General features: G+C 61.3%; 66 protein-coding genes, 2 tRNA genes and 3 pseudogenes (1 of these 71 running past the window's edge). 25 read left to right on the forward strand and 46 right to left on the reverse strand.

From position 1 onward, the window contains the following. Positions 1-11 precede the first annotated feature (11 nt). On the forward strand, positions 12-200 hold the full coding sequence (locus tag ACW4TB_RS26140) for an ECs_2282 family putative zinc-binding protein (RefSeq protein ID WP_009685283.1): 189 nt from the start codon (positions 12-14) through the stop codon (positions 198-200). Between the two features lie 316 nt (positions 201-516). On the opposite strand, the gene ACW4TB_RS26145 is transcribed toward ACW4TB_RS26140, so the two are convergent. The 14 genes from ACW4TB_RS26145 to ACW4TB_RS26210 all read right to left on the reverse strand — a co-directional run bounded on the left by ACW4TB_RS26145 (position 517) and on the right by ACW4TB_RS26210 (position 8693). Next, positions 517-1026, reverse strand: coding sequence for an acyloxyacyl hydrolase (locus ACW4TB_RS26145; RefSeq protein WP_016489223.1), 510 nt, complete (start codon positions 1024-1026; stop codon positions 517-519). A 225-nt stretch (positions 1027-1251) separates the two neighbouring features. After that, the gene (locus ACW4TB_RS26150) at positions 1252-1641 is read right to left on the reverse strand and encodes an antiterminator Q family protein (RefSeq protein WP_064314520.1); all 390 of its coding nucleotides are present in this window, start codon (positions 1639-1641) and stop codon (positions 1252-1254) included. Further along, the gene (locus ACW4TB_RS26155; protein ID WP_029887649.1) at positions 1638-1925 is read right to left on the reverse strand and encodes a hypothetical protein; all 288 of its coding nucleotides are present in this window, start codon (positions 1923-1925) and stop codon (positions 1638-1640) included. Before ACW4TB_RS26155 ends, ACW4TB_RS26150 begins: the two co-directional genes overlap by 4 nt. Beyond that, complete coding sequence (locus ACW4TB_RS26160; protein ID WP_064314521.1) at positions 1918-3252, reverse strand: tyrosine-type recombinase/integrase; 1335 nt, start codon at positions 3250-3252, stop codon at positions 1918-1920. Before ACW4TB_RS26160 ends, ACW4TB_RS26155 begins: the two co-directional genes overlap by 8 nt. Then, positions 3249-3593, reverse strand: a complete 345-nt coding sequence (locus ACW4TB_RS26165; RefSeq protein WP_064314522.1) for a Lar family restriction alleviation protein — start codon at positions 3591-3593, stop codon at positions 3249-3251. The genes ACW4TB_RS26160 and ACW4TB_RS26165 overlap by 4 nt, the downstream gene beginning before the upstream one ends. Then, positions 3590-4972, reverse strand: a complete 1383-nt coding sequence (locus tag ACW4TB_RS26170; protein ID WP_064314523.1) for a replicative DNA helicase — start codon at positions 4970-4972, stop codon at positions 3590-3592. Before ACW4TB_RS26170 ends, ACW4TB_RS26165 begins: the two co-directional genes overlap by 4 nt. After that, on the reverse strand, positions 4969-5769 hold the full coding sequence (locus ACW4TB_RS26175) for an ATP-binding protein (RefSeq protein WP_064314524.1): 801 nt from the start codon (positions 5767-5769) through the stop codon (positions 4969-4971). The genes ACW4TB_RS26170 and ACW4TB_RS26175 overlap by 4 nt, the downstream gene beginning before the upstream one ends. Continuing rightward, a complete protein-coding gene (locus ACW4TB_RS26180) occupies positions 5750-6547 on the reverse strand; it encodes a helix-turn-helix domain-containing protein (protein WP_064314525.1) in 798 nt (265 codons plus the stop codon). Before ACW4TB_RS26180 ends, ACW4TB_RS26175 begins: the two co-directional genes overlap by 20 nt. Before the next feature lie 4 nt (positions 6548-6551). After that, positions 6552-6782 (reverse strand): hypothetical protein, encoded by a 231-nt coding sequence (locus tag ACW4TB_RS26185; RefSeq protein WP_064314526.1) that lies wholly within the window; start codon positions 6780-6782, stop codon positions 6552-6554. Beyond that, on the reverse strand, positions 6779-7375 hold the full coding sequence (locus tag ACW4TB_RS26190; RefSeq protein WP_009681846.1) for a hypothetical protein: 597 nt from the start codon (positions 7373-7375) through the stop codon (positions 6779-6781). Before ACW4TB_RS26190 ends, ACW4TB_RS26185 begins: the two co-directional genes overlap by 4 nt. Further along, the gene (locus ACW4TB_RS26195; protein WP_019438276.1) at positions 7372-7668 is read right to left on the reverse strand and encodes a hypothetical protein; all 297 of its coding nucleotides are present in this window, start codon (positions 7666-7668) and stop codon (positions 7372-7374) included. The genes ACW4TB_RS26190 and ACW4TB_RS26195 overlap by 4 nt, the downstream gene beginning before the upstream one ends. Next, on the reverse strand, positions 7665-7898 hold the full coding sequence (locus ACW4TB_RS26200; protein ID WP_064314527.1) for a hypothetical protein: 234 nt from the start codon (positions 7896-7898) through the stop codon (positions 7665-7667). Before ACW4TB_RS26200 ends, ACW4TB_RS26195 begins: the two co-directional genes overlap by 4 nt. An 8-nt stretch (positions 7899-7906) precedes the next feature. Then, positions 7907-8257, reverse strand: coding sequence for a hypothetical protein (locus ACW4TB_RS26205; RefSeq protein ID WP_064314528.1), 351 nt, complete (start codon positions 8255-8257; stop codon positions 7907-7909). A 139-nt stretch (positions 8258-8396) separates the two neighbouring features. Further along, positions 8397-8693, reverse strand: a complete 297-nt coding sequence (locus ACW4TB_RS26210) for a Cro/CI family transcriptional regulator (RefSeq protein ID WP_009681850.1) — start codon at positions 8691-8693, stop codon at positions 8397-8399. 91 nt (positions 8694-8784) lie between these two features. Here ACW4TB_RS26210 and ACW4TB_RS26215 point away from each other — a divergent pair, with 91 nt between their 5' ends. Then, positions 8785-9615: an XRE family transcriptional regulator gene (locus ACW4TB_RS26215; RefSeq protein WP_009681851.1), complete on the forward strand. Its 831-nt coding sequence runs from the start codon at positions 8785-8787 to the stop codon at positions 9613-9615. Positions 9616-9650: 35 nt separating this feature from the next. Here the strand turns inward: ACW4TB_RS26215 and ACW4TB_RS26220 are convergent, their stop codons facing one another. Then, on the reverse strand, positions 9651-10094 hold the full coding sequence (locus ACW4TB_RS26220; protein ID WP_455843114.1) for a DUF1654 domain-containing protein: 444 nt from the start codon (positions 10092-10094) through the stop codon (positions 9651-9653). A gap of 31 nt (positions 10095-10125) precedes the next feature. On the opposite strand from ACW4TB_RS26220, the gene ACW4TB_RS26225 reads away from it, so the two are divergent. The 11 genes and pseudogenes from ACW4TB_RS26225 to ACW4TB_RS26275 all read left to right on the forward strand — a co-directional run bounded on the left by ACW4TB_RS26225 (position 10126) and on the right by ACW4TB_RS26275 (position 13780). After that, positions 10126-10515, forward strand: a complete 390-nt coding sequence (locus tag ACW4TB_RS26225) for a LuxR C-terminal-related transcriptional regulator (protein WP_064314529.1) — start codon at positions 10126-10128, stop codon at positions 10513-10515. Positions 10516-10620: 105 nt separating this feature from the next. After that, entirely contained in the window at positions 10621-11058 is a 438-nt protein-coding gene (locus ACW4TB_RS26230) for a tellurite resistance TerB family protein (protein ID WP_016489238.1), read from the forward strand. After that, positions 11055-11258: a hypothetical protein gene (locus ACW4TB_RS26235; RefSeq protein ID WP_064314530.1), complete on the forward strand. Its 204-nt coding sequence runs from the start codon at positions 11055-11057 to the stop codon at positions 11256-11258. Before ACW4TB_RS26230 ends, ACW4TB_RS26235 begins: the two co-directional genes overlap by 4 nt. A gap of 45 nt (positions 11259-11303) precedes the next feature. Next, positions 11304-11483: pseudogene (csrA, locus tag ACW4TB_RS26240) on the forward strand (carbon storage regulator CsrA); the annotation flags it as partial. A 115-nt stretch (positions 11484-11598) separates the two neighbouring features. Next, positions 11599-11826, forward strand: coding sequence for a YlcI/YnfO family protein (locus ACW4TB_RS26245; RefSeq protein ID WP_064314532.1), 228 nt, complete (start codon positions 11599-11601; stop codon positions 11824-11826). Next, positions 11813-12196, forward strand: coding sequence for a hypothetical protein (locus tag ACW4TB_RS26250; RefSeq protein ID WP_064314533.1), 384 nt, complete (start codon positions 11813-11815; stop codon positions 12194-12196). The genes ACW4TB_RS26245 and ACW4TB_RS26250 overlap by 14 nt, the downstream gene beginning before the upstream one ends. Further along, positions 12193-12336: a hypothetical protein gene (locus tag ACW4TB_RS26255; RefSeq protein ID WP_172828411.1), complete on the forward strand. Its 144-nt coding sequence runs from the start codon at positions 12193-12195 to the stop codon at positions 12334-12336. Before ACW4TB_RS26250 ends, ACW4TB_RS26255 begins: the two co-directional genes overlap by 4 nt. Next, positions 12333-12695, forward strand: coding sequence for a hypothetical protein (locus ACW4TB_RS26260; RefSeq protein ID WP_064314541.1), 363 nt, complete (start codon positions 12333-12335; stop codon positions 12693-12695). Before ACW4TB_RS26255 ends, ACW4TB_RS26260 begins: the two co-directional genes overlap by 4 nt. A gap of 79 nt (positions 12696-12774) precedes the next feature. After that, positions 12775-13245, forward strand: a complete 471-nt coding sequence (locus tag ACW4TB_RS26265; RefSeq protein WP_225785778.1) for an HNH endonuclease signature motif containing protein — start codon at positions 12775-12777, stop codon at positions 13243-13245. Then, the gene (locus ACW4TB_RS26270; RefSeq protein ID WP_064314535.1) at positions 13235-13477 is read left to right on the forward strand and encodes a hypothetical protein; all 243 of its coding nucleotides are present in this window, start codon (positions 13235-13237) and stop codon (positions 13475-13477) included. The genes ACW4TB_RS26265 and ACW4TB_RS26270 overlap by 11 nt, the downstream gene beginning before the upstream one ends. Before the next feature lie 54 nt (positions 13478-13531). Then, positions 13532-13780: a helix-turn-helix transcriptional regulator gene (locus tag ACW4TB_RS26275; RefSeq protein WP_064314536.1), complete on the forward strand. Its 249-nt coding sequence runs from the start codon at positions 13532-13534 to the stop codon at positions 13778-13780. 2 nt (positions 13781-13782) lie between these two features. Here ACW4TB_RS26275 and ACW4TB_RS26280 read toward each other — a convergent pair whose 3' ends face one another. From ACW4TB_RS26280 to dapA, 7 genes are all read right to left on the reverse strand, one after another. Beyond that, positions 13783-14409 carry a HEPN domain-containing protein gene (locus tag ACW4TB_RS26280; protein ID WP_064314537.1) on the reverse strand — a complete coding sequence of 209 codons (627 nt, stop codon included), beginning with the start codon at positions 14407-14409 and terminating at the stop codon, positions 13783-13785. Positions 14410-14437: 28 nt separating this feature from the next. Next, positions 14438-15415: a site-specific integrase gene (locus tag ACW4TB_RS26285; RefSeq protein ID WP_064314542.1), complete on the reverse strand. Its 978-nt coding sequence runs from the start codon at positions 15413-15415 to the stop codon at positions 14438-14440. A 110-nt stretch (positions 15416-15525) separates the two neighbouring features. Beyond that, positions 15526-15615, reverse strand: a tRNA-Ser gene (locus ACW4TB_RS26290). Between the two features lie 92 nt (positions 15616-15707). Next, a complete protein-coding gene (purC, locus tag ACW4TB_RS26295; protein WP_012315794.1) occupies positions 15708-16418 on the reverse strand; it encodes a phosphoribosylaminoimidazolesuccinocarboxamide synthase in 711 nt (236 codons plus the stop codon). Between the two features lie 30 nt (positions 16419-16448). Further along, the gene (locus ACW4TB_RS26300; protein WP_012315795.1) at positions 16449-17207 is read right to left on the reverse strand and encodes an MBL fold metallo-hydrolase; all 759 of its coding nucleotides are present in this window, start codon (positions 17205-17207) and stop codon (positions 16449-16451) included. Continuing rightward, complete coding sequence (gene bamC, locus ACW4TB_RS26305; protein ID WP_279930937.1) at positions 17208-18326, reverse strand: outer membrane protein assembly factor BamC; 1119 nt, start codon at positions 18324-18326, stop codon at positions 17208-17210. Positions 18327-18343: 17 nt separating this feature from the next. After that, on the reverse strand, positions 18344-19222 hold the full coding sequence (dapA, locus tag ACW4TB_RS26310) for a 4-hydroxy-tetrahydrodipicolinate synthase (RefSeq protein WP_012315797.1): 879 nt from the start codon (positions 19220-19222) through the stop codon (positions 18344-18346). Between the two features lie 260 nt (positions 19223-19482). Between dapA and ACW4TB_RS26315 the strand changes: the two genes are divergently transcribed. Together ACW4TB_RS26315 and ACW4TB_RS26320 are read left to right on the forward strand one after the other, a co-directional pair. Further along, on the forward strand, positions 19483-20043 hold the full coding sequence (locus ACW4TB_RS26315; protein WP_008097509.1) for a glycine cleavage system protein R: 561 nt from the start codon (positions 19483-19485) through the stop codon (positions 20041-20043). Between the two features lie 11 nt (positions 20044-20054). Further along, entirely contained in the window at positions 20055-20528 is a 474-nt protein-coding gene (locus tag ACW4TB_RS26320; protein ID WP_012315799.1) for a peroxiredoxin, read from the forward strand. Positions 20529-20646: 118 nt separating this feature from the next. Here the strand turns inward: ACW4TB_RS26320 and ACW4TB_RS26325 are convergent, their stop codons facing one another. Then, positions 20647-21717: an AI-2E family transporter gene (locus ACW4TB_RS26325; protein WP_279930941.1), complete on the reverse strand. Its 1071-nt coding sequence runs from the start codon at positions 21715-21717 to the stop codon at positions 20647-20649. Between the two features lie 20 nt (positions 21718-21737). Beyond that, entirely contained in the window at positions 21738-21977 is a 240-nt protein-coding gene (locus ACW4TB_RS26330) for a sulfurtransferase TusA family protein (protein ID WP_279930942.1), read from the reverse strand. A 120-nt stretch (positions 21978-22097) separates the two neighbouring features. Between ACW4TB_RS26330 and ACW4TB_RS26335 the strand changes: the two genes are divergently transcribed. Then, positions 22098-23534 carry a M48 family metalloprotease gene (locus ACW4TB_RS26335; protein WP_279930944.1) on the forward strand — a complete coding sequence of 479 codons (1437 nt, stop codon included), beginning with the start codon at positions 22098-22100 and terminating at the stop codon, positions 23532-23534. Positions 23535-23630: 96 nt separating this feature from the next. On the opposite strand, the gene nadA is transcribed toward ACW4TB_RS26335, so the two are convergent. Together nadA and ACW4TB_RS26345 are read right to left on the reverse strand one after the other, a co-directional pair. Next, positions 23631-24689, reverse strand: a complete 1059-nt coding sequence (gene nadA, locus ACW4TB_RS26340) for a quinolinate synthase NadA (RefSeq protein ID WP_115274068.1) — start codon at positions 24687-24689, stop codon at positions 23631-23633. A gap of 298 nt (positions 24690-24987) precedes the next feature. Next, positions 24988-26495 (reverse strand): annotated as a pseudogene (locus ACW4TB_RS26345) (YdgA family protein). 549 nt (positions 26496-27044) lie between these two features. Here ACW4TB_RS26345 and ACW4TB_RS26350 point away from each other — a divergent pair. From ACW4TB_RS26350 to ACW4TB_RS26375, 6 genes are all read left to right on the forward strand, one after another. Next, entirely contained in the window at positions 27045-28397 is a 1353-nt protein-coding gene (locus ACW4TB_RS26350; RefSeq protein WP_279930948.1) for an APC family permease, read from the forward strand. A gap of 66 nt (positions 28398-28463) precedes the next feature. Continuing rightward, positions 28464-30530 (forward strand): methyl-accepting chemotaxis protein, encoded by a 2067-nt coding sequence (locus ACW4TB_RS26355; RefSeq protein WP_279930950.1) that lies wholly within the window; start codon positions 28464-28466, stop codon positions 30528-30530. 76 nt (positions 30531-30606) lie between these two features. Beyond that, on the forward strand, positions 30607-31566 hold the full coding sequence (locus ACW4TB_RS26360) for a cation diffusion facilitator family transporter (RefSeq protein WP_012315807.1): 960 nt from the start codon (positions 30607-30609) through the stop codon (positions 31564-31566). A gap of 264 nt (positions 31567-31830) precedes the next feature. After that, complete coding sequence (locus tag ACW4TB_RS26365) at positions 31831-33093, forward strand: hypothetical protein (RefSeq protein ID WP_455843115.1); 1263 nt, start codon at positions 31831-31833, stop codon at positions 33091-33093. 81 nt (positions 33094-33174) lie between these two features. Beyond that, positions 33175-33666 (forward strand): sorbitol dehydrogenase, encoded by a 492-nt coding sequence (locus ACW4TB_RS26370; protein WP_254466309.1) that lies wholly within the window; start codon positions 33175-33177, stop codon positions 33664-33666. After that, positions 33663-35921, forward strand: a complete 2259-nt coding sequence (locus ACW4TB_RS26375; protein WP_254466310.1) for a GMC oxidoreductase — start codon at positions 33663-33665, stop codon at positions 35919-35921. Before ACW4TB_RS26370 ends, ACW4TB_RS26375 begins: the two co-directional genes overlap by 4 nt. Before the next feature lie 326 nt (positions 35922-36247). On the opposite strand, the gene ACW4TB_RS26380 is transcribed toward ACW4TB_RS26375, so the two are convergent. The 18 genes from ACW4TB_RS26380 to ACW4TB_RS26465 all read right to left on the reverse strand — a co-directional run bounded on the left by ACW4TB_RS26380 (position 36248) and on the right by ACW4TB_RS26465 (position 49900). Beyond that, a tRNA-Lys gene (locus ACW4TB_RS26380) sits at positions 36248-36323 on the reverse strand. Positions 36324-36384: 61 nt separating this feature from the next. Next, entirely contained in the window at positions 36385-37059 is a 675-nt protein-coding gene (queC, locus tag ACW4TB_RS26385) for a 7-cyano-7-deazaguanine synthase QueC (protein WP_012315811.1), read from the reverse strand. Positions 37060-37075: 16 nt separating this feature from the next. Further along, positions 37076-37723, reverse strand: coding sequence for a 7-carboxy-7-deazaguanine synthase QueE (gene queE / locus ACW4TB_RS26390; RefSeq protein WP_012315812.1), 648 nt, complete (start codon positions 37721-37723; stop codon positions 37076-37078). 159 nt (positions 37724-37882) lie between these two features. Then, complete coding sequence (ybgF, locus tag ACW4TB_RS26395; protein WP_012315813.1) at positions 37883-38698, reverse strand: tol-pal system protein YbgF; 816 nt, start codon at positions 38696-38698, stop codon at positions 37883-37885. 6 nt (positions 38699-38704) lie between these two features. Continuing rightward, positions 38705-39202 carry a peptidoglycan-associated lipoprotein Pal gene (gene pal, locus ACW4TB_RS26400; protein WP_008090230.1) on the reverse strand — a complete coding sequence of 166 codons (498 nt, stop codon included), beginning with the start codon at positions 39200-39202 and terminating at the stop codon, positions 38705-38707. A gap of 54 nt (positions 39203-39256) precedes the next feature. After that, positions 39257-40558 carry a Tol-Pal system beta propeller repeat protein TolB gene (tolB, locus tag ACW4TB_RS26405; RefSeq protein ID WP_080516491.1) on the reverse strand — a complete coding sequence of 434 codons (1302 nt, stop codon included), beginning with the start codon at positions 40556-40558 and terminating at the stop codon, positions 39257-39259. Beyond that, on the reverse strand, positions 40555-41631 hold the full coding sequence (gene tolA, locus ACW4TB_RS26410; RefSeq protein WP_012315815.1) for a cell envelope integrity protein TolA: 1077 nt from the start codon (positions 41629-41631) through the stop codon (positions 40555-40557). The genes tolB and tolA overlap by 4 nt, the downstream gene beginning before the upstream one ends. Then, positions 41631-42083 (reverse strand): protein TolR, encoded by a 453-nt coding sequence (gene tolR, locus ACW4TB_RS26415; RefSeq protein ID WP_039603824.1) that lies wholly within the window; start codon positions 42081-42083, stop codon positions 41631-41633. The genes tolA and tolR overlap by 1 nt, the downstream gene beginning before the upstream one ends. Before the next feature lie 14 nt (positions 42084-42097). Continuing rightward, positions 42098-42763, reverse strand: a complete 666-nt coding sequence (gene tolQ / locus ACW4TB_RS26420) for a protein TolQ (RefSeq protein WP_156868220.1) — start codon at positions 42761-42763, stop codon at positions 42098-42100. A gap of 32 nt (positions 42764-42795) precedes the next feature. Continuing rightward, a complete protein-coding gene (gene ybgC, locus ACW4TB_RS26425) occupies positions 42796-43248 on the reverse strand; it encodes a tol-pal system-associated acyl-CoA thioesterase (RefSeq protein ID WP_012315817.1) in 453 nt (150 codons plus the stop codon). Positions 43249-43373: 125 nt separating this feature from the next. Beyond that, complete coding sequence (ruvB, locus tag ACW4TB_RS26430) at positions 43374-44420, reverse strand: Holliday junction branch migration DNA helicase RuvB (RefSeq protein WP_012315818.1); 1047 nt, start codon at positions 44418-44420, stop codon at positions 43374-43376. Next, positions 44417-45034 (reverse strand): Holliday junction branch migration protein RuvA, encoded by a 618-nt coding sequence (gene ruvA, locus ACW4TB_RS26435; RefSeq protein ID WP_012315819.1) that lies wholly within the window; start codon positions 45032-45034, stop codon positions 44417-44419. Before ruvA ends, ruvB begins: the two co-directional genes overlap by 4 nt. A 109-nt stretch (positions 45035-45143) precedes the next feature. Continuing rightward, positions 45144-45668 carry a crossover junction endodeoxyribonuclease RuvC gene (gene ruvC, locus ACW4TB_RS26440; protein WP_012315820.1) on the reverse strand — a complete coding sequence of 175 codons (525 nt, stop codon included), beginning with the start codon at positions 45666-45668 and terminating at the stop codon, positions 45144-45146. Positions 45669-45863: 195 nt separating this feature from the next. After that, positions 45864-46610, reverse strand: coding sequence for a YebC/PmpR family DNA-binding transcriptional regulator (locus tag ACW4TB_RS26445; RefSeq protein WP_012315821.1), 747 nt, complete (start codon positions 46608-46610; stop codon positions 45864-45866). 111 nt (positions 46611-46721) lie between these two features. Further along, on the reverse strand, positions 46722-48494 hold the full coding sequence (gene aspS, locus ACW4TB_RS26450; protein ID WP_455843116.1) for an aspartate--tRNA ligase: 1773 nt from the start codon (positions 48492-48494) through the stop codon (positions 46722-46724). 98 nt (positions 48495-48592) lie between these two features. Further along, entirely contained in the window at positions 48593-48814 is a 222-nt protein-coding gene (locus ACW4TB_RS26455) for an FmdB family zinc ribbon protein (protein WP_046787975.1), read from the reverse strand. 93 nt (positions 48815-48907) lie between these two features. Further along, the gene (locus tag ACW4TB_RS26460) at positions 48908-49237 is read right to left on the reverse strand and encodes a ribbon-helix-helix domain-containing protein (RefSeq protein ID WP_012315824.1); all 330 of its coding nucleotides are present in this window, start codon (positions 49235-49237) and stop codon (positions 48908-48910) included. A gap of 189 nt (positions 49238-49426) precedes the next feature. Continuing rightward, on the reverse strand, positions 49427-49900 hold the full coding sequence (locus ACW4TB_RS26465) for a Dps family protein (protein ID WP_012315825.1): 474 nt from the start codon (positions 49898-49900) through the stop codon (positions 49427-49429). Positions 49901-50181: 281 nt separating this feature from the next. Between ACW4TB_RS26465 and ACW4TB_RS26470 the strand changes: the two are divergent. Next, positions 50182-50487: pseudogene (locus ACW4TB_RS26470) on the forward strand (cold shock domain-containing protein membrane protein); the annotation flags it as partial. Positions 50488-50562: 75 nt separating this feature from the next. Continuing rightward, positions 50563-50775 carry a cold shock domain-containing protein gene (locus tag ACW4TB_RS26475; RefSeq protein WP_196998250.1) on the forward strand — a complete coding sequence of 71 codons (213 nt, stop codon included), beginning with the start codon at positions 50563-50565 and terminating at the stop codon, positions 50773-50775. A gap of 39 nt (positions 50776-50814) precedes the next feature. On the opposite strand, the gene ACW4TB_RS26480 is transcribed toward ACW4TB_RS26475, so the two are convergent. Beyond that, positions 50815-51021: a SlyX family protein gene (locus tag ACW4TB_RS26480; RefSeq protein ID WP_012315827.1), complete on the reverse strand. Its 207-nt coding sequence runs from the start codon at positions 51019-51021 to the stop codon at positions 50815-50817. Between the two features lies 1 nt (position 51022). Then, the gene (locus tag ACW4TB_RS26485) at positions 51023-51433 is read right to left on the reverse strand and encodes an HIT family protein (protein ID WP_217433481.1); all 411 of its coding nucleotides are present in this window, start codon (positions 51431-51433) and stop codon (positions 51023-51025) included. 768 nt (positions 51434-52201) lie between these two features. Between ACW4TB_RS26485 and ACW4TB_RS26490 the strand changes: the two genes are divergently transcribed. Further along, positions 52202-52703, forward strand: the 5' portion of a protein-coding gene (locus ACW4TB_RS26490) for an OprD family porin (RefSeq protein ID WP_012315829.1). It continues 767 nt past the right edge of the window; 502 of the gene's 1269 nt are visible here — the first part of the coding sequence; the start codon lies at positions 52202-52204; its stop codon lies off the right edge, out of view.

Here is a 52703-nt window from a genome sequence, read left to right on the forward strand (position 1 = left end):
AGCGAAAAACGATGAAGGTAACCCTCAAGTGCGCCAAGTGCGGCAGTGACAAGTTCGAGGTTCCGGCTAGGCCGAACAACAACTCGAAGGTCACCTGCGGCAAGTGCGGCGCTGTCGAGACTTACGGAAAACTCATGAAGGCTGTGGGTGACAAGGTCACGAAAGACCTGGAGCGGCAGCTCGGGAAACTGTTCAAGTGACTTGAGCGTTTCGCCCAGAGGGCGCAGGAAGTCAGCGGCGCCCTCAACCTCAACGTCGAGCTGTAGCTTTTCCATACAGCCTCCAGATACGAAAAAGCCCCGGCAGATACCGAGGCTTGGAATGGGTGCGGAGGGCCGGTGCATACCCGGCTTGGTGGCCTGGATCGCTGGGTCACATACCCCAGACTCTCATCGCGTAGCCGATCAGGGAGCGCACGGCTTTGATCGACGCCACTACCGACTTAGTCCAGCTGCCTGAGCGTGTCATCCGCACAAAAAAGCCCGCACAGGGCGGGCAAAGAGGGATCGTGCTTTTTTAAATCTGGTGGCTGTAGAACAGCGAGTACGACTCGATACCGTCGTTGGGCTGCTTAATGCCAGCGTTGGAGTAGTGAATCGCTCGGATGCCAACCTTCTGCGTCTCGCCGATCTTCAAGCCCGCACCGATGCGGTCTTCGAAGTTGAAGGCCGAACCAAAGTCCTGGTCACCTGCGGAGGTACCAGAGAAGACCGCCAGGCCGATGCCAGCCTCAACGAATGGCTTCACGTTACCGCTACCGAACTCGTAAACGAAAACTGGCGCAAAGGACAGCGAGTGAGCCCCACCTGAAGCATCGCCTGCTTCCCAGTAGGTGTAGCCAGCATCCCAATAACCGGTGAGACGGCCAGTACTGGATTCAAACCAGCTTTTGTCCCAGTTAAAGCCAATGCCGACGCGCGCTGTAAGACCACCTTGGCCTGTCGCGCCAAGCGCTCCGGATAGCTCAGCCGCTCCGGCGGACGCAGCGAAAAGGGAAAGCGCCACAACGGCGAGAACGTTTTTCATACTCACGGTCTTCCATATTATTGAGTAGCAACCTATCAGAATCATAGCGCTATCAAATCGTTCCCTCATACAAGAAAAATGCTTTTTCTGGAGGGCTACCTGAATCGAAGCCCCTCAAAAACACAAAACCCCGACACGATGGCCGGGGTTTGTCTGTGTCGCGTAACGTTGCAAGCTGGACACGCTGCTATGAAAACAGGTGTTTATCCGCCCGCATAGAGCTATTTATGCAGCCTCTCGAATTTCTTCGAGGGCGCAGTCGATCCATGCAACGCCGGCCTTGATGATCTCCCGCGCCTTGCGCTCAGACATGCCCGCTTCCCTCCCAACACGCATGGCTGGGTGCTTCGATCCGTAGTAAGCCCACACGAAATCCCCCATCTGCTGATTGCGCTTCGTCAGCCTGGCCACAGCGCCGTCGATGATCAGCGCAAGGTCGTCAGTGATCACATGCTGGCGAATGCCACCTTCACTGGGAACGTTGTCGCGCATGAGTGCGTAGAGAGGCGACACGTAACGTGGCACTCCCATCTCACACATTCGCCACCAGCCCCACTGCTCGAGCATGTACTCGGTATCGCCCAGCGCCTTGTCCGCGTAGGTTCGTTTCTTCATGCAGCCCTCCGGGGCGTTGGGTCGGTATCCAGGCCAAACAGCTCACACAGCAGCTTGTAGGCGTGTTTGTTCTTGGCGCCGCCCTGGATGATCCAGGCCTTTGCATATTGCTCGAAGCCCTGGGCAGCACGAGAGCCGTGCCAGTCGGCCACGATGTCCATCAGGGCTGCCGAAGCGATCCGGCCGTTGTCCTGGTCCAGCAGCAGGCGGTTGCCTTGTTTCAAGAACTGCCGTTCTACAGGGGTCAAGCTTTTGCGCGGCATGGCCGCTGCAACATTACTCATGGCCATCTCCTGGCTTGGAATCTTGATCGTGCATCCTCCCTTGGGATGGATGCTGTGAGGTGCCGCAACCCGCCCAGGTAGTGGCGTCAACGGCTACAGGCCCGGTTTTCTGTCCCAGCAATGTCTCGGTGTGAATGACGGCGAACCCCTGCCCGTCGAGGTGCTGGTGCCAGGCCTCCAGAGCCTGACGCTTCAGCCCTTCGGCCGTGGTGTGGATGTAGGTGGCGTCGAGATCCTTCATGGCGTGGTTCAGCAGCAGCTCGCCCACCATGTAATCCACGCCGAGGTCGGTCCACGCTGTGCGGGCCACCTTGCGCAGGTCATGGCTTGACCACTCGCCCTTGGCCAGATCGGTGAACAAGGTGTTGGCCTTGCTCGGGCTCAGCGGTGCACCGTGGCTGCCCGGGAACAACAGCAGGCCGGTGTAACCCTGGGCGGCCTGCAGGCGCTGGTACCGGCGGAGCAGTGCGCAAGCCTGGGCGGTCAGCGGCAGCGTGTGCTCGGCCTTGGTCTTCGTGTCACCCGCCGGGATGAACCAGCGCCTCGACTCAAGGTTGACATTGCGCCAGCGCGCCAGCCGGGTCTCACCCAGCCGCGAACCGTGGCACAGCATCATCAGGGCCAGCATGCAGCCCGCCGGCTCCACCTCGAAGCGCTCGGCCATCACCGCCAGCAGGCCCGGCACATCATCCCCGCGCAGTCGCGCCGGTCGCGGCCTGATCCGGGTTCGCACGAAGTCGGTGAACTTCAGCGAGGCCATGGGATTGGCTGGCAGCATGTCCAGACGCAGGGCCTGGCGAAACGCGACCGAAAGGACGCCGTAGACCGAGCGCACGAAGGACAGAGCATAGCGCTCCTGCAGCGGCCACATCAGGCGCTGGTCGATCGCCTGCTTGTTGGTCTCGGCCAGCGGCAAGTCACCAAGGCGCGGCACCAGGTGGCGATCAAGCGCTGACTTGGCGCTGGCCTTGCGTTTGGCCGACAGGCCACGGTCACGGTTCATCCGATCGCGGTACCACGCCAGCACATCGCCCACCGTGGCCCAGCTGGTGGTGGTGGACTTGGCGTCGGCATCGGCGGCACGACGAGCCAGGATCGCTGGCAGCGTGGCCAGCATGGTCTTGGTGTTGATGCCCGGGTAATCGCCAGCCTTGCCCCAGCGCCCACGCACCACGACGTGCCAGGCGCCGCGGGAACGGTCCACAGTCGAGAAACGGAACCGCAACTCCCGGTGGCGGGTGTCGCGCAGCTGGAAGACCTCACCAGCAGCGTGCCGGCGGATCTCCGCGTCACTGAGGGTAACGGTGAGGGTCTTGGTGTCGCTCATGCGTCCCTCCTCGGCCATAGGTTCAGGCCCTTCTGATCGCCAGCGTCATAGCAGGCGCGGGCCTTCGCGTGGCGGTTGTTCCAGCTCTCGACAGCGATCCGCATCACATCCGCCACCTGCAGGTCATACAGGCGCTCGAACGTGCCCAGGGTCAGCGTGTCGATGTTCGGCCCCTGCGCGCCGCAGTCGTGGCACCAGACGTGCGCCGAGACCATCGGGAACTCGTCAGAGGGGTCGAAGGTGTGGCCCTCAGAAATTTCGGTACCGTCTTCATCCTTGGCCGTGATGCAGGGCGGCCCTTCGCAGAATGGGCATGGCGCCATCTTGATTGGCTCGGTCACAGGTCGGCCCCCTTGTAGCGCTGGGCGTAGCTGCCACGCCCAGCCTCGACCTCATCATCGCTGGGCAGCGAACCGGCGTAGGTGGCGAACCGGCCATACTGCCCCTCCTGCTGGACGATGCAGCTGCCAACCCGCGCATGGCGACACTTGGTCATCAGGATCTCCGTGAGACCGTTCTGGCCCTCCTCCGTATCCATGTCGCGATGCACCATCAGGATGCAGCTGGCGTCGGCCTCGATCTCACCAGAGTCGCGCAGGTCGCTGGATTGGGGCTTCTTCCCAGGGCGCTTGGTTGAGTCACGGTTCAGCTGGGCCAGCTCAATGACCGGGACGGCCATTTCCTTGGCCAGCTGCAGCAGGGCCTTGCTGATCTTGCCCACTTCCTCGGTACGAGATCGGCCACCACGCTCGCTGCGCACCAGGGTCAGGTAGTCGACCACGATGCCGGCCAGTCCGTGCTCGCGCTGGCACTGCCGAGCCGTGGCGCGAATAGTGGACGGCGTCTGCACCGGGTCGTCACAGACGAAGAGCGGGGCTTCCAGGGCCAATCCTACGGCACCGCTCATCCTGGCCCAGTCGTCTTCGCGCATCTGGGCCGGGTTATCCAGCTTGTGCAGAGCCACCCCTCCAAGCGAGGCGATAGCGCGCAGCCCCAGTTCTTCGCCGGGCATTTCGATGGAGAACACCAGCCACGGCTTCCGCTCCTTGACGGCGTTGTGCTGTGCGATCTGCAGGGCCAGGGTGGTCTTGCCACTGCCCGGCAGGCCGGCGATTACGGTCACCTTCTTCGGGCGAAGGCCTTGGACCAGCTCATCCAGCTTTTCGAGCCCCGTGGAGGGCCACTTCGGCGCCACCCCTCGATGCTTTTCATCCACCAGGACGGCGGCATCTCCCATCCATTGATCCAGCCGCTTGTAACCCTTGGCCTCGCCATCAAGGTTGCGCAGGTCTGCCATGGCCTGCTGGGCAGCGGCGATTACTTCGCCGGTAGGTGCCCCGGCCTGCACCATTTCCTGCGCGCCGCCTGCCACGTCAAGAATGCGCCGAATCACGCCCCATTCCTTAACATGCTTAGCGTAGGCCTTCCAGTTGGCCAGAGAAGGCACCTTGCTGGCCAGCTCAGCGGCATAGGCCATGACGTTGTCGCCACCCGGGAGCAGCCGTTGAACTGCCCCCAAGGTCACCGGATCAATGGGCATGGCTTGCTCGCGGCACTCCAGCATGGCCTCGAACAGGGCCGCATTGTCGGCGTGATAGAAGTCGGCCGAGGTCATCTGGCCGAGCATGTCCTCGACCAGGCCTTCGTCTTGCTGCAGCGAAGCGTGAATGACCGCACCAAGCACCCCGTGCTCAGCCTCGTCGCTGTAGAGAGCCCTCATGCCGCAGCCCTCTTCGATTCCCAAGTGAACCCGACTTGCTGCCCGCCGTTCTGACGCAATCGGTCAAGGGCGCGATCGCCGATGTAGGATTTGAGGCCGTCAGCGTTCAAGTTGCTGATCACCACAGTCGGCAGCACGGACTGATACCGGCGGTCGATGATGCTGTGCAGCAGGCCCAGCTCGTACTCGCTGCCCTTCTGCGCACCGATCTCATCGATCACCAGCAGGTCCAGGCCGCCAAGATGGACTGCCACGTCACGGTCGGTGTAGCCCGAGCCGGGCACCATGGAAGCGCGGGCAATGCTCACAATGTCCCCGGCCGGGATGATCAGCGCACGGCATTGATCGGCCACCACCGTACGGACGATAGCGCTGGCCAGGTGAGTCTTACCGCAACCGACGTTGCCGGTCAGCAGCAGGGAGCGGCCCGCCCGGAAATTGGCCGGGAACTCCTCGGCATAGGCCTGGCACTTGGCCAGAGCCCTGTGCTGCGGCTCCGTATCGGCGCGGTAGCTGTCGAAGGTGGCGCCGGCAAAGCGCGGGGTTATCCCGGCAGCGATCAGCGCTTCGCTGGCTTTCTCGACCTTGTGCTGGGCAGTGGCCAGGGCGCGTTCTGCCGAGTCGCGGGGGCTGGTATGCAAGGCCTCCCAAGCGCAGCGCTTGCAGCCACGCGCCAGCATCGAGCCGTCCAACTGCTCGACTTCGCTCATATCGACGCGACCATGCACCGGGCACTGGCCGGAGAAGATGCGCTTGGCCGGGGTACGGTGAAACAGATCAGAAATTTGGGCGGCCATCGTGGCTCTCCTGGTACATGTCATCGGTGTGCTGAGGGATGTTGTTGAATGCGCCAGGCCGGCCTGGCCGTGCGCCAGCGTTTGCCGTCGCCTCTGGGTAAACATCGGTCCAGCAACTGACGGTGGACTTGTCGAGGACCGCATCAGCGTTCTGGTGCCCTTCCAGCTTCTTGGCAATCAGGTCACAAGCGCGCCTGGTCAGCGGTGCACGCTTTGCCTTGCGCATCTCGCAGAAGTCGGCCCAAGCGCGATCAGAGCAGTTCTCCGGCTTGGCCATCAGAGGGTCAAAGGATTCCTTTGCCTTCCGCTTCCCTTTGCCATCACCTGAGGCGTCTGCGCCTTCTTTACGGTTATGGGTGGTTAATTGGTGGTTAATTGATGGTTCGGGTGCATGCTGTGCACCTCGTTCTGTCGTGGCGTGCACCCCGTTATGTTCTGGCGTGCACCCCGGTACGTCTTGGCGTGCACCGGGTGCATGCTGTGCACCCCGCTCCATGGCGATGTCGTAGCACACCGGAATGCGATCGCGCTGGGTGATGTAGGCAGCGGGAATAGCTTGGTTGCCCCGGCGGATCGCCCCCTTCTGCTCTAGGTCTCGAAGCCGATACTGGACAGTGCGAGGGCTCAGGCCGGTATCGACTGCAAGACGAGCCACCGAAGGGAATGCGGCGCGCCCATCCTGATCGGCATAGTTGGCCAGGCACAGCAGGACGTGCCGGGCATGCGGCTCGCCAACCTCCTGCTGTTCTAGGGCCCAGGTCATTGCTTGAACGCTCATCGGTTCAAATCTCCAACTCAGCGGTCACCCGCCGGACAAACTGGTCGTAGCTCTCGGCCATCTGGAACCCCTGAAGCTCCAGCGCCTCGCGATAAGCCTTCGCGCTTCCGTACAGCACCCAACGCTCGCGCTCTGGCAGGTCCCGGAATGCGGCGTAGCTTGGCCAAGGGCCGGTGATGATCGACGCGACAGCGCGCTGCGGGAGCGCCTGGGCATGGTTTGGGGGCGTGGTCATTGGAGGGTCTCCGATGAGGGACCGGTGATGGCCGGAAGAGAAGCACTCACATCCTGCGCAGCACTGCCAGCAAGCCGGGAGATCAGTTGGCTGTATACGTTCAAGGCGTCAACCGAGTGGGCTCTCGCCAGGTCCAGCTCAACCAAGTGAGGGCAGTTTCCGTTGATGAGCTCACCGACACGCCTGATGTAGTTGAATCCAGCCTGCGCCAGCTCCAGATCGGCCAGGCCGGCAAAAGCAGACGCGGGCAACGGCTTGAGCTCAGGCGGGCGGATAGGGATTGGTAGAGAACTGATCACCTCTCCTGCCAACAGCGCCTGGCGCTGCTTCTCCAGGTGATCAGCAGAAACATTCTGCACGGCATAGCCAGTTCGCCTACGGAAGAGCACCGCCAGCGCCATGCATGCCTCAATGAGGCTGATGTGCGTTTCGTCGCGCTCATGGATCTTGACGCCCTCCTCCACCACCTCGATGGCGTTGGCGACGGTCTCGAAGCACGTCATCAGCAGGGCAGCATCGGCGAACTTCTCGAAGAAGGCTTCGTCGATCACCTCAGCTGCGGGGGCGGCGGGGAAATTGATAACGCTGCTCATGCTGCACCTCCCACATCCTTTGCATCATGGAAGGCAGCTGCGTTGCGGTGAGGCCACATAAAGTTTCGCGTGTCGAAAACGACACGTTCAAACAGGCGTTCAAGTTCGCCGGCTACAGGGTTGTCGAATCCGCCGAGCGAGGGCACGACATGCGCCCAGTACAAGGCTTTGATCAACTTGAATGATTCGCGCGCTTCGTTAAAACGCGCGATATCCGCTGCGGTGAGGGTCACGTCGTGGACGATCTCACCATGCAAGCCATCTGGCTGCCACACCGGGACAATCTGGTTCATTGGGGGATCTCCAAGTCCGTAGCCATCTGACAAAACTCACGGTGAGCCGCCCAGGCGATTACTCGCATGGAACGGATGATGCCGTCCTCGCCGCGTTCGCCGATCATTGCTGGGTGTTCGCCTGGGCCGCTGTCCTTGAAACCGCCGTTGTGCTCAAGCACCTCGGCGAGGATCGCCAGCAGCTCAAGCCCCTCCTCTATGCGCTTGGCGGGGGAAGAAAACCTGGTCATGGGATGGCTCATTCCGACACCCCCGCGCCACGAATCGGAGATACAAGGTTTTGTGGCGCGAAGTCTTCGGCCTGCTCGACAGATCCAACCCCGGAGTCGATCAGCGCTCTCGCTTGGCCAACCAATGCGCGGATCGCAAAGGCCAAGTTACAGCTTGCATTGACCTGGACGAGCTGGCCGAGCAGGTCTTCTGCTGCGCTCAGATTGGCACTTGCAAAGTTGAACGCCTCAGAGCAACTGATCCCAGGCACCGTCGAAAAGAAGTACTCGTCCCCGTTCTGGTTGAATTTAGTCGCCATGGTCACAAGCGGGCCGGCTTGCGTTGGCGGTGCCTCGGTGGTATTTTTTGGGTGCGACATATCGCCGTCTCCTAATCAAAGACGTTTCAAGAAGGTCCCCGGCAAGGGACCGGATCTAAAGAACCCGCCGGCAAGCGGGTTTTTTGTTGCCTGCTGAAAAGTCAGCCGGACAACAAAAACTGAGCGGCGTGGGTGCTCATCAGCTGGCCAGCGCCGTACTGGATGAATTCACAGCAGATTCGTTGGGCTGCGCGTGATGGCTTCTTGCTGCTACCTTTTGTTCCAAGGTCGGAAGCGATTCCGCCAGCGATGGACGAATGCACGAAGCGGCGAAACGCCCATGAGTTTTGGCCTGAATGATCAGCGCCATATCAGCAGAGCAGCCATGGACGCCGCGCACCCAACCGCTGACAGTGCCTTGCGTCACGCCTAGCGCTTTCGCTGTTGCCACCTGGCCGCCAAAAAACTTGACCAGGTCATTGAAGATTTCATTCATGGGCTTAACGCCGAATAGAGGTATGCCTTTACTGTATTTTAGAGGCATACCTTTTTGCAAGGAAAAAGGCTAACCATTAGATTGGTGCGTTATGGAACTCAAAGATCGACTCAAACACGCCCGCCGCCTGAAAGGGCTTACCCAGACCGAGCTGGCCGAAAGGGCTGGCATCGCGCAAGCCTCAATCTCGGAAATCGAGAGAGGGCTCTCCCGATCCAGCAGCCACCTGGTGAAGATCGCCCAGATCTGCGGGGTTGACGCGCTATGGTTGGCGGAGGGAGTGGGTAGCATTCCCGCCCCAACCGAGCCAGGTTACGCTCTCGTCGGTGAGGAGATACAGAAGCTCTCGGCTGCGGACATGGTCAGGCAGATGCTGGCAAAAACGGGCTCGGGCCTGTCGGAAGAGGCGCGCAATCGTCTACTCCAAGCTGCCGAAGAGACCGATTCCCCCCCTGGCGACGGCTCTGCAAAGGTAGGCGCTAGCCGTGGCTCCGCTGGCGATATGATCCGAATCGCACATTACGACGTGCGGGGTGCAATGGGTAGCGGCCAGGTGACGCACGACTACCCGGAAATGCTCCGAGATGTACGCGTCAGCCTGCGGCACCTGCGAGAGCTGGGGCTGGACTTCAAGGAGCCGCACCACCTGAAACTCGTCACGGGGTGGGGGCAGTCTATGGCCCCAACGATCAAAGACCGAGATCCGCTGATCGTCGACGTAACCGTTCGAGAGTTCGTGGGGGATGGTGTGTACTTCATATCCTGGGGTGGCCATGAGTACATCAAGCGACTGCAGGTCGCGGACGATGAGCACTTCGAGATGATCTCCGACAACCCCAAACATAAGGATCGGATGATCCGCAAAGAAGAGACCTACATCCAGGCAAAGGTCCTCTACGTCTGGAATGGCAACCTGCTCTAGCGCGCCGAGTCAGGGCTCAGCGCGCACATGCGGGCTCAAAACGGGGCGGCGACCTCCTCTTCGGCTTCTGCCCCCTCCATCGCCAAGGTGGAGGTCTGCTCTTCATCGGCCTCCCACTGAAGCGTCACGCTTCCATCATCGCTGAAGGTCATTTCTATTCCTGGGGTTTCGGCGATCATGCTCATGACCTCCTCCCAATTCTGATCACTATCAGTATCAAGCTGGTGAATTGTCACCCACCTCTGGGTCTGAGCTATCGGGTGGTTGATCATCGAAGAAACTCTCAAGACCAAACGTTCCATGCCTGTCATCTCTGTGCGCTGCTCTGCCGCTTGTTTTTTTTGCTTGGCCACACCCATCCCCTGATTACTGTATATCCATACAGAAAAGGGTAACCAAGTGAGGATGCCTGAGGGAAGCGCCGCCAAGAAATAAAGGTATACCTGTTGACAGGCGGATAAAGGGAAACCATTATTCACCCCATCAACTCACTCGCACGGAGCGAAGCACATGAACGCACTGACTTTCGGGAACTGGACTGGCAGCCTTGGGCTGGGCTTGGCGGAGCGAGAGCTCCAGTGCGTCATGGCTGTGGCATGCGGGCTGACAAGTAAAGAGGCCGCACGGGAACTAGGTATAGCCAAGGACACCATCGACAAGCGATTACTTGCCGCCAGCACTAAGCTCGGCGTCATCAAGCGTGCCCAGCTTGTGGCTGAAGCAATGCGCCGCGGACTGATCTCCCCGATGATTGTTGCTCTGTGTGCCATCCTCGTCGGCCACTCTGTCGCTAGCTCTGATGAATTCACCCGCATCCGCCGCGGTGGCAACAGTGGCGAAAGAAAGATTGAAACCCGTGTAGCAAACCGGCGCGCCGAATGCGCCTTGGCGGTGGCGTGACGCTCCCCGCCTGACTTGATCCAACCCTGATTTTTGCGAAAGCCAACAAACGCGGCAGGTCCCCGGCTTGCCCGAAGAAACATCAACCAACCAGAGGAAACACCTATGTTCGGCATTGGAAAGAAGTTGTTCGGCGCCAAGCGCGCAGTCAAGAAGCTGGAAAACCGCGACCTGATGCAGGCCATCGTAGGGGGCTGCCTGCTGGTCGCTGCAGCTGATGGCGAGATCAGCAAGAATGAGGCAGCGCAGATCGACATTCAGATCCGCGCCAACAAAAACCTCGAGCACTTCGGCCAGGAAATCACCGCCACTGTGAATCTGTTCACCGAGCAGCTGCAGGCCGGGTTCCGCTTGGGGCGCATGAACATCATGCGCGAGATCGCGGACATCAAGAACAACCCCCTCGATGCTGAAGAGGTGTTCGTGAACATGATCACAGTTGCCGAAGGTGACGGGAACATCAGCCCAGAAGAGCTGAAGGTCCTGGCCGAAGTAGGCGTGCAGTTGGGTCTGCGCCCGAAAGACTTCGGGATCGAGGCGTGAAACGAAAGCACGTTGGCCTGGGCGCGGTTGCGGGGCTCGCCCTGTCCGCGCTCGCAATCACCGCCGTTGTGAACTGGGGGTCGTGCCAATGGTACGGCTACCAGACAGAGCGGCAAACCAAGTTCGCGCCCTACGTCGGTTGCATGGTGAAAACCACCGGCGGCTGGGTGCCACGCAACGAACTGCGCACAACGCAGTGAGCTGAAGGGCGGCGCTCGCCGCCCACACCTACAAGGAGTTTGACCATGTTGATCCTTACTCGCCGGGTAGGCGAAGCCATCAAGATTTCCGACAACATCACCGTTGTTGTGCTGGGCGTGAAGGGCAGCCAGGTGCGCCTCGGCATCGAAGCTCCGGAAGGCGTAGCTGTGCACCGCGAGGAAATCTTCGAGCGCATCCAGGCCGGCCTGCAGCAATCGGCGCCGGCAAATCAACCTGAGCCCGACCGGTCCGAACCGCTGTACGCCAACCGCACCGAATCGGAGTGGCGCCAGCTGCTGGCTGAGGAACAAGCCGTGCAGGTAAATAAGGAGGTGGCCCATGGCCTTTGAATACGGCTCCCGCGAGGCGGACAAGTTCGTGGTTCGACTGCCGGATGGCATGCGTGACCAGGTTGCAGCGGCAGCAGACGCAGACGACCGTTCGATGAACTCGCTGATCGTCACCGCGATTCGCAACGAACTGGATGGACGCGCCCGTGCCAACGCCCTCCTCGATGCGCTGGCCCAGGCAGCAGAATCCAAGGGGGTTCAACATGCAAGCGCCTGACCGTATCACCTTGGTTTTGAAAGCGCCCGTGGGTGGCAGCCTGGATCAGGTCCTGCCGTTCGCTCTCCGCGGGGCCCACGTTTCAATCGGGCGCGGCTTGGCTGTTATCACCGGGGCCAGCCAGGGCGACCTTGTAACCCCAGCGCTTGACCGCGAAGAGTTCTCCATCGACAACCACGTCCGCATGTCCGCCGATGCTCGCCGTTACCGCTTTCTGCGTAACCGCGAGCGCATCGAAGACCCCGATGAAGACCTTCTGGTGGTGCGTGGCGATAACTGGCTATCCGGCGAAGAGCTCGACCAGGAGATCGACACCGCACTGCGCGTGCAGGCCATGCAGCAGCAGGTGGTGCAGGAGCAGCAGCCATGACCCAGGCCGGCCTGCTTCTGCTGCTGCGGGATGCCCTGCAGCAGCGCCAAACCACCTTTGGCCAAGTGCTCGACCTGTCCGCCGCCTGCGGCCTGGACGGGCGCCAAGTGCTGGCCGACCACTTCCGGGGATGCTCATGAGCACGCGGGATGTCAGCCAGGCAGCGATGGAGATCATCGAATCGATGGGGCTCAAGCGGGGTCGCGGCCGGGTCAACTCGGTCGTATCGAGATCGGCCGCAAAGATCCCGTCTACGCAGCTTGCAGAGCCGGCCCGGAAATTTTCTGACCCGGCACTGCCTCCGGCCGGCCCCATCAATCGCTTCATGTACCTGGAAGCGAGGAACTGGGCGATCGACTTAGTCGCCTCGCTGAGGGGCTCCCCCGTCGAGGTAGTGGTAGAGCGATTGAACGGCGCGACTGCAGGCCGGCCTGGCAGCTATGTGGCCGGCATCCAATCGGTTATCGGAGAACTACAGGCCGGAGCAAGCCATGACTAGGCGCGGGCCAGTCAAGCGCTGGACAGAGGCGGAAGACGCTGTCCTTCGCCAGTTCTATCCGACCCGAACGAACAAGGAAATGCTCGTGTTGTTGCCGGAACGCACCAAGACCGCGATCACACTGCGGGCCAACCTGTTCGGCCTGAGTAAGACCGAGGCACATCGATCAGAAACACATCGACGGATCTTTCTGGCTGCATGTGAAGCCCGGGGAGAATCGCCGGGCCAAGATCCTAGACCGATAGGCGCTACCCATCGTAAAGGCCGCTACACCCTAATCAAGATCGCTCAGCCAGATGTGTGGAAGCCGCTGCATGTCCATACCTGGGAGCAGGTAAACGGCCCAGTCCCCGAAGGAATGATCGTCGCGGCAAAGGATGGGAACGTCCAGAACGTCAACCTCGATAACCTTTGCCTGCGAACGCGAGCCGAGCACCAATTGCGCAACAACCACCACTACCGAGGACTGCCGGAGGAGATCGTTGACATCCTCCACCTGCAGAACGAACTGAAAAAAGAGATCAAGAGGAAGACTAGGAATGAAAAATAAGCTCAGCGACCTTCGAGACCACCTGTTCGCCCAGCTCGAAGCGGTGCGTGAGGCCGATGACGACAACTTGGCCAAGGAGGTCCAGCGGGCCCAGTCAGTATCGGATATCAGTCGTGTGCTGATTGAAAGCGCAAAGGTTGAGATCGACTACTTCCGCCACATCGGCGGCGAGAACCCGGCCAGCTCGTTCATTGAGTCGAAGCCATCCCTACCGCCAGCGAAACGAACCTGACGTGACAGTTCAGCATGACAATCAAAACCTGACGCGTCAGGCCGGGAGGAAGGAATGAGCGAAGAGACCGAGGTGCTGACGGTCGAGGGCCTGGCCAAGCTGCTGGGCCGCACCGAGGCGTCGATCAGAGAGGGCATTCGTCGAGGCGTGCCGTGGTTGCCCAAGAGCTTCAAGATGGGCAACCGGCACTGCTGGCTGAAAGAGGACGTGCGCAAGTTCCTGCGCGAGTATCGGGATGGGGAACACGCAAAGCCGAAGCCTGGCCGGAAACGGAAAGCCCCTCCATCTTTGCGTGTTGCTTGAGTCTATCGAATCGATTCGATGGCCGCGATTACTGATGCTATCCAGTCTACATCCAGAGATACTTGGTCAGGGTTTAGGTCGTTGAACTTAAGTTGTCTGGGGCGAGAAGATCGAAGAATATCGCCTTCGTGCGCAATTTGATTTCTCCGGTGCACCAACGGATTCAATCGTTCCTTGATATCAGCAACGCCAACGTTTAGAACTTTAGCCGCTTTGGCCCAGCCGTCCACGACTCCTGCCATAGACATAGCCATCTGGACTTGGTCGAAAGACTGGAATGTTTTGTATAGCAACTGTTTTTGAGCCGTATTCTTTAATGCGTTCCAAGGCCGGGTTTCTTTTCCTGCTCGCCGCCCTTCAATCATAGCGTCAGCAAGTGCCGCGACATCCGAAAAAGGTATATCGAGTTTAGCTAATGCCTTGGGGAGCTTCGCATTCTTGGATACCGCGGTGATTTCTTGGAACACCATCCAATGCATATAGGAGTCCATTGCGCCAATAGCCATGACCAGCGCCGACCGGACCAAGTCGTCACGGACATCAATATTTTCAGATTTTTTAGACGCTAGGAGGAGATTCCTGCTGCGAGTTATGCAGGAATTTGCAGCTTCAATAGCCGTAAACGCCATAATATGTCTTCCTTGAAGTGTTTGATGTTCAACCCAGCTTCTCAGCGAGGTCTTGGGGGCTCAGGTGCGTATAGCGCTTGAGCATCGCCAGGGTCTTGTGACCCGTGATACTCGCGACTTCCATCATGGTGAAGCCGCGCTCGAAGAAACGACTGGTCGCCTCATGGCGTAGGTCGTGAAGGCGCAGCCCTTCAATCCCGGCAGCCTCGCAGGCTCGGGGAAAGTAATTGCTGATTGTGTTGAGGGCAAGGCTAAAGTATCGGCCGCCACCGATCGGCGTGGGCAGGCTCTCCAGCAGGGCGATCGCCCGGGAGGACAATGGCACGGCGCGCCGCTCGCCGTTCTTGGTGTCTTCGAGATATGCCACCTTGCTGCGCACTTGGTCGCGGCGCAGCAATAACAGCTCAGACCGGCGCATTGCCGTCTCCACCGCCAGCTCAATAAACACCGGAAGCTGGGCATTCATCTGACCGGCTGCCTTGTACAGCGCTGTGAGCTCCGCCGGCGTCGGGCGCCGATCTCTCTCCTTGCTACCCTTGGGCATCCGGATAGCTCGGCATGGGTTGGTCAGTCCTTCGATTCCCCATTCCTTGGTGGCCACCGTAAAGAGATGGCTGATCACCGCCAGATTGAGGCGTACTGTCGCCGTCGACTTTCCTTCCTTCAACTCAGCATCACGGTAGGCAGCCATATCGCTCGAGCGGATGGCAGCCAGGCCTTTGCTGGCCAGCTTGTGCTCTTTCCACTTCTTGATGCGGACCTGCTCTTGCTTGGCCCCCTTCTTAGTGGAGGTAACCTCAGAGAGGTAACGGTCCAGGGCCTCGGCGAGAGTGGTGCTCTCGGCTTCGCGCATGTCAACAAAGCGCGCACGCGACATGTCACCCTCGATCTCGGCTGCCCAGCGCTGGGCTTCTGCCTTGGTATCAAAGGTGGCGGAAAGGGTTGGATATCCTTTGCGGCGGATCTGGGCGCGCCAGGCGTCCCCGCGCTTCTCGTAGTAGGCCATGGGGGAAATGATAGCGAACGCTTGGGGGAAATACACGCTCCCCCATTCCCCCAAAATTCCCCCAAATGAAAAAGGCCCCGAGGGCTATACAGCGCTCGGGGCCTTTAATATGGCGGAGAGATAGGGATTTGAACCCTAGGTACTGTTGCCAGTACAACGGATTTCGAATCCGTCCCGTTCGACCACTCCGGCATCTCTCCAATGCCGCGCATCATACCAGCGAATTCTGAAAACGCAAACCTTTATTTTCAAAAAAAGCGCGTGGTATCAGGCGCTTGCGTGAATGCGCCGCTTACAGCGGCACGCCCAGGCGCTTGGCAACTTCTTCGTAGGCTTCGATCACGTCGCCCAGGCCCTGGCGGAAGCGGTCCTTGTCCATCTTCTTACGGGTTTCTTTGTCCCACAGGCGGCAGCCGTCCGGGCTGAACTCGTCACCCAGGACGATCTGGCCGTGGAATACACCGAACTCCAGCTTGAAGTCGACCAGCAGCAGGCCGGCGTCATCGAACAGCTTGTTCAGCACTTCGTTGACCTTCAGCGACAGCTTCTTCATCTCTGCCAGCTGCTCGGCGGTGCCCCAGCCGAAAGCGACAACGTGGGATTCGTTGATGAAGGGGTCGCCCTTCTCGTCGTTTTTCAGGAACAGTTCGAAGGTGGACGGCTCCAGCTTGATGCCCTCCTCCACGCCCAGACGCTTGACCAGGCTGCCGGCGGCATAGTTACGCACCACGCACTCGACCGGGATCATGTCCAGCTTCTTGACCAGGCACTCGTTGTCGCCCAGCAGCTTGTCGAACTGGGTCGGCACGCCGGCTTCTTCGAGCTTCTGCATGATGAAGGCATTGAACTTGTTGTTCACCATGCCTTTGCGGTCCAGTTGTTCGATGCGCTTGCCGTCGAACGCCGAGGTGTCGTTGCGGAACAGCAGGATCAAGCGGTCGGCGTCGTCGGTCTTGTAAACCGATTTGGCCTTGCCGCGGTAGAGTTCTTCGCGTTTTTCCATGATTGGGCTCCGCTTGCTTGAGTGGTTGGGCTAGGCGATTTCGCGCCAGTCGAGCCCGTGTTCCTGATTCGCCACCTGGAGCCAGTCCGGGTCGCACCCAAGGGTGTCGACGAAGCACTGGCGGGCCAGATGTGGCAGGTTGTTCTTGCTGCTGAGGTGGGCCAGCACCAGGTGCTGCAGGTTGCTCCACCCCAACTCGTCCACCAGGCGCGCGGCCTGATGGTTGTTCAAATGTCCTTGCATGCCGCCGACCCGCTGCTTGAGGAAGTACGGGTAGTGCCCGCGGGCCAGCATGTCGCGGCAATGATTGGCCTCAATCAGCAGTGCATCCAGGCCCTGATAGCGCTCAAGCAACAGCGCGTCGTACGAACCCAGGTCAGTGAGCATGCCAAAGCGCCGGCGACCGTCGCTGATAACGTACTGCAGCGGCTCGTAGGCATCGTGCTCGACCCGCGCCGCACTCACTTGCAGGCAGCCGATACTCAGGCTGTCGCCACAGGCAAGAAAACCGGCCACCTCCACCGGCTTGCGCATGCCGCGCAATGTGCCCTGGCTGAGGTAGACCGGTACATTGTAGCGCCGCGACAGCAACCCCACCCCATGCACATGGTCGGCATGCTCGTGGGTCACCAGCACGGCGCTCAGTTGAGACGCCTGCACCCCGAGCAGCGCCAGGCGCCGCTCGGTTTCACGCAGGGAAAACCCGCAATCGACCAGGATGAACGTGTCACCACTGGCGATCAGCGTGCCATTTCCCTGGCTGCCGCTTCCCAGTACCGCGAAGCGCACTTAACCCAGGTGGTCCTGAATGGCGCTCAGCACGCGGCGAGCGACATCGGCCGGGGCCACAGTGTTGATGTTCTTCTCGACGGTAACCTGGACGCTTTCACCAACCTTGCTCAGGCGCACCTGGTAACGCTCGGCGCGGGCTTCAAGCTCTTCCTTGGTTGGCTCGCTGCCAAACATGCGGCTGAATAAGCCAGGCTGGTTCTGCTTGTCTTCGGGCTTTTCCGACAGGTTGATGTAGTACAGGCCCAGGCTGCGGTTGATGTCTTCCACACGCCATTCACCACCCTGCTCCAGGGCACGGCCCACGCCGGACCAGGCACGGTCCAGGTCGGCGCCGAGGAACAGCACGGGGTTGCCGCTGCCGTCTTCGCTCAGGCTGACGCGGCTCGGCGCATCGAAGTCGCGCGCGGCCAGCAGGGATACCGAACCGCCCTTCTCGGCGCTGCGGTTCATGCTGGCGAGCATTTCGTCGACCAGCAGCGCATCGGCGGCGGTGTTGCTGGACGCGGACGGGAACGCAGGCTCGGCGGTGCTGCCAGCCGGGCGCTCGACACTGACGACATACACCTCGGAGGTGTTGCGTTGTACCCCAGGCTCCATGCGCACACGCACGCGCACTTCGCTGTCACCATTGCTGGCGGTGCTCGCCAGGCGCTGGCCGAGCGATGCCGACAGCTCGTCAAAACGCTGCCAGGTGGTCGTGAACTCGCCGGTCTGCGGGCGCTCTTCGGCAATACGGAAGCCGTTGTCTTCGAAGAACTGATGCGCTACCGGCCAGACTTCGGCCGGCGAACGCTGGGCCAGCACCCAACGGCTGCTGCCGCTGCGCTGCAGGCTGAAATCGCTGACGTCGGCGCCAGCGGACAGCGGTTGCGGACGCGGCACTTCGAACTCGCCCTTGGCGGTATCGTCGGCGACGTTGCGCGGGATCGGCAGCAGCGGGTCAAGGCGCTTGACGTTGCTGGCGTCCTGCGGGAGCTGCATCGGTGCAGTCGGGTGCGCCTGCAGGTAATCGCTGCCGCGGTCGCGGAAATAGCCATCCTCGCCCCACAGCCAGCCACACCCACTGGTGCTGGAAATGATCAGGGCGAGCGCGGAAAGACCAGCCAGTCGCTTCATGCGGTGTACTTCCTCGATTAAACCAGTACGCCGGACTGGCGCAAGGCAGTACGGACTTTTTCGTGACAACCTTCGCTCAGCCAGGTCAGTGGCAGGCGAATGCCTTTTTGCATCAGGCCCATTTCGACGAGCGCGTATTTCACCGGAATCGGGTTGGCTTCGCAGAACAGGTCTTTGTGCAGCGGCATGAGTTTTTCGTTGATTGCGCGGGCCTTCTCGGCGTTGCCCTCAAGGGCGGCCTCGCACAGGTCAGCCATTTCGCGCGGGGCGACGTTGGCGGTGACCGAAATGTTGCCTTTGCCACCCAGCAGGATCAGCTCGACGGCAGTCGGATCGTCGCCGGACATGACGATGAAGTCCTTGCTGACGCCATCGAGGATGGCCTTGGCACGGGCCAGGTCGCCGGTGGCTTCCTTGATGCCGATGATGTTGGGCACGGTCGACAGGCGGATCACGGTCTCGGCCTGCATGTCGCAGGAGGTGCGGCCGGGTACGTTGTAGAGGATCTGCGGGATGTCGACGGCTTCGGCGATGTGCTTGAAGTGCAGGTACAGGCCTTCCTGGGTCGGCTTGTTGTAGTACGGCACCACCAGCAGACAGGCGTCGGCGCCGGCGTCCTTGGCGTTCTGGGTCAGGTGCACGGCCTCGGACGTGGAGTTGGCACCGGTGCCGGCGATGACCGGAATGCGGCCAGCGACCCGTTTGACCACAAATTCGATGACCTCGATGTGTTCTTCGACGCTCAGGGTGGCCGACTCGCCGGTGGTGCCGACGGCGACGATCGCGTGGGTGCCGTTTTCCAGGTGGAAGTCTACAAGTTTGCCGAGGCTGCCCCAATCAAGACGCCCTTGTGCATCCATGGGTGTGACCAATGCCACCATACTGCCCGCAATCATGTAACTGCTCCTGCCGGAAAAAGAGAGCGGTAATGGTACTGGGGGCATCGGCCTTGCACAAGCGAAGCAGGCGGGTGGAGCATTCCCCTCGGCGCCTTATTTCGCTACCCTTGATCCTTTGATCGGTGCAGCGCGGCCCGCCGGGCCGTCGACCTTGCTCCCCGGCCAGCGTCCACGTCCTCGCATGCGAGCCCCGGGCCCTGCCGACAGGAGGCTTTCGCCCGTCCTGTGCCGACCGCTCATCGCTTTAGGAATGCTGCATGTCCACCCCCACCGTCCGCGAACAATTCCTTGTCATCAGTGCCCTGGGCCCCAACCCCATGGAGCTGGCCAACGTCCTCAGCCGCGCTGCCTTCGAGAACCGCTGCGCGGTCGTCACCTCGCGCCTGAGCCGCCATGGCGAGACCAGCGCCCTGGTATTGCAGGTCGGTGGCAGCTGGGACGCCCTGGCGCGCCTGGAGTCCACCCTCCCCGGCCTGGGCAAGAAGCACGGCCTGACCCTCGATGTGGTACGCAGCGCCGACCAGGAAGTGCGCCCGCAGGCCCTGCCTTATGTGGCCTATGTCAGTGCGGCCTACCGCCCGGACATCATCAACGAGCTGTGCCAGTTCTTCCTCGACCACCGTGTCGAGCTCGAAGCCATGACCTGCGACACCTACCTGGCGCCGCAGACCGGCAGCAGCATGCTCAACGCCCAGTTCACCGTGATCCTGCCGGCCGGCACCCAGATCAGCTGGCTGCGCGACCAGTTCCTCGACTTTGCCGACGCCCTCAACCTGGACGCGCTGATCGAGCCTTGGCGCCCACAGAACCCCGTTTAAGGAATGCATCCATGGCAGTAGCACTCGACCAACCCGTCGCCGACTTCCAGGCCCAGGCCACCGGCGGCCAGACCGTCAGCCTGGCCGAGCTCAAGGGCCGTCAGGTAGTGGTGTACTTCTACCCCAAGGACAGCACCCCAGGCTGCACCACCGAAGGCCAGGGCTTCCGCGACCAGCACGCAGCGTTCGAAGCGGCCAACACCGTGGTGTTCGGTGTATCGCGAGACGGCATCAAGTCGCATGAGAACTTCAAGGCCAAGCAGGCCTTCCCGTTCGAGCTGATCAGCGACAAGGACGAGGCCCTGTGCCAGCTGTTCGACGTGATCAAGCTGAAGAAGCTGTATGGCAAGGAGTACATGGGCGTGGACCGCAGCACCTTCCTGATCGACAAGGACGGCGTGCTGCGCCAGGAATGGCGTGGCGTGAAGGTGCCAGGCCATGTGGATGCCGTACTCGCGGCGGCCCAGGCGCTGAACAAGGCTTGAGATTGACTGGGGCTGCTGCGCAGCCCTTTCGCGGCACAAGGCCGCTCCTACAGGGGATTTGCGTTCGTCTGTAGGAGCGGCCTTGTGTCGCGAAAGGGCCGCAAAGCGGCCCCATGCATCACAACATCGGCGCCACAGCAGGTTCCTGCCGCGGCCAGGCATCGAGCACCGCCTTGATCAGCGTCGCCAGCGGGATTGCGAAGAAGATCCCCCAAAAGCCCCACAACCCGCCAAACAGCAACACCGCGCAGATGATCGCCACCGGGTGCAGGCTTACCGCCTCTGAGAACAGCAGCGGCACCAGCACGTTGCCATCGAGCGCCTGAATGATGGCGTACACCGTCATCAGGTAGATGAACTGATCACCCCAGCCCCACTGGAACAGCGCGATCAGCGTCACCGGCACCGTGACCACCACCGCCCCTACGTACGGCACCACCACCGACAGGCCTACCAGCAGCGCCAGCAGCGCGGCGTAATTGAGCCCCAGGCTGATGAATGCGATGTAGGTGGCAATCCCGCAGATCAGGATCTCGATGCCCTTGCCGCGGATGTAGTTGGCGATCTGCCGGTTCATCTCTGTGCCTACCCGGTTCAGCAAGGTCCGCTGGCGCGGCAGGTAGCCACTGACCCAACGGCCGATCTGCTCACGGTCCTTGAGAAAGAAGAACACCAGAATCGGCACCAGCACCAGATAGATCATGGCACTCACCAGCAGCGGCAGGCTCGACAGCGAGAAGGACAGTGCCCATTGGCCGAACTTGCCGATCTCGCCGCGCACCGACTCGATGGCATGCAGCACCTGCTCATCAGACACCAGGTGCGGGTAGCGCTCGGGCAGCAGCAAAAGCAGCGACTGCCACTTACCAAGCATGCCCGGTAACTCGTTGAACAAGGTGATCAACTGGTGCCACAGCAACGGCACCAGCACCAGCAGGAACACCGCCAGCGCGCCCATGAACAGGGCGAACACCACCATCACCGCCAACCGCGTCGGCACCCGAAGGCGCTCCAGGGCATTGACCAGCCCCTGCATCAAAAAAGCCAGCACCATGCCCGCCAGCACCGGCGCGAGCATGCCGCCCAGGGTAAGGACCGCGGTAAAGGCCAGAAACAGCAGGACCGCCAGCACCACAGCCTCCTCATCGGAGAAGTAGCGCTCTATCCAGTCGCGAAGCACTTTGAACATTGACGATCCTTGATTGGGGCTCAGGCCTTGCGCAGCCAGTAGGTATAGGTGCCGGCCTCGGCCATTTCATGCAGCAGCGTATGACCGGCCAGCTGGGCAAAAGTGCGGAAGTCGCGCTGTGAGCCTGCGTCGGTCGCAATCACCTTCAGCACCGCGCCACTGGCCAGACGGTTGAGCTCCATCTTCGCCTTGAGCAGAGGCAGGGGGCAGTTCAGCCCGCTGGCGTCGAGTTCGGCGTCGCAGGTCGGGATGCTAGTCATCAGGGGGTCTCCAAACGTGGGGCAGACGTCTTTGGTAACAGGCTGGCTAGCATACCGCCACTGGTCGCCAACGTGTGAGCGGGCTACAGTAGGGGCTTTGACCCGACGCGAGCTTCGTGCATGAATCTACTGCGCCCTACCCTGTTGACGCTGGCCTGCCTGATGGCCCTACCCGGCCATGCTAGCGACCTGCCTTCACTGGGCGACGCCAGTTCCGCGATCGTCTCGCCACAGCAGGAGCACCAGCTCGGGCGCGCCTGGCTCAGCCTGCTACGCGGCCAGGTCAACCAGCTGAACGACCCGCAGCTCAAGGACTACGTCGAAACCACCGTGTACCGCCTGGCCGAAACCAGCCAGCTGCAGGACCGGCGCCTGGAATTCATCCTAATCGACAGCCGTGAGCTGAACGCCTTCGCCGCCCCCGGTGGCATCGTCGGGGTCAACGGTGGTCTGTTCCTCAACGCCCAGACCGAGGGCGAATACGCCTCGGTACTGGCCCACGAACTGGCGCACTTGTCGCAGCGCCACTTCGCCCGTGGCGTCGAGGCCCAGCAACGCATGCAACTGCCAATGATGGCGGCACTGCTGGCCGGTATCGTACTGGCGGCAGGGGGCGCCGGCGATGCCGGCATCGGCATGATTGCCGGCACCCAGGCGGCGGCGATCCAGGAGCAGCGGCGCTTCTCGCGGCAGAACGAGCAGGAAGCCGACCGCGTCGGTATCCAGAACCTGGAAAAGGCCGGTTACGACCCGCGCAACATGCCGACCATGTTCGAGCGCCTGGCGCGTCAATACCGCTACGACGCCAAACCACCAGAATTCCTGCTGACTCACCCGGTGACCGAATCGCGTATCGCCGACACCCGCAACCGGGCCGAACAGGCCCCCCCAGGCGGCGTCGAGGACAGCCAGCGTTATCAGTTGATCCGCGCCCGCGTTGCCCTGATCTACGAAGGCACGCCGGGCCTGGCGGCCAAGCGCTTCCGTGCGCAGCTGGACGAAGACCCCAAGCTGGACGCCGCCCGCTATGGTCTTGCCTTGGCGCAGATCAAAGGCGGCCAGCTCAACGAAGCGCGTGAGAACCTGAAGCCGTTGCTGGCCAAGGCGCCCAACGACATCACCTACAACCTGGCGCAGATCGACCTGGACATCACCAACAACCGCTTGGCCGATGCGCAGCAGCGGGCGGAGCGCATGCAAGGTTTGTATCCGGGCAACTACCCGCTCAAGCAGGTGCGTGCCGACCTGCTGATCAAGCAGAACAAGCCCGCCGAGGCCGAAAAGGTACTGAACGACCTGCTCAAGAGCCGCCCGGATGATCCGGATGTGTGGTACGACATGGCCGAAGTGCGTGGTTTGTCGGGCAACACCATAGGCCTGCACCGGGCACGGGCAGAGTACTTTACCCTGGTGGGTGACTTCGACCAGGCGATCCAGCAGCTGGATTACGCCAAGCGCCGTGCCGGTAGCAACTTCCCGCTGGCGTCACAGATCGACCAGCGCCAGCGCGAGATCATGGAGCAGCGGCGCATGGTGCAGGAGATGATGGGGCGGTAAGAGGGCTGCTTTGCAGCCCAATCGCCGGCAAGCCGGCTCTCACAGGTTCTGCAGCGCCGCAGATATTGTGGGAGCCGGCTTGCCGGCGATTGGCCCTCAGGCGTTACCCGACAGCTTGAGCCGAGCAGCCTGGGTGAAGTCCAGCATGCGGTTCAAAGGCTTGATCGCCTTCGGCACCAGCGCCGGATCAACGAAAATCTCGTTGCTGCCTTTGCGCAAGCAATCCAGCACCCGCTCCAGGGTGTTCATGGCCATCCACGGGCAGTGCGCGCAGCTGCGGCAGGCCGCGCCGTTACCGGCGGTGGGGGCTTCGACGAATTCCTTGTCCGGGCACAGCTGCTGCATCTTGTAGAAGATGCCGCGGTCTGTGGCGACGATGAAGGTTTTGTTGGGCAGTGTCTGCGCGGCCTTGATCAGCTGGCTGGTGGAACCCACCGCATCGGCCAGGTCGATCACTGCCTCCGGCGACTCCGGGTGCACCAGAATTGCCGCATCCGGATACAGCGCTTTCATGTCCGCCAACTGGCGCGCCTTGAACTCTTCGTGGACGATGCAGGCACCGTCCCACAGCAGCATGTCGGCACCGGTCTGCTTCTGGATGTAACGGCCCAAGTGCTGGTCCGGCCCCCAGATGATGGTCTCGCCGTTGTCCATCAGGCTTTCGACAATCTCCAGCGCGCAGCTCGAGGTCACGACCCAGTCGGCCCGCGCTTTGACGGCGGCAGAGGTATTGGCATACACCACCACGGTGCGCTCGGGGTGCTGATCGCAGAACGCCGAGAACTCTTCGACCGGGCAACCCAGGTCGAGCGAGCAGGTAGCCTCCAGGGTCGGCATTAGCACGCGTTTTTCCGGGGTGAGGATCTTCGCGGTCTCGCCCATGAAGCGCACACCGGCGACGATCACCGTCTGGGCAGGATGGTTCTTGCCGAAACGGGCCATTTCCAGCGAGTCGGACACGCAACCGCCGGTCTCTTCGGCAAGCGCCTGGATAACCGGGTCACAGTAGTAATGGGCAACCAGCACGGCATTCTGCGCCTTGAGCTCGGCAGCAATGGCCGCACGGTATTCGGCCTCCTGCTCGGCTGTCAGCGGGTTGGGCTGCTTGGCGTCGAGGTGGGCCTGAACCAACAGGCGTTCGGATATCTGGGTCATGATCGCTGGACCTGCAGGCGCGCGTGCGCGTCAAATCGAGTGTATCACCCGGCCCTGACAGATCGGCTAAGGGCGCCGGACGGCAGGCAAGCCGCCACGGCCCTCTGCGGGCGCGGATTATTATCGGACGCCGAAGGCTACAGACAATCAAGGGATTTCTAAAGCGGTTTTTGTGTGGCCAGTACTGGCCTCATCGCCGGCAAGACAGTTGCTCCCACAGGTGTGCACAGGCCATGAGGCTGTAGTCATCCTGCAGGAGCCGGCTTGCCGGCGATGAGGCCGGTGCAGGCTCAATCAATCAGCCCTGCGGCTGCATCGCCGCAAAGTGCGCCGCGAGGATCATGGCGAACTCTTCAACGGTCATCTTCTTGCCATTGAAGTCGACCATGCCATCGACGTAGTGCAGGCTAGCCACCACGTCATTGCCCTGCACGGTGGCCATGCCACTCTGCAGCGCCATCATCCCGACCATCTCACCCGCCTGACTGGATTGCATGGCAATCGCCTGGGCATCGGTCTGCCCTTCGAGCAACGCCTGCAAGGTCGCCAGGTCACCCATCATCGGTTTGGACAGCGACAGCTTGCTCTTCACCTGAGTGATAAGCTGCTTGCTCAACTGGTCAGGCGGCAGGTCGAAGGAGGTGGGGCTGGCGAAGTCCATCGACAGGTTGAACCGGCTCTCGCCGTTGGCCGTCTTGAACGAAAGGTTCTCCACCGCCACCTGCGGCTTGGATGCCAACAGTTGCTTCAGGTCGCCCTGGAACTTGGCCTTCTCCGCTTCATCCATCTGAATTTGGGGCATCGGCTGGCCAGCAGCAGCGGCCTGCTCGAACTCCGGCAGATGGGCCTGGTACCACTGCGACAGCGACTGCAAGGCCGGGGCGTTGAGCGACTTGATACTGACCGCCATCTGCCCGCTACCGACTGCGCGGCCATCCCAGCTGATGTCCGCGACCTTGTAATCCACGCGACCACCGACGGTATCGGGGCCATCGAGGGTTTGCAGGACATGCTGCTCCAGGCCTTTGAGCAGCAGTACCTGCTGCTTGGGCCCCAGTGTCGCCTTGGCTTCGGCCAGCAGCACATCGACGTTACCGACATAGATCGCGTCATGCTGGGTAGCGGCCAGGTTACCGCCGATTTTCAGGTCCTTGAGCTCGAACGTGGCCGGCGGGTGATCATCCCCGACCAACTTCATTTCGAAGCGATCGGCAGCGCCATGGAATTTCGACGCCTTGCCTTCACTGTCGCCACTGATCTGCAGCTGCATACCCGAAAAATCGAGGGTAGTGCCGTTGTCTTCGGCCAGCTTGACCGGCGCCAGGAGGATGCTGCCATCGACACTGCCGTCAAAGCCCAGGCTGGTTTGCGAGCTGACCGGGACCTTGTCGCCGGCGGCGGCGAACCAGGGCGCGGTGAAGTCGTCCTTGTCCAGCGCACTGTTGCTGGCTGCCAGCACCGGCATCAGCTTGAGGGCCTTGACCCGCGACCAAGGGAACGGCCGTGCTCGATCTGATCGGTTACACCCACATCGAAACTGACCGGCTCACCGTCAGACAGGTGAATGTCACGGACCTTGAGGCGATAGCGTGCGGTACTGGTGAAGAAGTGCTGCTCCAGCGAGGCCACTTCGATGGTCATGCTGCCGCCAACCCCGACAAGGGCCTTCTTCAACTGGGCATTGCCCTGATTGACGGCTTGCTCCAGCTGCGCAGGCAACTGCTTGCCGGTGTACCAGGCGCCAGCGGTGGTTACGACGGCAATGGCGATGGCCAGGCCGGAAAGGATGCCTACTGATTTCTTCATGAATAGAACCGATTGATGTCCATATGGGCGTGTTCGCAGCCAAGAGCTGCGGGGGAGCAGAATAGTATCACTCCCACCCCTCGCCCAAGGGTCGACACGCGGACGAAATGAGCAATCGAGACCCACCTGACGCTAGCTTGGGAAACTTCCTATTCGTTAAATTTTACGAACATCTGAATCGATCATAACCGCAAAAAAGCGCGCAAAAACCGAACATTACGGCAGATAAATCGATAAATATTTCAATTTAGTAACATCTTGTCATGTTTAACTTGACACCAACCTACCCATCGTTTTTTATTTTCATCACCTTGCCCAGCGCCACTCCACGAAGAAGAACAGACGCGCCGTCATGATGCCTCACCGCCCCTGCCCGCACGCGCCACCTTCCTAGCCCCAGGCACTGCCAGCTCGACCCCGGCGCATCGCCTGCGCCTACCTATGCTCCAACAATAAAGGTGAACAACATGGAGCCTACCCGCTCGCCATTGCCGCATGCGCAATACAACCCGCCCGCCGTTCACGCCCAGCTGCAGGAGCCACGCCAGCATGCAGCCTGACCACAGCGCCACCGGCAACGGCCAACTCCGCAAAACCCTGCGCCTCTGGCACGTGATCATCATCGGCCTGGCTTACCTGACGCCGATGACCGTGTTCGACACTTTCGGCATCGTCTCGGGGATTACCGCAGGGCATGTGCCCAGCGCCTACATCCTGGCGCTGACCGGCATCCTGTTCACTGCCGTGAGCTACGGCACCCTGGTGCGCCGCTTCCCGCAATCAGGGTCGGCCTACACCTACACACAGCGCGCCATCAACCCGCATGTGGGCTTTCTGGTCGGCTGGTCGTCGCTGCTCGACTACCTGCTGCTGCCGATGGTCAATGCCTTGTTGGCCAAGCTCTACCTGTCGGCCATGTTCCCCGAAGTGCCGGAGTGGATCTGGGTAGCGGGCTTCGTCACCCTGATCAGCCTGATCAACATGCGCAGCGTCAACCTGGTGGCGCACTTCAACCTGCTGTTCGTGGCCGTGCAGGTGGCGATCATCGCCGTGTTCATCTACCTGTGCGTGCGTGGCCTGGACCAGGGTGAAGGCTTGGGTACCGCGTGGAGCCTGCTGCCGTTCGCCGACAGCCAGACCCAGTTCAGCGCCCTGGCGGCCGGTGCGACCATCCTGTGCTTCTCGTTCCTGGGCTTCGACGCCGTGACGTGCCTGTCCGAGGAAACCCGCGACCCGGCCAAGACCATCCCGCGGGCGATCTTCCTGACCGCACTGATCGGCGGCCTGGTGTTCATTACCGTGTCGTACTTCATCCAGGCCTACTTCCCGACCATGGCACGCTTCCATGACCAGGAAGCGGCCCTACCGGAAATTGCCCTGTACGTGGGTGGCAAGCTGTTCCAGTCGATCTTCATCGCATGCACGGTGATCAACACCATCGCTTCGGGCCTGGCTTCGCAGACCAGCGTCTCGCGCCTGTTGTACGTGATGGGGCGAGACAAGGTGATCCCTGCCGGCATCTTTGCTCGCCTGCACCCACGCTACAAAACACCGGTGCTGAACATCGCAGTGGTCGGGCTGATTTCGCTGTCGGCGATCTTCTTCGACCTGGTTACCGCCACCTCGATCATTAACTTCGGGGCACTGGTGGCGTTCAGCTTCGTCAACCTGTCGGTGATCAACCACTGCTATCTGCGTGAAGGCAATCGCCAAGGGCTGGCGAACAAGCTCATGTACCTGGTACTGCCGACCATCGGTTTCTGCATCATCGTGTCGCTGTGGCTAGACCTTAACGAACACTCGCTGATGTTCGGCGGGATATGGGCGCTACTTGGCCTGGTGTATCTGGCCTGGCTGACCAAGGCCTTCACTGCCGCCCCCCCGAACTACGTTGTCGAATGACACTTGCCATCTGCACCGCCCGCGCCTGAACGCGGGCGTTGTCCTTGCTCGAAAAGGAAAGCCCTCATGCCGCTGCGTCGCCTTTCTATCCAGTGGAAGATCACCTTGCTCGCCGGCCTGTGCCTGCTGGCCATCGTCGCGCTACTGGTGGCCACCTCGCTGACCCAGGCAAAGCGCAGTGCAGCCTTGGTCAGCCAGGCCAACAGTGAAATGCTCGACCACAGCGCACGCCTGCGCTTGCAGGCCCAAGGCGAGACCCAGACCCTGCGCATTCAGCGCTATTTCATGGACGCCTACCAGTACGCCAACGGCTTTGCCCGCCTGGTTCAGGTGCTCAAAGCCCACGGCGCTAGCGACTTGCGCGCCGAATTGACTCGCCAGGCTCGCACCAGCCTGGCTGGCAACCCGGACGTGATAGGGCTTTATGTGGTGTTCCAGCCCAACGCCCTGGACCACCAGGACAGCCAGTTCGTTGCCCAGGAGGCGCTCGGCAGCAACGACAGCGGGCGCTTTTCGCTGTACTGGTCGCAGCCCAGCCCAGGCAACCTTGAGCGGGAGGCCATGCCTGAAGCGATGCTGGCCGACAGCACGGTTGGCGCCAACGGAGGGGCACAGAACCGCTGGCTGACCTGCCCTCAGGAAACGGCCAAGGCCTGCGTGATCGAGCCCTACCTCGACGAGGTGAATGGCCGCCAGGTACTGATGACGAGCATCGCCCTCCCCCTGCTGGAAGCCGGCAAGGTGGTAGGCGTAGTTGGCCTGGACATCGGCCTGGACAACCTGCAGCAGTTGAGTCTGGAAGGCCGCCAGGAGCTGTTCGATGGCCAGGGCCAGGTGAGCATCGTCAGCAATACCGGCGTGCTGGCCGGGCACAGCCGCGACGCCAGTAAGCTGGGCACTTTCCTGAACAACGACGTGGCGCAGGGCCTGCTGCGCGTCGGTCGCCCGTTCGCCCCGATCCCCGGCGCCGCCCCCTGGCAGGTGCTGCTGGAACTGCCCGAAGCTGTGCTTCAAGCACCCGCCGTCGCTCTCAATCAAAGGCTGAGCGAACACAACCAAAGCGCTAATCTGACCAGCCTGCTGATCGGCCTGGGTGCCGCGATCGTCGGCCTGCTGTTGGTTTGGCTGACCGCACGCGGTGTGACACGACCAATCCTGGCCGTAGCAGCACGCCTCGAGGATATCGCAAGCGGTGAGGGCGACCTGACCCGGCGCCTGGACTACGCCCGCCAGGACGAACTGGGCCAGTTGAGCGGCTGGTTCAACCGCTTCCTCGACAAGCTGCAACCGGTGATTGCCCAGGTCAAAGGCTCGCTGCTCGAAGCCCGCGGCACCGCCGATCAGTCCGCAGCCATCGCCAGCCAGACCAGCAGCGGCATGCAGCAGCAACAGCGCGAGATCGAGCAAGTGGCCACCGCCGCCAACGAGATGAGCGCAACTGCCCAGGATGTCGCCCACAACGCGGCACAAGCAGCCCAGGCCGCGCGCGGCGCCGACCAAGCGAGCCGCGAAGGCCTGCAACTGATCGCCAGCACCCGCCAGGCGATTGACACCCTGGCAGCCGGGATGGATGCCGCCATGGTCGAGGCGCGCGCACTGGAGCAGCGCAGCGAGCAGATCGGCTCGGTACTGGAGGTGATCCGCGCCATTGCCGAGCAGACCAACCTATTGGCCCTCAACGCCGCCATCGAAGCGGCCCGCGCTGGCGAGGCCGGGCGGGGTTTTGCCGTGGTGGCTGACGAGGTACGCAGCCTGGCGCAGCGCACCCAGGTGTCGGTGGAAGAAATCCGCCAGGTCATCGAGGGCCTGCAGCAAGGCACCCAGGATGTGGTCGGCGCCATGCATGATGGGCAGAAACAGGCGCAGGCCAGCGCCTCCCGGATGGAACAGGCACTGCCGACGCTGCAGCGGATCGGTGAAGCGGTGGCGGTGATCAGCGACATGAACCTGCAGATCGCTTCGGCCGCTGAAGAACAGAGCGCTGTGGCCGAGGAAGTTAACCGAAACGTGGCCGGGATCCGCGATGTGACTGAATCGCTATCGGGCCAGGCTGATGAGTCAGCGCGCATCAGCCAAGCGCTGAACCGCCTGGCCAATCAGCAGCAGGCTTTGATGGAGCAGTTTCGCGTTTAGTCTGTACGGGCCCCATCACCGGCTTGCCGGCGATTGGGCCCGTACAGGCACCCCACCTTTTGAACGAGTTTTACCCATGGAAACACCCAAAAAATCCCACTTCTTCGATATCAACAGCGAACAGGGCCTACTACGCACCTCGATAGCCGTCACCCTGTTCATCGCCACCATAGGCATTGCCTTCGGCCTGGCGTCCGGCTCGTTCTCGATCATTTTCGACGGTGTGTACTCGCTGGCCGACGCCGGCATGAGCGGCCTGTCGCTGGTAGTGGTCAAGCTGATCACTTCGCACGCCACCAGCCGGCACGTGTCACGCAAGCTACGCGAACGCTTCACTATGGGCTTCTGGCACCTGGAGCCGATGGTACTGGCGCTAAATGGCATCCTGCTCAGCGGTGTGGCGCTCTACGCCCTGATCAACGCCGTCAGCAGCCTGCTCGAAGGCGGACGCCACCTGGAGTTCGGCATCGCCATGGTTTATGCGGCGCTGACCGTGATCGCCTGCGCGACCATAGCCGCAGTCGAAGCGCGGGCCAACCGCGAGCTGAACTCGGATTTCGTGCGCATGGACGTCAAGGGTTGGGTGATGTCGGCCAGCATCACCGCAGCGTTGCTCATCGCCTTCTGCTTTGGCTTTGCCGTGCAGGGCACGCAGTGGGAGTGGGTATCGCCGTACATCGACCCGGCGGTACTGGCGCTGGTGTGCCTGGTCATCATTCCCTTGCCGCTGTCGGTTGTGCGCCAGGCCATGGCGGATATCTTTCTGGTGACACCTGGCGACCTGATGCTGCACGTAGATGAGGTGGCCGGTGCGTTCGTGGCACGCCACGGACTGGAATCCTATCGGGCTTACGTGGCCAAGGTCGGCCGCTCTCGGGAAATCGAGCTGTATTTCATCGTGCCCAAGCACCTTCCAGCCAAAAGCATTGAAGAGTGGGATGCGCTGCGCTGTGAAGTAGGCGATGCGATTGGCGGTGAGGGACCGGATCGCTGGTTGACGGTAGTATTTACCGCAGACCCTGAGTGGGCTGAATAAGGAGGGGCAAGAGCAACTGGATACCAGTGGGTATGAGCTGAACAGTCGGCCGCCCAGCGTTTGCAGAACAACCGCCTTGAGCTGATCTGCAAGGTCAGGGCAGTGCCTTCCTCGGCATTATCCCTACCATTAGTCGGATATTTCTGAGGGTTCCAACGCAACGGCTAGCCTCCAGCCTAGCGTCAGGGATAACGCTGAACATTAGGTCCATGAAGGGCCCGTACGCCTCGTCGTCCCGACGCTTTATCTGCTGAGGAGACGATAATGAAAATAACCCTGAAACGGTTGGCGTGCCTGGGAGCAAGCTTCACCAGCGCGCTTGCCATGGCCGATGCGGCCAGCCCGCCAGTGCTTTCACCTGCGATTCCCTTCGACGTCACCGCTACCCCACCCTTCACCCTGGATAACCTGCAACACGATTTCGACGTGCTGTCGTGGCAGACATTCGTTGCCCTGAACTGGCCCGCCAACGCCGACGGCAGCGCCAACACCTCGGCGAAGATGGGCGCGCCGGGGCAGACGGTTTGGGAGTCGTGGAAGGAGAGCTACGAGATTTTCCTGCCCCAAGGCCAGAAGCCGGTCGCCTGGAACCAGAAGGCGCCGCTACCCGCCGCCTGCCAAGGCAAGGGTGACCTGCCCGTCCTGCAACAGATGGGCAAGGTCGCCGGTGTGCTCGACGAATTCATTCAGCCGTTCAAGACCGGCCCACTGGTGGACCAGAACGGCACCTACACGCGCAACGCGATCATGGTCAACCAGCCGATGTTCGATGACATCGTCAACAATGGCCTGTACAGCAAGGAGGGCCAGCAAGCATTCCTGAGCAAGGCCGAGAACCGCATCGCATTCGCCTGCGGGTCGCAGAAGGCCGAGCAGGTCGGCGCGATCATGGTCAAGTCGGCCTGGAAGGTACTCGGCGGCAACGACAACCCGCAGGACTTCCACGCCGTCGACGCCTTGGTCTACACCCCCGGCAACGCCGACCCGAACAAGGGCGCGGTGATCCCCGAGTCGTGCAGCGCGCAGAAGGTCGGGCTGGTCGGCCTGCACATCGTGCACAAGACCCAGGCCGCGCCGCAGTGGGTATGGTCGAGCTTCGAGCACGTGCGCAACGTGCCGGAAAAGACCACACCGATGAACGAGCGCAAGGGCCCCTACCTGTTCTACGACGCCCAAGCCAGCGACCGCCCGGTGAACGAGCCGCCAGCGCAGCCGTGGGACCCATCGAAGAAAGCCACGCCTTCGCAGATCGTGCGGGAAATCCCGCTCACCACCGCGACACACCAGCTCAACGCGCAGTGGCAAAGCGCGCTCAAGGGCACTGTGTGGGCCAACTACCAGTTGATCAGCACCCAGTGGCCGACCGACCCCGCCGATGACTGCAAAGTACCGTCGCCAACCAATCCGCTGGGCACGCCTGCGCCGAACTTCCTGGCCAACGCCACGCTGAAACCTACAACCAGGGCACTACGCCGCAGGCTTCGTCCAGTTGCATGGAGTGCCACAACAACGCGACCACCCGCGTGACCCAGTCACCGCGCACCAGCTTCGCCGATTTCACCTTCCTGCTTGAACGTGCCCAATCCACTGGCGCCAAGGAGTGATGCCATGAGCGACCCGAACCTGCAGAACTTCATCGACCTGTCCGCCGCCCTCACTGGCCTGTCAGCAGAGCTGCTGGCGCCTTCGGTAGACCCGATCAACCTGCCGCCGGTGTTCTTCGCCACCGCCCAGCAAGGTATGGGCACCGCAGCGTTCAGCAACCTGCTGGAGCTGTACGTCAGTATCAAGAGCCAAACCCCAGCGCAAATCGCCAGCGCCGTACTTGGCAATTCGGACCCGCAGATCGCCCAAGGCGCCCGCTCGATCATGAAGCTGTGGCTGCTCGGCAGTTGGTACCAGCCGTATGACCAAGGCAGCAAGCACAAGGGTGACACCAGCGTGGTGTCTGACCAAGCCTACAAGCAAAGCTGGGCGTGGAAGATCGCCCAGTCTCACCCCATGGGCTACAGCCAGTACCACTTCGGCTACTGGGCCGAGCAGCCACCGACCCTCAAGCAATTCACCGGTGTCGACGCCAAGGAAGGGCAGCAGCCATGAGCAACGTACAAACCCAGAATATCGAAACTGCCGATGTGATCGTGGTGGGCGCAGGCATGGCCGGCAGCGTCATGGCCTATCAGTTGGGCCTGGCCGGCTTGAAAGTGCTGGTGCTCGAGTCGGGCCCGGCAATTCCGCCGAACCGCAGCGAGTATCTGGAGCGTTTCTACACCGCCGTGCTCAAGTCGCCCGAGTCGCCATACCCGCCGGAGCAGACCGAGCAGACCCCGGCCACCCAGTTCGCTCCGCGCGCGACTATCCAGGATTTGATCACCGCCGGCAGCACCGACCCGAACAAAGTGCAGAAAAGCTACCTGGTACAGAAGGGGCCGCAGCTGTTCGCCAGCACCTACGAACGGGTAGGCGGCGGCACCATGTGGCACTGGATGGGCACGGCCCTGCGCCTGTTGCCCAACGACTTTCGCATGCGCACTGCGTACAACGTCGGGGTCGACTGGCCGATCAGCTACGAAGACCTGCAGACCGCCTACTGCCGCGCCGAGGAGGAGATGGGCGTGTCCGCCGATGTCGCCTCGCAGACCTACCTGGGCGTGACCTTCCCGCAGGGGTATGAATACAGCATGCACGGCATCCCGCCTTCGCTGGTAGACCAGGGCTTGAGCAAAAACGTGACGGGCACGGTGTACCAGAGTCCGGAGAAGGCGCCCGACGGCAAGCCGTACCCAGGTGTCACCCTCAACGTCCGGCAGACCCCGGCAGGGCGCAACTCGCAGAGCGACAACGGCCGACGGGTGTGCGCTGGAAACACCAGCTGCACGCCGATCTGCCCGATCCAGGCCAAGTACGACGCCACCGTCACAATGGCCAAGGCACTGGATACCGGCAACGTGCGCATCCTCTACCAGACCGTGGCGAGCCAGGTGCAGGTCGATGCCCATGGGGTCACGGGTATCGATTTCATCCAGTACCAGAACAATGGCACGCGCCAGAACGGCACGGCCCAGGGCAAGCGCTACGTGATCGCCGCCCATGCTATCGAAACGCCAAAGCTGTTACTCAACTCCATCGGCCCCAACAGCCCTAAAGGGGTCGCCAACAGCAGCGGCCAGGTGGGCCAGGCGCTGGCTGACCACCCGGTGTACCTGGCCTGGGGCCTGATGCCCGAAGGCAAGCCGCTGTTCCCGTTCCGCGGGCCGTTGTCCACCTCGGGGATCGAGGACATGCGCGATGGCCCGTTCCGCAGCCAGCGCGCCGCCTGGCGTATCGAGATCGGCAACGAGGGTTGGAACTGGTCGGTAAACGACCCCTACGCCTCTGTCTGCGATTTCATCGACGGCACCAACAACGGCGGCGCTAACCCCAACAAGCTGGCGTTGTCCGGCCAGGCGCTGGTGCAGCAGCTCAACAGCGTGCTGACCCGCCAGTTCCGTCTGGGCTTCTTGATCGAGCAGGTGGAGAAAGACCCTGACCATGCGCTGTGCCGGGTGGAAAGGAGCACGGAGTTCACCGATGGTCTGGGCCTGCCCCGGCCGCAGATCACCTACGAACTGTCCGACTACACCAAGGAGGGCTTCAAGCAAGCGCGCCTGGCCGCCACGCATATCATCACCGAGCTGATGGGCGCCACCGAGCTGACCAACCTGAACCCTAAACTCGAGCCCGGCTCGCAAACGGTGTTCGAGTACGACGGCCATAACTACGCGTTCTTCGGCGCTGGCCACCTGATGGGCACCTACCGCATGGGCTCGGACCGCACCAAGTCGGTGGTGGACAAGGACCAGCGCAGTTGGGACCACCCCAACCTGTTCCTGGTCGGCGACGGCGTGTTCCCCACCACCGGCACCGCCAACCCGACCTTGACCATTACCGCGCTGACCTTCCAGGCCGCCGACGTGGTGGCCAGCGACCTGCTCAAGCGCACGGTGCAGGTGCAGGCCAACCAGGCATGGCAGGGCACGGGCATGCAGGTCAATGGGCAGAGCTGGCAGTTGGCGGTGTGTACAGGCGGGCAGTGGACGGCCAACCCGGCCACCGGCATGGTTGGCGCACAGGGCAACCCAGCGTTGATCGCCAAGCCGGGCTACACCCTGCCGGGGCAGAACGAAGGGGCGTTGATCGGGCGCATCGGCAGCAACGGCGTGCCGTTCCTGGTGGGTGATCAGGTGCAATTGCCGCGTGGCCAGCAGGGTGAGTTGCAGCTGTGCATCAATGACGACCTGGCTGGGCGCTATGGGGCTGGCCTGAGCGATAACCTGGGCAGCCTGTCGGTGGAGGTGCGTTTCGGGGCGGTGTAGAGGCTGTCATACCAAACCCCACAATGCTCTGACAAAGGCGCAGTATTGTGGGGTTGCTCTCTCAGCCCGGATGAACCTGGGGCTTGCAGCAATGTGCCGTCACCGCGAACAATTGCAACCCGTTCCAGTCACCGCCTTCGTATCGCTCGCAACCCCATCGGAGGCGTTTTTCCCTGTATGAACGAAAAAGCCCGCGAACCTGTACAGGTCGCGGGCTTTTTCATATATACATCACGCTGAAGCGCTACTAAGGTTCGCTCCAGACGGCTGCAGGACTAGAACTGGCTGTAAAGCCACCCTCTAGTACTCACGAACCGCTGCGAATATGGTGGGTCGTGTAGGATTCGAACCTACGACCAATTGGTTAAAAGCCAACTGCTCTACCAACTGAGCTAACGACCCGTTGGATGGCGCGTATAATACTGATTTCTAACGGGAAATCAACACTCCATCAAAACTTTTTTCAAAAATAACGGGTTGGGTCTTCTACTCCGGCAGCCTTGAAGCCGTCGGCGCGCAGGCGGCAGCTGTCGCACTTGCCACAGGCGCGGCCCTCATCGTCGGCCTGGTAGCAGGAGACTGTCAGGCTGTAATCCACACCACGGGCCATACCGGCCTGCACGATCTGCGCCTTGCTCATGTTCTGTAGTGGCGCCTGGATCCGGAAGCCCTGCCCCTCGACACCGGCCTTGGTCGCGAGGTTGGCCATGCGTTCGAACGCTTCGACGAACTCTGGGCGGCAATCAGGGTAGCCCGAGTAGTCCACGGCATTGACGCCGATAAAGATATCGCGCGCTTGCAGCACTTCTGCCCAGCCCAGGGCCAAGGACAGGAATACGGTATTGCGTGCCGGCACATAGGTCACTGGAATACCCTCGCCCGGGGTTTCCGGTACATCGATGCTGCTGTCGGTCAGCGCCGAACCACCGATGCCATCGAGGTTCAAGCCGATGACCTTGTGCTCAACGACGCCCAAGTCACGAGCGACCCGCGCAGCAGCGTTCAATTCAGCACGATGGCGCTGGCCATAGTCGAAGCTCATGGTGTAGCAGCTATAGCCTTCAGCCTTGGCCATGGCGACGACAGTGGCCGAGTCGAGGCCGCCGGACAGCAGGATTACTGCGCGTTTCTCAGTCATGTACTTTTGCTCCTAATCAACGTCCGGGCTCGTCGTTCCACAGCAGCTTGTGCAGCTGCAGCTGGAAGCGCACGGGCAGGTTGTCGGCAACGATCCAGTCGGCCAGATCACTGGCCTTCACCTGGTGATGGCTTGGCGAAAACAGCACCTCGCCGGCTCGCTCGGCAAGGTTGTACTGAATCAGCTTGGAAACCGCCCAGTCATAGTCCTCGCGTGAACAGATGACGAACTTGACCTGGTCATTGCGGGTCAGGTGCTCAATGTTCTCGTAGAGGTTGCGGTGGGACTCTTCAGAGCCCGGGGTCTTTAGGTCGACCACGCGGCTGACGCGAATATCGGTAGCCGAGATATCCAGGGCACCACTGGTCTCGAGCGAAACCTCATAGCCGGCATCGCACAGACGCTGCAACAGTGGCAAGGCATTCGGCTGGGCCAGCGGTTCGCCGCCAGTGACGCACACATAGCGCGGTTTGAAGCCGGCCACCTGTTCCATGATCGAATCGAGGCTACGCACAGTACCGCCACTGAAGGCGTAGGCACTGTCGCAATATTGACAGCGCAGGGGGCAACCGGTCAGGCGCACGAATACCGTGGGCAGCCCAGCCGTGCGTGTTTCACCCTGCAAAGAGTAAAAGACTTCGGTGATACGTAATGTGTCTTGCATGATCGCCACGGGCGTGACAGCTAAACAGGCTGTCCGCCTCCGTCAGGCACTGTCGCGGACTCGACATGGCGTTATCCGCAGCAGCGTGTTTAAGAAAAAGGGCAATGATTCTAACGAAAAAACCCGCGACTGGCGCGGGTTTCTTTTGAGCGGTGCTACTTAGAGCTTCTGCAGGTCACGCTGCGCCAGCTGTGCGGCGGAAGTGCCGGGGTACTGGGTGATGACTTGCTGCAGGATGCCTTTGACCTTGTCGGTATGGCCCATGCGACGCTCGACGTCGGCCAGCTTGTACAGGGAGTCCGGTACCTTGCTGTGCTTGGGGTACTTCTGGCTAACCTGGGCAAAGGCCTGGCTGGCACTTTGCAGGTCACCCTTGGCCAGGTTCACCTCACCCAGCCAATACTGGGCGTTACCTGCGTACTGGCTGTTCGGGTACTTGCGCAGGAAGGCGCCGAACGCCTGGCTGGCCTTATCGAAGTCCTTCTGCTTGATCAGGTCGAAAGCGGCATCGTAATAGAGCTTCTCTTTCGCCGGATCACCCGGCTCGCTGTTGGCGGCCGGTTGCTGTGCAGCAGCGCCAGCGGCGCCTGCTGCTGCACCGGCGGCGGCATCGGGTGCACCACCGGTGGAGGAATTATCGGGGGTCGCGGCAGGCGCGCCACCACTGTTGATGCGGCGGTCCAGATCCTGGTAACGCTCCAGGCTTTCCTGCTTCATGCGGGCGACATCGTTTTGCAGCTCTTCGATGATGCCTTGCTGGCGGGATATCTGGTCCTGCATCTGTTGCAGCTGCATGAACAGCTGGCCCTGTGCTGAGGCAGGGGTCGAAGCCCCTGCCCCGGCATAGGCGCCGCTCGTGCCATAACCCGAAGGTGGGTAAGCACCTGCGTTGTCATCTACTACAGGAACCGCAGCCCACGCCGAAAGCGGAAGGCTGAGTGCGAGGACGGTTACAGCACGACGGCACATACGCATAAGAACTTACTTACGCAGTTCTACGCGGCGGTTCTGAGCCCAGGACTGCTCGTCGTTGCCGGTGGCAACTGGACGCTCTTCGCCGTAGGAGACCAGTTCCAGCTGAGCAGGGGAAACACCCTGCAGAACCAGGTAGCGCTGAACGGCCTTGGCACGACGCTCGCCCAGAGCCATGTTGTACTCGCGAGTACCGCGCTCGTCGGTGTTGCCTTCCAGAACAACACGGTTGCCGTTGGACTTCAGGTCCTTGGCGTGAACGTCCAGAGCGCGCATGGCTTCTGGCTTCAGGTCCGAGCTGTCGTATTCGAAGTAGAAGGTGGTGATTGCGCGCAGGGCGGCTTCTTCGCTCAGGGAACCGTCAACAGCGCCAGTGTTGGCACCGTAGCCAGCGTTAGGGTCGACAGCGCCTTCGCCAGCGTTGTCACCGCCCTTCGAGGAGCAACCTACAGCTACAGCCATGGCCAGAGCCAGCGCAGCAAATTTACCAAACTTCAGCATTTCCATCGTGAAACTCCTAATGAAACCCCAGTGTGTTAAGCAAAACGTGTTACGCCGCAATCAGTTCAGGTAAGGGGACCAGGACGGTTCTCTGACTTCGCCTTGAGCGGTAGGAAGTGGGAGCCTCACGCGGCCATTAAGCGACACGAGCATCAAGACTCCCCGGCCCTGCTGGCGGGTGGCGTAGATTAGCATGGTGCCGTTTGGCGCAACAGTGGGAGACTCATCAAGACTTGTTTCCGAGAGAATCTTTACACTTCCTCTCTGCAAGTCTTGTGCCGCCACTTTGAAGTTGGTGAAGCCCTGCTGACGATGGATCATTACCAGCGTCTTTTCGTCCGCCGAAAGTTTCGGGTTGGCGTTGTAGTTACCCACGAACGTCACACGCTCGGCGCTACCACCACTGACCGACTGTTTGTAGATCTGCGGCTTGCCGCCACGGTCGGAGGTGAAGTACAGAGTGTTGCCATCCTTGCCCCAGAACGGCTCGGTATTGATACCCGGGCCGGCAGTGACACGGCTGATCTGGCGCGAAGCCACGTTCATCACGTAGATGTCCGGGTTACCGTCCTTGGACAGCACGAACGCCAGGCGCGAACCATCCGGCGACCAGGCCGGAGCACCATTGAGGCCTTCGAAGTTGGTGACCTGTTCGCGGCGGCCGGTGTCGATGTGCTGGATGAAAATGCGCGGACGCTTCTGCTCGAACGAGACATAGGCGATACGCTTGCCGTCCGGCGCGAAACGTGGCGACAGGATAGGCTCACGCGACTGCAGCAAGGTCACTGCACGCGCACCGTCGTAGTCCGAACGCTGCAGGGTGTAGCGGGTATTGTTGGTCGAGAAGCGCTCGGCGGTCACGTACAGCATGCGAGTGGAAAACGCACCCTTGATGCCGGTGAGCTTCTCGAACGACTGGTCGGCGATGTAGTGCGACATGTCGCGCAGTTGGTCGACGCTGCCGGCAACGCTGCCGGTCAGCACTTGCTGCTCGGTGGCGACGTTGAACAGCGCGTACTGCACCTGCAGGCGACCGCCCGACGGCACGATGCTGCCGACCATCACGTACTGGGCGCCCAAGGCTTTCCAGTCACGGAAGATCACTTCGCTGGCCTGGGTAGGCTGGCTGATCATGTTCTGCCGTGGGATGGGCGAGTAGTAACCGGAGTTGCGCAGGTCATTGCCGATGATATCGGCCATGTCTTCCGGTAGCACACTGCCACCCTGCAGACCGAACGGCACTACCGCGATGGGCGTGGCCCGATCGCTGCCGCTGGTGACCAGGATGTTCTTTTCCTCTGCCATGGCCATGCCTGCCACGCAGCACAGCATGACCAGCAGTCCTCGAAGGAGTTTAATCACAACGCTAGATCCTCAGGTGTAAATGTCATCTTGAACGAACGGTACGGATTGAACTCGTTCGGCTTCAAGCCCTGCATTTCGGTCAGACGACCGATGTTCTTCACTGCTGCCACCGCAGAACTGTCGAACGGACCGTCGCCACTGGAGCGCGACACGCTGACACTGGTGATGGTGCCATCGGGCAGCATGTTGATCTGCAGGACTACCGTCATGCCCTTGCGCGCTGAAGGTGGACGCGCCCAGCCTTCGGCCGCGCGCATGCGGATCAGGTCGTCGAAGTCGCCGGCCACCTGGTCACCCTGCTCGTCGGCCAGCGCCTGCTGCCGCTCGGTGGTATCGGACAACAGCTCGGCCAGGGCCTGGGCTTTCTTGTCTTCTGCCGCCTTGCGGGCCGCCTCCTGTGCCTTTTTCTTCTGGGCATCTGCAGCGGCCTTTTTCTTGGCCTCTTCAGCTGCCTTCTTCTTCGCGTCCTCGGCTGCCGCTTTCTTCTTGGCGTCCTCGGCCGCTTTCTTCTTGGCCTCCTCGGCTGCCTTCTTCTTGGCATCCTCGGCGGCTTGTTTCTTGGCCTCTTCGGCCGCCTGCTTCTTGGCCTCTTCCTCAGCCTTTTTCTTGGCGATGTCGGCCTGCTGCTTTTCAGCGGCTTTCTTCGCCTCGTCGGCCTTCTTGGCTTCAGCGGCTTTCTTGGCCTCGGCGGCCTTGGCAGCGTCTTCTGCCTTCTTCGCCTCGGCGGCTTCGCGAGCCTCCTCGGCCTTTTGAGCGGCATCGGCTTTCTTTTGTTCCGCAGCCTTTACGGCCTCCTGCTCGACCTTCTTCTGTTCCAGCTGCTCGACTTCGGTCTGACGCGACGCGGTTTTTTTCGCTTCCCCGGCAATCTTTTGATTGGTCTGGGTGGTCGCCTGACTCTTGGACTTGAGCTGATACAGCGTAGCCTGAACGATCGGCTTGGAAGGCGGCAATTCTGGCGTCATGGCAAAACTGACGAACAGCAATGCGAACACAAGCACATGCAGGCCGATGGCCCAGACGCTGGGCCAGAAGTAGCTTTCCGAGGCGGATGGCTCTCGCTGTTGCATCAGGGCGCCTCGGTAATCAGGCCAACGTTACCGACACCGGCCTTCTGCAACCCGCCCATGGCACCCATGACCGCGCCGTAGTCGACAGCCTTGTCGCCACGAATGAAGACCTGGGTCTGCTTGCCCTGGTCGCGACCGGCGGCAATGATCTTGGTCACTGCACCGGTCATTTCAGGCAAGGTCATGGCCTTGTCCATCTGCTTGTCGGTGTCGACTTCGCTGCCCAGGTTCCAGTAATAGGTCTTGTCAGCCTTGATGGAGATGGTGAGGATCTGGACATTGTTGTCCTGCGGCAAGGCTTCGCTGGAAACCTTGGGCAGGTCGACCTTCACGCCCTGATTGAGCATGGGAGCCGTCACCATGAAGATGACCAGCAGCACCAGCATCACGTCGATGTAGGGCACCACGTTCATCTCGGCGACCGGCTTGCGTTTGTGGCGAACTCGGGCCATGGGTTTGTACCTGATTACTCTTCGCTGGTGTGCACTTTGCGGTGCAGGATCGCCTGGAACTCGTCGGCGAAGGTGTAGTAACGACCGATCAGCACTTCGCTGCGTGCGGCGAAACGGTTGTAGGCGATAACCGCCGGGATTGCCGCGAACAGGCCGATTGCGGTGGCGATCAGCGCTTCGGCGATACCCGGAGCCACGGTGGCCAGGGTCGCCTGCTGGGCACTGGCCAAGCCGCGGAAGGAGTTCATGATGCCCCACACGGTACCGAACAGGCCGATGTACGGGCTGGTCGAACCAACGGTGGCGAGGAACGGCAGGCTCTGCTCGAGTTTTTCTTCCTCACGCGAGATGGCTACGCGCATGGCCCGGCCTACGCCTTCCATGACCGCGTCGGGGTCCACACCCGGCTGCTGGCGCAGACGCGAGAACTCCTTGAAGCCGGCCCGGAAGACCTGCTCCACGCCCGAATCCGGGTCCGGGTTGCTGCCTGCCTGACGGTACAGCTTGGACAGGTCGATACCCGACCAGAAGCGTTCCTCGAAGGCGTCCAGCGCACGACGACCGGCGCGCAGCATGGTGCTGCGCTGGAAGATCATGATCCATGAGGTGACCGAGGCGGCCACCAGGGTCAGCATTACCAGCTGTACCACCACGCTGGCATTGCTGACCAGACTCCACATGGAGGTATGGTCGACGACGTTAGCTTCCACGCTTATTCTCCTGCATTCGATTGAGTACCCGAGCCGTCCGCCACAAAGGCGTCGCGCAGCTTGGGGGGTATGGCTCGGGGTTTGAAAGTGTCGGCGCGCACGGCCGCCACCAGGAACTGCCCTTCGCAGAGCAGCGTTTCATCCTTTTCCCGCCAGACCTGCTGCACGAAACGCAGGCTGGCGCGATTGAGTTCAAGTACTTGCGCGGTCACCCGAAGTTCGTCGTCCAGGCGCGCCGGCGCGTGATAACGCGCTTCGCTTGAGTGGACCACGAACAACAGGTTCTCCCCGGCCAGTTGCTGCTGGGAAAACCCCAGGTGCCGCAGGCGCTCGGTCCGCGCGCGCTCCATGAATTTCAGGTAGTTGACGTAATACACCACGCCACCGGCATCGGTATCTTCGTAATAGACGCGACAACGGTGTGCGAAAGGTTCCAGGCCATTTTGCGCGCGCATACTCTAGTGCTTACTCCTCAGCTTGCCAATCCGCTGCGGCAACTGTTTTTTCTTCATTAATGTCGTATTGCCAGCGCACCTGAGGCATGCCAGCGGTAGGACCACGAAAAGCGGGTTTCGATCTGTCATTCATCGCCTGCTTCGGAAAAATCTGCCCCCTCACCCAGGCGCCCGGGAACATTCAGGCCAAAGTGCAGGTAGGCGTGCCGAGTGACCACACGACCACGGGGCGTACGCATGATATAGCCCTGCTGAATCAGGTAGGGTTCGAGCACATCCTCGATGGTATGACGCTCCTCGCTGATCGCTGCCGCCAGGTTATCCACGCCCACCGGGCCACCATCGAACTTCTCGATCATGGTCAGCAGCAGACGGCGGTCGGAATGGTCGAAACCACGCTCATCTACGTCCAGCAGGTTGAGCGCCAAATCGGCTACTGCCTTGGTGATCTGCCCTTTGCCGCGCACCTCGGCGTAGTCACGCACGCGGCGCAGCAAGCGGTTGGCAATACGCGGCGTGCCGCGGGCACGGCGGGCGATTTCGTAAGCCCCCTGGTCCTCGATGACCAGCCCCAGAATATTGGCCGACCGGCTGACGATGGTCGCCAGGTCCTTGTCGCTGTAGAACTCAAGTCGCTGGACGATACCGAAGCGGTCGCGCAGCGGGTTTGTGAGCATACCGGCGCGGGTTGTGGCCCCCACCAAGGTGAAGGGCGGCAAGTCGAGTTTGATCGAGCGGGCAGCCGGGCCTTCGCCGATCATGATATCGAGCTGGAAGTCCTCCATGGCCGGGTACAGCACCTCCTCGACAACCGGTGATAACCGGTGAATCTCGTCGATGAACAGGACGTCATGCGGTTCGAGGTTGGTCAGCATGGCTGCCAGGTCGCCCGGGCGCTCGAGAATCGGCCCCGAGGTACTTTTGACCGATACGCCCATTTCCTGGGCGATGATATTGGCCAGGGTGGTTTTACCCAACCCTGGCGGGCCGAAGATCAGCGTATGGTCGAGCGATTCGTTGCGACCGCGGGCAGCCTGGATGAACAGCGCCATCTGCTCGCGCACCACCGGCTGGCCGATGTATTCGTCCAGGCGCAGCGGGCGGATGGCACGGTCCTGGACTTCTTCGCGGTCGCGGCCACTGGCGGCAATCAGGCGGTCGGCTTCGATCACTTGGTAATCATCCCTTTGAGGCTGCGACGGATCAGCTCCTCACTGCTCAGGCCGGCCTTGTCCTTGATCGCGGACACTGCCTTGCTGGCTTCCTGCGGCTTGTAGCCCAGGGAAACCAGGGCACTGACGGCATCGGCCTCGGCTGTGGAGGCGCCGCTGACCGGTACCGGACCATCCGATACAAGCGTGAACATGGCCGGCGAGGTTTCCCAGGCCTTGAAGCGGTCCTTGAGCTCGACCAGCAGGCGTTCAGCGGTCTTCTTGCCGACGCCAGGCACACGCACCAGCGCCGATGTGTCCTGCGCCTGTACGCAACGCACCAGTTCGTCGGCCTCAAGGCCCGACATCAAGGCCAGCGCCAGCTTCGGGCCCACGCCATTGAGGCGGATGAGCTCGCGGAAAAGTTCGCGCTCTCGCTTCTCATGGAAGCCATACAGCAGGTGGGCATCTTCGCGCACCACCAGATGGGTATGCACGGTGACCGTTTCGCCAACTTTCGGCAGGCGGTACAGGGTGGTCATGGGCACTTCAAGCTCATAGCCCACGCCATTGACGTCGATAATCAGGTGCGGCGGTTGTTTTTCCGCCAGGGTACCGCGCAAACGTCCAATCACGTTTCGATCCTTCCTCTCGGGGAGCCGATCAAAGACCGCTCAACCCTATCAGCAAATACGTCGGGTGAACGTACCACCCGGACAAAATATGTATCAGCTCATGAAGCAGCTACAGACGCAAGCGACCACCGCGCCGCCGCGCCGTGGCCAGGCCGTGCGGCACCAGGCTGGAACGGGTATGGGCATGGCACAGGGCAATCGCCAAGGCATCAGAGGCGTCGATCTGTGGTTTCTGAGTCAGCTTGAGCAGGTGCATGACCATCAGCATCACCTGCTCCTTGTTAGCCCCACCGGTGCCGGCCACGGCCTGCTTGACCTGAGTCGCACTGTATTCGGCGATTTCCAGGCCGGCCTCGGCGGCGGCGACGATGGCCGCGCCGCGCGCTTGGCCGAGCTTGAGCGCCGAATCGGGGTTACGCGCCATGAACACGCGCTCGATGCCCATGGTCACAGGACCATGCTGGGCAATGATTTCACTGACACCGCGAAAAACGATTTGCAAGCGCTCGTGCAGCTCGCCGCTGCCGGTACGGATACAACCCGACGCCACGTACTCGCAACCACGGGCAGTCTGGCGCACAACGCCATAACCGGTGATGCGCGAGCCGGGGTCGATACCAAGAATCAGAGTCATAACGCCTGTCGTGTAGGGGGATGCTTGAAAGCCTGAGCTCAATTCAAGGCTATTGGGGCCGCTGCGCAGCCCATCGCCGGCAAGCCAGCTCCCACAGCTACAGCGCACCGTTGAGAGCTGCGCTGTAGTTCTGGGAGCTGGCTTGCCGGCGATGGGCCGCCCAGCGGCCCCAATTACAACCTTGCTGGCGACACCTTAGCCGAGTTTTTCCATGATCTCGTCGGAAATCTGTGCATTGGAGTAGACGTTCTGCACGTCATCCAGGTCTTCGAGCATGTCGATCAGCTTGAGCACTTTCTCCGCCCCCTCCTGATCCAGCTCGGCACTGGTGGTCGGCTGCATGACGATTTCCGCATCTGCGGCCTTGAAGCCGGCCTCCTCCAGGGCATTACGCACGGCATAGAAGCTGTTGAACGAGGTGAACACCTCGAACGAACCGTCTTCGTTGGCCACGACATCGTCGGCGTCGGCTTCCATGGCGGCTTCCATCAGGGCATCTTCGTCCACACCCGGGGCGAAGCTGATCTGCCCCTTGCGCTCGAACAGGTAGGCCACCGAGCCATCGGTACCGAGGTTGCCGCCACACTTGGTGAAGGCATGCCGCACGGCGGCCGCGGTACGGTTGCGGTTGTCGGTCATGGCCTCGACCATGATCGCCACCCCGCCCGGGCCGTAGCCCTCGTAGCTCAGCTCTTCAACGTTATCGCTTTCGTTGGTGCCGGCACCACGGGCCACGGCGCGATCGATGATATCGCGGCTCATGTTGGCACCCAGGGCCTTGTCCAGCGCCAGGCGCAAGCGCGGATTGGAGGCCGGATCGCCACCACCCTGCTTGGCAGCGACGGTCAGCTCACGGATCCACTTGGTGAAGATCTTGCCTCTCTTGGCATCCTGGCGCTCTTTGCGGTGCTTGATGTTCGCCCACTTGGAATGACCAGCCATAACGACTCCAAACTCTTGAAACACAAACAATTGCGCCCCGAGAGGGGCGCAACGACAAATTCCTGCGCCGAAACGCAAAGGCGCATCCATCTGGATGCGCCCGGGGCCCGCTTACTCGACCTTGGTCTGTTCGCGCAGGCGGATATGCAACTCGCGCAGGGCCTTGGCATCAACCAAGCCCGGAGCCTGAGTCATGACGCACGCGGCGCTCTGGGTTTTCGGGAAGGCAATCACTTCACGGATCGACTGGGCACCGGTCATCAGCATGACCAAGCGGTCCAGACCGAAGGCCAGGCCACCGTGAGGCGGTGCGCCGAACTTCAGGGCGTCGAGCAGGAAGCCGAACTTCTCTTCCTGTTCTGCCGCTTCGATACCCAGCAGGCGGAACACCGCCTGTTGCATCTCTTTGCGGTGGATACGGATCGAACCGCCACCCAGTTCGGTGCCGTTCAGCACCATGTCGTAGGCACGCGACAGCGCGGTGGCCGGGTTGGCCTCGAGCTCTTCGGGGGTGCACTTGGGCGCGGTGAACGGGTGGTGCAACGCAGTGAAGCTGCCGTCTTCGTTCTCTTCGAACATCGGGAAGTCAACGACCCACATCGGCGCCCACTCGCAGGTCAGCAGCTCGAAGTCGTGGCCCAGACGGATACGCAGCGCGCCCAGGGCCTCGCTGACGACTTTGAACTTGTCAGCACCGAAGAACACGATGTCGCCGTCTACCGCACCTACGCGATCGAGGATCACGTTGAGGTTGGCTTCAGGGATGTTCTTGACGATCGGCGACTGCAGGCCTTCAACGCCCTTGGCGCGCTCGTTGACCTTGATGTAAGCCAGGCCGCGGGCGCCGTAGATGCCGACGAACTTGGTGTACTCGTCGATCTTGCTGCGCGGCATGCTGGCGCCACCTGGCAGGCGCAGCGCGGTGACGCGGCACTTCGGATCGTTGGCGGGGCCTGCGAAGACCTTGAAGTCGACATCTTTGAGCTGGTCGGCAACGTCTACCAGTTCCAGCGGGTTACGCAGGTCTGGCTTGTCGGAACCGTAGCGGCGCATGGCTTCTTCGAAGGTCATGTGCGGGAATTCGCCGAACTCCAGGTCCAGGACTTCCTTGAACAGCTTGCGGATCATGCTTTCGGTCAGGCCCATGATCTCGGACTCATCGAGGAAGCTGGTCTCGATGTCGATCTGGGTGAACTCCGGCTGACGGTCAGCGCGCAGGTCTTCGTCACGGAAGCATTTGGCGATCTGGTAGTAACGGTCAAAGCCGGCGACCATCAGCAGCTGCTTGAACAGCTGAGGCGACTGCGGCAGCGCGAAGAAGCTACCGGCGTGGGTACGGCTGGGCACCAGGTAGTCGCGCGCGCCTTCTGGCGTGGCACGGGTGAGGATCGGCGTTTCGACGTCGAGGAAGCCGTTCTCGTCCAGGAAGCGACGGATGCTGCTGGTGATGCGCGAACGCAGGCGCAGCTTGTCGGCCATTTCCGGGCGACGCAGGTCGATGAAGCGGTAGCGCAGGCGGGTTTCCTCGCCGACGTCAGAGTACTCGTTCAGCGGGAACGGCGGGGTTTCCGCTTCGTTGAGCACGTTCAGCTGGTAACCGAGAATTTCGATGGCACCGGAAGCCATGTTGGCGTTCACCGCACCGTCAGGGCGCTTGCGCACCTTGCCGGTGATCTGCACCACGTATTCGCTGCGCACGCGGTCGGCCGCTGCGAAGGTTTCGGCGCGATCGGGATCGAAGACGACCTGGGCCATGCCCTCGCGGTCACGGATGTCGAGGAAGATCACCCCGCCGTGGTCGCGGCGACGATGGACCCAGCCGCAAAGGGTGACTTCCTGGCCGTCCAGGCTCTCGTTCAGTTGGCCGCAATAATGGCTGCGCATCATGATGGTGGTTTCGCTTCTCGTGATTCGTGTATTCGATGGAGGCCTTGGCCGCCCCAGGGGGCTAATACTGCAAGACCCGGCTACTGCAATTCAACTCAGTCGGCCTTGTCGCCGCCTGCCAGATTCTTTTTCGCCCCGGTCTTGAAGTCGGTTTCGTACCAGCCGCTACCGCTCAGGCGAAAGCCAGGGACCGACAACAGCTTCTTCAATGCCGGCGCCTGGCAGGCCGGACAGTCGGTCAGCGGCGCTGCGCTGATCTTCTGCAACGCTTCCATCCGGTGATCGCAGGATGCACATTGATAGTCATAAAGGGGCATGGGTGTCTCTCGTCAACCATTACGCTGGCTGCCCAAGGCAGCAAAAAGCGGGATTATATATGGTTAACAGGCACTGCGCAGCCCGCCTGGCGATCAGCGCACACTGGGCGGGTCCTGCAACCACGCAACGCAGATCACCCGGACCAGGCCGCTGAAGTTGCGCACTCCACCTTGGCGCAGGTGCACCTCACGATCCACGTAGGAAAGCACCGCACTGACGGAGCACTCATTGGCCTCGGCGATGCGCTCGAGGATGCGCCAATAGACTGCCTCCAGGCGCAAACAGGTGGAAAAACCGTTGAGCCGGACCGAGCGTGATACCGGCTGAACCTGCATCATGTCGAAATCCGCCTTGAACGGATCAATGCACTGCTTGCCCAGGCAGCGCCCTTTGCCTACTACACGCTTGCTCGCTTGCATCATGCGCCCACATCCTCGCCACAGGTATTTTTCCCTGCACCGCAAGACTGGCCAGGGCGCAGGATCCAGAGGCTCAATGAAGCGCGTACAGCCGGACGCAAAGCAGCGGCAAAGCCTTCCAGCACAAACGAAAAAGCCCGGTGAGCGTCACTCGACCGGGCTTGGCAGGCGGCTATTTATACAAGCGACCGATCATTTACCGTCAAGCAGCACCCGCAGCATCCAGGCAGTTTTTTCGTGCACCTGCATACGCTGGGTCAACAGGTCTGCAGTCGGTTCGTCACTGACCTTGTCCACTACCGGAAAAATACTGCGGGCGGTACGCACGACCGCCTCCTGACCCTGGACAAGCTGATGGATCATCTCGTCCGCTGCGGGCACCCCTTCCTCTTCCTTGATGGAAGAATGCCGCGCATAAAAAGCATAGGAACCCGGCGCGGGGAAGCCCAGGGCGCGAATCCGCTCGGCGATGGAATCGACTGCCAGCGCCAGTTCGTTGTATTGCTCTTCGAACATCAGGTGCAGGGTACGGAACGAAGGACCGGTGACGTTCCAGTGAAAGTTGTGGGTTTTCAGATACAGCACATAGGTATCCGACAACAGGCGGGACAGCCCTTCGACGATGGACTTGCGATCTTCTTCACTGATACCGATATCGATTGCCATGAAGTTCCCCTTTTCATATGGCTTGATGATGATCAAGCGGGCCCCACACACTGTATCAATACTTGGCGCCACGCGCCCATGACGCAGGGCAACTCATCGCCGACAGCCACCTGCGGTTTGAGAAGGCCCCGCGTTTGCTGTTAAATAGGCACCGTGCCACCCGTGCATGCTGTCATTGCCGGGTGCATAGGCTGGCCCAACATGTGTTCGCGCTCTACACCTCATGCGCACCGTGTCGCCAGCTCTTCCTGTGATCGGCCTTATCAATTGCGAGCCAACCCATGTTCAAGATCGTCCATCTGTTGACGGGCGCTGCAGCTTTGCTGCTATCGCTCATACCCAGCCTGAAATACGACGCAACACCCTTCCTGCAGCAACCGGAGGCGGTCTACCTGGCCCTGCTCGGCCTGCTCAACCTGCTGCTGGCACCTGTCGTGCCGCTGTATTACCGCGGCGCCCGCCAGCAATTGCAGCACCTGGCCTGCGCCTTGCTGGTGGTGGCCGTGGTCCTGCAAACCCTGACCTTGCTGGCCCGCCCCGAAATGGGCAACCTGGCGGCATTGGTCTGCGCAGGCCTCGCCGTCATTCTGCACCTGGCCGCAGGCTTGGCCCGCAGCCCCAGAAAAAACCGGCCAAGCCAGGGCGCGCCGCTGGAGACCGGCATGCGCGATACCGGCACCGTGAAGTGGTTCAACACCTCTAAAGGCTTTGGATTCATTTCCCGCGATTCGGGTGACGATATCTTCGTCCACTTTCGCGCCATTCGCGGCGAAGGCCATCGCATCCTGGTCGAAGGCCAGCGCGTGGAGTTTTCGGTAATGCACCGCGACAAGGGCCTGCAGGCCGAAGATGTGGTCGCGGTAACCCGCCGCTGACCCTTTGCAGCCCTGGGGCAAGCCCAGGGCTGGCACCAATCAGTAATGAGGTGGCGGCGCTTCCTCACCCTCACTGCCATACTGGCCGACCATTTCCTCGTAACGCTTGATCAACTCGGCCACCTGCAACTGCAGGCGCTGAATCACCCGCCCCTGCTCGACCACCACGTCGTTCAACTCTTGAATGGTATCGTCCTGAAACGCCTGACGGGTTTCCAGTTCGACAATGCGCGATTCCGGCGACATGTCAGGCCTCCTCATATGCATCATTGAGCAGGGCGCGCAGGCGCTGGCGAATGGCATCGACCTGCCCCGGCCCGTATTCGACAGGGGGCACCTTGCCCCAGACCGGCGCCGGCCAGGCGGCATCCCCATGGCGACGGACAATCACGTGCATGTGCAGCTGGCCGACCACATTACCCAGCGTGGCAACGTTCATTTTATCCGCCGCGAACTCGCCCTTGAGCGCTTCGGCCAGGCAGGTTGTTTCTTTCCACAGCTGCGCCTGATCGTCCTGGCTCAGGTCGAATAGTTCGCTCACGCCGGCACGCTTGGGCACCAGGATGAACCAAGGGTAATTGGCATCCTTGCTAAGCAGCAGACGGCACAGCGGAAAATCCCCAAGGATCAAAGAGTCCTGCTGCAAACGCGAATCCATCTCAAACACTGAAAACCTCCACCAACGAAAGGGCCCCGGCGTGCGGGTCAATGCCGCAAGGATACCCTGCTTCGTCTGCGCAAGCATGCTGCACGCCCTCTGGGTGCACTCTTATAGCTCAGTAATTGATCCAGGCTGCACAGGCGCGGTAACACATCGCTACTTTTCGCACCAAAATGAGGCCGCAAACGAGTACACCACTACGCTTCGACACACACAAATGACTCAACTTGAACAGTGGGCGGTAACACCTTGACTTGCAAGGCAGCTTTTTAGTTTGCAACCGGACTGCGGCCCGGCACACCGCCAGACGGGGGCCGGCCTGTATTTACGGGCACTTTCGAGCTGCGCCAGCGAAATTTGTGAAAATTTCATGAACCGTTGTTAATTTTGAGCACGCTTGTTGCATTCTCCCCACACCAAGTCGGCACGACATCTGCATAAAGCGATGGACGCAACAAATAACAACAGCCGCTTTGGATACACCAGGGAGTTTCCCTAACCGGAATCGATAGTTACAGAATCGTTACGGTGACAGGAACAGCGCTGGCGTTGTACGAACCGATTAATCGGAGCGTGATTTGCGACATGGAACTACCTGAAAGCGACATGGCCGTAAACTTCTCGAAACGTTGTATATGCCCATATCGCCAACAACAGTCTGCGTGCTATACATTTCCGCCGACATAACAAGAAAGAGCTGCCCCATATAACTAAAAGACTTGGGCGCAGCGGTACTCTTCCTAAAAACCAAAGGAGCAAATCACGATGCGCGTGATGAAGTGGAGCATGATCGCCCTGGCCGTTTCGGCAGGGACCTCGCAGCTGGCCTTTGCCTCTGCACAGGACGAATCCAAGGGTTTCATCGAAGACAGCCAGCTGAACGTCAAGACTCGCATGCTGTACTTCAGCCGTGACTTCCGCAACAACGCGCCTGGCAGCCAGAGCCGCGTGGAAGAAACCGGCCTTGGCTTCCTCGGCACCTTTGAATCGGGCTTCACCCAAGGCGCCGTAGGCTTCGGCGTCGATGCCATCGGCATGCTCGGCCTGAAACTGGACAGCGGCCGCGGCCGTGCCGGCACCGGCCTGTTCCCGGAAGGCTCCGACGGCCGCTCGCAGGATGACTACTCCGAAGGCGGCGGCGCTGTAAAAATGCGCTTCTCCAACACTGTGCTGAAGTACGGTAACCAGTTCACCGCGCTGCCGGTCTTCGCCACTGACGACAGCCGACTGCTGCCGGAAGTTGCCGAAGGTACCTTGATCACCAGCG

This window comes from Lelliottia jeotgali (assembly GCF_977070485.1).

Bases quoted from the DNA above. Each gene is read 5' to 3' on its own strand.
- ACW4TB_RS26140 (WP_009685283.1), top strand. From the start codon at position 12: ATGAAGGTAACCCTCAAGTGCGCCAAGTGCGGCAGTGACAAGTTCGAG.
- ACW4TB_RS26145 (WP_016489223.1), bottom strand. From the start codon at position 1,026: ATGAAAAACGTTCTCGCCGTTGTGGCGCTTTCCCTTTTCGCTGCGTCC.
- ACW4TB_RS26150 (WP_064314520.1), bottom strand. From the start codon at position 1,641: ATGAAGAAACGAACCTACGCGGACAAGGCGCTGGGCGATACCGAGTAC.
- ACW4TB_RS26155 (WP_029887649.1), bottom strand. From the start codon at position 1,925: ATGAGTAATGTTGCAGCGGCCATGCCGCGCAAAAGCTTGACCCCTGTA.
- ACW4TB_RS26160 (WP_064314521.1), bottom strand. From the start codon at position 3,252: ATGAGCGACACCAAGACCCTCACCGTTACCCTCAGTGACGCGGAGATC.
- ACW4TB_RS26170 (WP_064314523.1), bottom strand. From the start codon at position 4,972: ATGAGGGCTCTCTACAGCGACGAGGCTGAGCACGGGGTGCTTGGTGCG.
- ACW4TB_RS26175 (WP_064314524.1), bottom strand. From the start codon at position 5,769: ATGGCCGCCCAAATTTCTGATCTGTTTCACCGTACCCCGGCCAAGCGC.
- ACW4TB_RS26180 (WP_064314525.1), bottom strand. From the start codon at position 6,547: ATGAGCGTTCAAGCAATGACCTGGGCCCTAGAACAGCAGGAGGTTGGC.
- ACW4TB_RS26185 (WP_064314526.1), bottom strand. From the start codon at position 6,782: ATGACCACGCCCCCAAACCATGCCCAGGCGCTCCCGCAGCGCGCTGTC.
- ACW4TB_RS26190 (WP_009681846.1), bottom strand. From the start codon at position 7,375: ATGAGCAGCGTTATCAATTTCCCCGCCGCCCCCGCAGCTGAGGTGATC.
- ACW4TB_RS26195 (WP_019438276.1), bottom strand. From the start codon at position 7,668: ATGAACCAGATTGTCCCGGTGTGGCAGCCAGATGGCTTGCATGGTGAG.
- ACW4TB_RS26200 (WP_064314527.1), bottom strand. From the start codon at position 7,898: ATGACCAGGTTTTCTTCCCCCGCCAAGCGCATAGAGGAGGGGCTTGAG.
- ACW4TB_RS26205 (WP_064314528.1), bottom strand. From the start codon at position 8,257: ATGTCGCACCCAAAAAATACCACCGAGGCACCGCCAACGCAAGCCGGC.
- ACW4TB_RS26210 (WP_009681850.1), bottom strand. From the start codon at position 8,693: ATGAATGAAATCTTCAATGACCTGGTCAAGTTTTTTGGCGGCCAGGTG.
- ACW4TB_RS26215 (WP_009681851.1), top strand. From the start codon at position 8,785: ATGGAACTCAAAGATCGACTCAAACACGCCCGCCGCCTGAAAGGGCTT.
- ACW4TB_RS26225 (WP_064314529.1), top strand. From the start codon at position 10,126: ATGAACGCACTGACTTTCGGGAACTGGACTGGCAGCCTTGGGCTGGGC.
- ACW4TB_RS26230 (WP_016489238.1), top strand. From the start codon at position 10,621: ATGTTCGGCATTGGAAAGAAGTTGTTCGGCGCCAAGCGCGCAGTCAAG.
- ACW4TB_RS26245 (WP_064314532.1), top strand. From the start codon at position 11,599: ATGGCCTTTGAATACGGCTCCCGCGAGGCGGACAAGTTCGTGGTTCGA.
- ACW4TB_RS26250 (WP_064314533.1), top strand. From the start codon at position 11,813: ATGCAAGCGCCTGACCGTATCACCTTGGTTTTGAAAGCGCCCGTGGGT.
- ACW4TB_RS26255 (WP_172828411.1), top strand. From the start codon at position 12,193: ATGACCCAGGCCGGCCTGCTTCTGCTGCTGCGGGATGCCCTGCAGCAG.
- ACW4TB_RS26260 (WP_064314541.1), top strand. From the start codon at position 12,333: ATGAGCACGCGGGATGTCAGCCAGGCAGCGATGGAGATCATCGAATCG.
- ACW4TB_RS26265 (WP_225785778.1), top strand. From the start codon at position 12,775: ATGCTCGTGTTGTTGCCGGAACGCACCAAGACCGCGATCACACTGCGG.
- ACW4TB_RS26270 (WP_064314535.1), top strand. From the start codon at position 13,235: ATGAAAAATAAGCTCAGCGACCTTCGAGACCACCTGTTCGCCCAGCTC.
- ACW4TB_RS26275 (WP_064314536.1), top strand. From the start codon at position 13,532: ATGAGCGAAGAGACCGAGGTGCTGACGGTCGAGGGCCTGGCCAAGCTG.
- ACW4TB_RS26280 (WP_064314537.1), bottom strand. From the start codon at position 14,409: ATGGCGTTTACGGCTATTGAAGCTGCAAATTCCTGCATAACTCGCAGC.
- ACW4TB_RS26285 (WP_064314542.1), bottom strand. From the start codon at position 15,415: ATGGCCTACTACGAGAAGCGCGGGGACGCCTGGCGCGCCCAGATCCGC.
- purC (WP_012315794.1), bottom strand. From the start codon at position 16,418: ATGGAAAAACGCGAAGAACTCTACCGCGGCAAGGCCAAATCGGTTTAC.
- bamC (WP_279930937.1), bottom strand. From the start codon at position 18,326: ATGAAGCGACTGGCTGGTCTTTCCGCGCTCGCCCTGATCATTTCCAGC.
- dapA (WP_012315797.1), bottom strand. From the start codon at position 19,222: ATGATTGCGGGCAGTATGGTGGCATTGGTCACACCCATGGATGCACAA.
- ACW4TB_RS26315 (WP_008097509.1), top strand. From the start codon at position 19,483: ATGTCCACCCCCACCGTCCGCGAACAATTCCTTGTCATCAGTGCCCTG.
- ACW4TB_RS26320 (WP_012315799.1), top strand. From the start codon at position 20,055: ATGGCAGTAGCACTCGACCAACCCGTCGCCGACTTCCAGGCCCAGGCC.
- ACW4TB_RS26325 (WP_279930941.1), bottom strand. From the start codon at position 21,717: ATGTTCAAAGTGCTTCGCGACTGGATAGAGCGCTACTTCTCCGATGAG.
- ACW4TB_RS26330 (WP_279930942.1), bottom strand. From the start codon at position 21,977: ATGACTAGCATCCCGACCTGCGACGCCGAACTCGACGCCAGCGGGCTG.
- ACW4TB_RS26335 (WP_279930944.1), top strand. From the start codon at position 22,098: ATGAATCTACTGCGCCCTACCCTGTTGACGCTGGCCTGCCTGATGGCC.
- nadA (WP_115274068.1), bottom strand. From the start codon at position 24,689: ATGACCCAGATATCCGAACGCCTGTTGGTTCAGGCCCACCTCGACGCC.
- ACW4TB_RS26350 (WP_279930948.1), top strand. From the start codon at position 27,045: ATGCAGCCTGACCACAGCGCCACCGGCAACGGCCAACTCCGCAAAACC.
- ACW4TB_RS26355 (WP_279930950.1), top strand. From the start codon at position 28,464: ATGCCGCTGCGTCGCCTTTCTATCCAGTGGAAGATCACCTTGCTCGCC.
- ACW4TB_RS26360 (WP_012315807.1), top strand. From the start codon at position 30,607: ATGGAAACACCCAAAAAATCCCACTTCTTCGATATCAACAGCGAACAG.
- ACW4TB_RS26365 (WP_455843115.1), top strand. From the start codon at position 31,831: ATGAAAATAACCCTGAAACGGTTGGCGTGCCTGGGAGCAAGCTTCACC.
- ACW4TB_RS26370 (WP_254466309.1), top strand. From the start codon at position 33,175: ATGAGCGACCCGAACCTGCAGAACTTCATCGACCTGTCCGCCGCCCTC.
- ACW4TB_RS26375 (WP_254466310.1), top strand. From the start codon at position 33,663: ATGAGCAACGTACAAACCCAGAATATCGAAACTGCCGATGTGATCGTG.
- queC (WP_012315811.1), bottom strand. From the start codon at position 37,059: ATGACTGAGAAACGCGCAGTAATCCTGCTGTCCGGCGGCCTCGACTCG.
- queE (WP_012315812.1), bottom strand. From the start codon at position 37,723: ATGCAAGACACATTACGTATCACCGAAGTCTTTTACTCTTTGCAGGGT.
- ybgF (WP_012315813.1), bottom strand. From the start codon at position 38,698: ATGCGTATGTGCCGTCGTGCTGTAACCGTCCTCGCACTCAGCCTTCCG.
- pal (WP_008090230.1), bottom strand. From the start codon at position 39,202: ATGGAAATGCTGAAGTTTGGTAAATTTGCTGCGCTGGCTCTGGCCATG.
- tolA (WP_012315815.1), bottom strand. From the start codon at position 41,631: ATGCAACAGCGAGAGCCATCCGCCTCGGAAAGCTACTTCTGGCCCAGC.
- tolR (WP_039603824.1), bottom strand. From the start codon at position 42,083: ATGGCCCGAGTTCGCCACAAACGCAAGCCGGTCGCCGAGATGAACGTG.
- tolQ (WP_156868220.1), bottom strand. From the start codon at position 42,763: ATGTGGAGTCTGGTCAGCAATGCCAGCGTGGTGGTACAGCTGGTAATG.
- ybgC (WP_012315817.1), bottom strand. From the start codon at position 43,248: ATGCGCGCGCAAAATGGCCTGGAACCTTTCGCACACCGTTGTCGCGTC.
- ruvC (WP_012315820.1), bottom strand. From the start codon at position 45,668: ATGACTCTGATTCTTGGTATCGACCCCGGCTCGCGCATCACCGGTTAT.
- ACW4TB_RS26445 (WP_012315821.1), bottom strand. From the start codon at position 46,610: ATGGCTGGTCATTCCAAGTGGGCGAACATCAAGCACCGCAAAGAGCGC.
- aspS (WP_455843116.1), bottom strand. From the start codon at position 48,494: ATGCGCAGCCATTATTGCGGCCAACTGAACGAGAGCCTGGACGGCCAG.
- ACW4TB_RS26455 (WP_046787975.1), bottom strand. From the start codon at position 48,814: ATGCCCCTTTATGACTATCAATGTGCATCCTGCGATCACCGGATGGAA.
- ACW4TB_RS26460 (WP_012315824.1), bottom strand. From the start codon at position 49,237: ATGATGCAAGCGAGCAAGCGTGTAGTAGGCAAAGGGCGCTGCCTGGGC.
- ACW4TB_RS26465 (WP_012315825.1), bottom strand. From the start codon at position 49,900: ATGGCAATCGATATCGGTATCAGTGAAGAAGATCGCAAGTCCATCGTC.
- ACW4TB_RS26475 (WP_196998250.1), top strand. From the start codon at position 50,563: ATGCGCGATACCGGCACCGTGAAGTGGTTCAACACCTCTAAAGGCTTT.
- ACW4TB_RS26480 (WP_012315827.1), bottom strand. From the start codon at position 51,021: ATGTCGCCGGAATCGCGCATTGTCGAACTGGAAACCCGTCAGGCGTTT.
- ACW4TB_RS26485 (WP_217433481.1), bottom strand. From the start codon at position 51,433: ATGGATTCGCGTTTGCAGCAGGACTCTTTGATCCTTGGGGATTTTCCG.